The organism is Flavobacterium procerum (assembly GCF_042431625.1).
Taxonomy (GTDB): Bacteria; Bacteroidota; Bacteroidia; order Flavobacteriales; family Flavobacteriaceae; genus Flavobacterium; species Flavobacterium procerum.
Genome location: NZ_JBHLYW010000009.1, coordinates 57,672 through 108,235 on the forward strand (window position 1 = coordinate 57,672; position 50,564 = coordinate 108,235).

Sequence of the window (50,564 nt, forward strand, 5' to 3'; positions counted from 1 at the left end):
AAATCTCCGAGCTCTCAAAGAGGGAGAGATTTTGCGGTAATGCTAAAAGGACTTGACGAACTCGGCTATGCTGTAGAATGGCGCGTAATCAATGCATCTGATTATGGCTTTCCTCAAAGAAGAAGGAGAATCTTTTTTATAGGCTATCATAAAACATCAAAAACATATAAGAAAATCAAATCTGATGAGCTCGATAATTGGGTTTTATCAGAAGGAATTATGGCAAAGGGATTTCCAATTTCTGCCAATGCGATTTCTGAAAGTTATTTTGACATAAAAGGAGATTTAAAAGACATCAGCGACAATTTCGGTGTAGGTCAAAAAATATCACCATTTTTAAATTCTGGACTTCTTATAAACGGACATATCTACACTGCTAAAACGGTTCAGAATTTTGATGGAAAAAAGACCATCATTAAAGACATTTTAGTTGATGACAAAATTGTTCCCAAAGAATATTATATTTCGGAAGAAGAACTTGACAAATGGAAGTATTTAAAAGGTGCAAAAAAAGAAATACGAAAAAGCAGTAGTGGCTTTGAATATAACTATGCAGAAGGAAGCATGATTTTTCCTGATTCTATTCACGAGCCATCACGAACAATAATTACAGGAGAAGGCGGACAATCTCCTTCAAGATTCAAACATGTTGTTCATACGGATAAAGGATTAAGAAGATTGGTTCCTGTCGAATTAGAAAGGCTTAATATGTTTAATGACAATCACACCAAGATTGAAGGCGTCTCTGATACAAAAAGAGCATTTTTAATGGGTAATTCTCTAGTTGTGGGAATAGTTGAAAAGATTGCTGAAATACTATCAGCTGAAGTATCTTAATAAATTCTTTTGCCTGCCTTATTTGCGATAAGGTAGGCAAGCTTTAAAACTACATTTATAGGCTGTTCGGATTTTCCGGATTTTGAAAAATACAAATATCCCTCATTAGAATCATCCAGCTCCTTTATCGGGATTTTTCCTTCTGAAGCACCAAAACGTATTTCCTCATTAATTTTGTTCATTCTTTCATTAGTAAGTCCTTTCGAGCCGAGAAGCTTTATAAGTTTATCTCTATCAATGGATGTTATTTTGCAACTTTTGAAACCGTTTTGGGGAATGTCTTTTTCTTTACAACATATTGCCGTTACACAAAAATATCTATGCGTAAGCTTCTTATCGTCAAAAAGCCATCCGCGACGTTGCTTACCATCTTTAAGATATGAAATTTCAAATGCAAATGTTGGCAAATCTTTTTCTAGATAATCCAGTTGGGCTTTTTCATCTATAAAAAATTCCGCTCCATCTTTAGAAATTATGAGATCAATTCCATTATGCTGCTGTTCATGGTCAAAAACCCTCTTTACATCGTATCCTTCGAAAAGATTAAGATAGATGGAATCAAGATGTTTTCCGAGCAAAATTTCCTTAGTTAGGTCATTATCAAATTGGGATTTCATCATTTTCTATAGCAGTATTTATGACTTCCTTCATAACAATCTTTCCGATTTTCTTTCTCAATGCATGCTGATGCTGATCAACACGAAAAGTATCCGGTGTGTCCAAACCAATTATAAAAAGCGGTACAGTCAATACATTATTTAGAGGAGGCAAATACTCCAGATACTTTTCGAAAGTCCCTACAGCCCCGTCAAATCCTCCAGCTCTTTTTAAGGCTTCCGTCGCGGTGATTATTACCCCTATTTTTGTTTGAATAGCTTTATCAACATGATTCAATTCACTCGCCAAAACGGGTTTTAGAAGATTCCATGCTATAACCGACGCGTGGTTAAATGCCACTTCAATCGACACATCCTTCTTTGCAAAATCGAGTCTCCAAGTATCCCCGCGATATTGACTGTCTTGAAAAATAGCTGATTCTTCATGCCATCCCGAAGCTTTAAACCGCTCTTTAAGAAGACTATTAATCGACTTCGACAGACTCATCGGCGTATTCTCTATATTTATCAGACCATAACTATTATGCTTGTCTATCAGATCATTTTCAGAAATACCATCTATGATTTCTATTATCTCCGTAAACTGGTCGATAAACTCCGATTCCTGAAAGATTACACCCGCGTGCCTAAATGAGTAATATTTGAATTTCATTGGTTTATATTTTCAAGAATTGCTGTCTAACTATTAATAAAGTGACGCTAATATAAAAAATATCTTACCGAAAGTCCAAAATACAGGCAAAAGATGATCAGAAAAAAAATAAGTTTTTAAATATTATTCCAACTCTAAACAATCAATCTTTCCAGAAACTTTATTTTTAAGAGCTTTTCGAAATATTTGAACCGATTTAGCATTGCCAGTTAATACAAAAGAGATTAAAATTTAATGAAACAATCCTAAACAGAATGTTCTAATAATATCAAAATCAATCATAATTTTAATGTCAACTGAAGTTTACAAATCAGAATCGCACAAATGTAGTGTCATTTCAAGTATAAATACTTATAGATAAATTTAGGCATTGCATTATTTTTACTGAGATAAATAACCTACAAAAAAACCAAAAAAATGAAAGAACCAAACGAATTAGGATTATCTCTTTCTGGAGGTGGATACAGAGCAGCCGCGTTCCATCTCGGAACATTAAAAAAGCTAAAAGAATTAGGCATTCTCGAAAAAACCGAAGTACTTTCAACCATATCTGGTGGATCAATTACTGGCGCCGCATGGTTGTTAAGTGAGGAAGACTACAATAATTTCCATGCAAGGTTTAAAAAAAATCTAGAAACCAAAAACGTAATTAAATATGTTTTAACTCGGTTCCGATTCTTGATTGCAGCGGTACCTATTTTTATTGGTTTGGCGGGTTGCATAATTTTGAGTTTCACTTCTTTTTCATACATTTCTTTCCCTTTATTTGGGATTGTGCTTTTTCTGATATTTCGTTTTCAATATCACTTGCTTCCCTTAAGCAAACTCATTGAGAAAGCATATGATCGCTTTTTTTATAATGGTGCAGATCTTACTTCTATCAAAAAAAATGTCAAAATGGTAATCGGATCTTCCAATCTTCATACTGGAAAACCATTTACATTTTCTAAAGATAAAATGGGGGATTCTTATTACAATAGTGAGAAAATCAAATTTACGACAAAAGGTTTTCCTATTTCTAGGGCTGTTGCCGCATCGAGCTGTGTGCCGTTTGCATTTTCTCCGGTTTTTATCGACGACCAATTCATTATTCCTAATGATGAACCATCAAAAAGCGAAATGTTAAAAGACACACAGAAATGCGTCGAATCAAATAATACATCTGAAAACTCTGTTGCGAAAACGACTCCTTACAAAGCCAAACCGCAACTTATTGATGGAGGAGTTTACGACAATCAGGGCATACATAAATTGACTGAAAGTAAAAGTTCATTTTGTTGCTCGCACATAATCGTTTCTGATGCAGGAGGAAGTTTTATGAAAGATTTGAAATACAATAATACTATATCGCTTTTAATACGCACTGTTGATCTTTTTATGTATAGAATAAAAGCTTTTCAAATGCGTAAAAACATATACTGGAATGTTAGCGGAGACGAACGCCCAATTGCCTATATTTCTCTAGGTTGGGAACCCGAAAAATGCATAACTGGTTTTGTTGATAATCTGGAACAAGGAAACATACTCCCTAAGGTTATAGACATTCATGAACTTGATAAAAGCTGGCTAGAAGAAATCGATAAACCGGGCAAAAAATTTACGTGCGAAACCAGAGAAAAAATCATTGCAAAATTAAAATCAAATATAGCTTTTGATGCAATCCCTAAAATCTCTAGAGAAGACTGGATTAAAACCTGCGCAATTGGCACCAATTTAACGCCACTTTCAAAGAATCAAACCAATTGTCTGATCCAACATGCCGAAAGCATAACAGAAATACAGATAAAGCTTTATTGTCCTATGCTTTTATGATTTGTTAAATCAAACTACATTAGCATTAATTTGACAAAAACACAAGAAGACATGGTGGCGCATGAAAGAATTTGTCTTAATAAAAAAGGAAATTTAGAACTACACCAACATAGCCTTATACTTTTACCGCAATTCTTCTAAATATTTTATGTAATCAGCTCTTAGTTCTTGGTAACTCTGATCTTGATTCTCTTCAATTATAGACTCTAATGTTTTGTAATCAATTTTATGAGTATAATCATTAATTATTATGTTTTTATGGTCTCCAATAAGGAGATTATCTATTAATATAATACTTCCCTTGGAATTAGATATATAATCATTTTCTTCAAGGGTAGATGAGCATGGATTAGTTGTGAAAATCCAATTATTATATCTATTTGATTGATTTTTATTCTTCATCAAGTATTCTATAAAAGGTTGTTTCTGCTTGTAAAAAAGAAGAATCGCTTTCTTATATTCTATAGAATCATTATGAAATTTAGTTGAATCAATTTGAAAACAAAGCAAAAGATCTTTTCTAGGTAATTCAGAATTGACATAATTTTTTTCTAAAGACTTCAAAATACGATCATATTCATCATTTTCTCTTTTACAACTTATAAAAATCATTACTAATATTAATATTATCTTCTTCAAACTAAAATATTGATGTTAATTCTTTATAGGTTTATAATTCCTGTTGGCATACTCTAATTCAAATTCACCATCTTTAAAACCCAACTGTTTTAATGCAATTAGTTTGTGAATTTTATTAAATTTTTTAATGTCATATTCTGCCATGGTTCCCCAATTTAAGGATTCAGTAAATACTATTCCATTTTCATTATTTATAAAGAGGTAAGAGTCTCGTCGGTAATCTTTTTTATCCTCAAAATAATATTTGGTCAAATCGAAGCTTGAATTATTTATTTTGAAAAACTTAGAATCTACTTTTTTAATCTGTACTCCTCTATAAATTATATTATGATTATTCAAAATTTTTAATGAATAATTTTTTCCACTTTCCATATCATGATAAATAAATATCTTACAATCATTCTGTTGCATAATTGTAACCCGCTGTTTGAATGTATTGCTATATTCAATTTGAAAATTGAACATTCTATTCGTAATCAAATAATTCTCAACACTTAATTCTTTTCTTTCTTTACATGACAAAATCAATAAAAAAAGAAAAAAGCAATATTTAACCATTATCTTATCCATATTAAATACAATAAAACTATTTTAAACCTCTGAAAGAAACAAAGTAATTCCTTCTTGATCGAAAGATACAAGTATAATTATAAAATCATATTGACAAACTTTATCTGTACTATTATTTTGGTTTATAAATTTCAACTTCTACACTTACAAATAAATCAATCTAATAAAAAATAATTTATAATAATGAACAAAAAAAGGCTGCTTCATAAACTATGAAACAGCCTTCTCCTATTTTGTAAAGAAAACTTTAATTCAACTTCTAATATAAATAATTCAGGGCTATAATATCATTAGCGTTGAAAGCTCCAGTCTCGCTTGAACTGAAACATGCTCTCATGTAAGAAGTCGCATCATATCCTGTAGGCGTACCTGGAATATGAACTGCTCCAACACCGGCCGTTCCTTCATTAGAGTTCTGCCCACAACTTTGACGGCTAAACCAGTCTGTATGGCGTAAACCAATACAGTGACCAATTTCATGTGCTGATACGTGTGCGTTTACACCCGTCGAATAAGTATCTAATCCAGAATACAAAGTAACTGAACTATAAGGATTTCCTCCTGTTGGAAAACCGGCTACTCCGCCTGCTGATCCAACCTGTCTTCTTACGACTATGTTTGCACCAGAAGTAGATGAGCTAAAGGTAAGAGTAAAGTTAATAGACAAACCTAAATTGTTATATCTATTAATAGCAGCTTGCAGTCCATTACGCATATTGGTAGTCAACGCTGTTGTACCAGTTCCAGATAATCCCACTACTCTTATAGTTCTTGGTGCAGATACTAAATTTGTAGTACGATATTGCTCTGTGGTAATACCTCCGTGAAGATCCATTTCGTTTAATTGGGCTTCGGTTATGACTATACATCCTTCAACAAGGTAGGCATCCTCAGTAGTTCCATCCAAATTAGTGTTTTTTATCACCTGAACATCTTTGTTGTTTAGTGACAGAGAACTAATTTTATTTAATACATCTTGTGTTACTTTAAGTGACCCTTGGTCAGATTGAGTTGTCGCATCATCTTTGCTACACGACAAGAATGTTAATGTTATAAATAACAAGACTAAAATTGATTTGTTTTTTTTCATAATAGGTTCTTACTTGGTTGTTAAATAAGTTGATAAATTTGGAAATCTTTACAAAATATTAATACTATTTATACCCAAACTTAAACATTTTTTAATCTTAAAATACTTATAAAAACAATATTTAACAAAATAACTATTTTTTGTTATATTTATTCAGATTAACTATAATCAAAAAATCAAATAAAAAACAATCACATGTAAATCAAACAAATACAATAAAAATACATTTCTAATGCTTTTATTTAGCGTAAATATACTTAAAGTTAATCTTACAATATGCATCGTTATTAAATATAAACTATTTAAAATAAAATAACATTTATAAGGTTTTATGTGATTTTGAAGGAAAATTAAAAATAACAACATTTAACAAATATTTTACTAAATTTGATTTGAATGCTAACAATAAATATTTCCAAAGAAGAAGCATAAAAACAAATCATTTCTTAAGCCATGTAAAAGAAAAATCAACGTCTTCAATAAGTCGTACTCCATCGTAGATGAGAATTTGTATAACTGCCCCTAATTCTACACTAAATGAAGAAACAAATAATTTTTCTCTTTTTAATGATGACAACAATCTGTTTTTCTCAAGCTACTGAGAAATGGAGTCAATACATCAAAAAAGAAAGCGACAAAAAATCTGAGAAATACTATTTTACTTCTTTAGAAAATGCTCATCAAAAAAAATATAAGGTTGTAAAAAAACTGGACAGTACTTTTTGTATTGTTGAAGAGGAAAATCTAAAACATAATCTGCATTCTCAAATAGTGCAACCTGTCAATAATCTATGGAAACTGCCTTCAAATTTCTCCAATCATAAGCAAGAAAAGCAGTATATAATTTCTACGGATAGCATCAAAGGGCTAATTAGAGAGTTAAAAACAATAAACATTTCTAATATCACAATACTAGATAGTCGTCTGGTAGCAATAAAAAGCGACTCCGAAAAAATTATAAATTCCGTTATAGCCTTAAAAAATGTATTGTCGATTACACGAGAATCATTCGAACCCAAAACCGAATCCAAAATAATAGATCAAAATTTCAGCATCAATTCTATAAATAAAGCCTACAAAAATTTTCCTCTTTTGACTGGCGAAGATGAAATTGTAGCCATTAAAGATGATTTTTTTGATGTAAATGATGTTGATTTGCTCAACAAACTCATTCCTTCAGCAATTCAGTCTTCTACAGTATCAAATCACGCAACTGCTATGGCAACTATAGTTTCTGGATTAGGAAATAGTGCTGCATCAGGAAAAGGTGTTGCCTTTAAGGCGAAAATAAAATCTTCTGACTTTTTGAACCTTTATCCTGATGAAATAACTGCTTTACAGGACGTTTTTACACAAAATCATTCCTATGGCACAGTTATCGAGAATTTTTACGGTTCTCTCGCCAATAGGTATGACACTCAATTATCCGAAAATCCTTCCCTGACTCATTGTTTTTCGTCTGGCAATAATGGCCTCCAAGGTTATCAATCTCTTACGGGCAATTTCAAGCAATCCAAAAATACTATCACATTTGGGTGCATTGACCAAAACGAAGTAATAATGCCTTTCTCTTCAAAAGGCCCCGCTTATGATGGTCGAATTAAGCCAGAGTTAGTAGCCTTTAGTACACAAGGAACTTCCAATTCTACAGCGTTGGCCACAGGAATTATTACGCTTATGAAACAGTGTTACAAAACAATAACTAATACTGCCTTAAGCAATGCATTAACTAAAGCAATTTTAATTAACAGTGCAAAAGATCTAGGCAACATTGGTCCGGATTTTACCTATGGCTATGGCAACATTGATGCTTATAAAAGTTTAAAAACAATCAGCGAAAATAGAATTGTAACTGGAAATTTGGCTTCTGGACAAACTAATTCTCATTCTATTATTGTTCCTCAAAATGCAAAAAACTTAAAGATTACATTAGCCTGGAACGATTTACCTGCCGCAATCAACAGCAATATCAGTTTGGTAAACGATTTAGATCTTGAGGTTACAACAACAGACAATGCTACATTTTTACCATGGATTCTTAATCCTGATATTCCCGAAAAACAAGCTGTTAGAGGAAAAGACAAAATCAATACTATTGAACAAGTAACTATTGAAAAACCCGTAGCTGGACCTTACAACATCAATGTTATTGGCTCATATATATCGAATAATTCTCAAGACTACAGCATTGCCTACGAATATGAATTGGAAAATCAATTTGAGTGGAATTACCCTGTTAGTAACGATAATTTTCCTTATGACGGTAAAACTCCTTCTCCCCTAAAATGGACTTCTTCATTTTCTGGCGTCGCTGGGCAATTGTCTATTACTTACGATGACGGAAAAACTTGGGAAATTATAACTAACAGTATAAATCTCGATAATCAACAATTTGCTTATACACCTTCAGAACAAAAATTTTCGAAGGCAAAATTAAAAATGACCATCAACAATACCGACTACATATCGGACAGCTTTATTATTTCTTATGATTTAAACATCAATGCCAGCTTAGTATGTGATGGAACAACAGAAATAAATTGGGATAAACCCGCCAATGTTTCTTCATTTAATGTTTACCAGCTAATAAATGACCATTTCGAATTTAAAGAACAAACTACACAAACTAATTACATCTATACTGATGCAACAATTTATACTGTTGTTCCTGTATTTGAAAATAGTGAAGGAATAAAAAGTGAGTCAACATTAAGATATGCACAAAACTCAAATTGCTATTTTGAGCTGACGGCTGCAGAAGTTTATCAAGAAAATAATGTAAAAATTGATGCAAGCCTTTTTAGTTTGTACAACATCAAAAGAATTGAATTAGTAAAAATCAACAATGAGCAAGAAAATGTCATTAGCACTATAAATGATATAAGCTCAAAAACATTCTCTTTTTTAGACACTGCTCCAATAAAAGGTAGTAATCGGTATAAAATAAATATAATTTTAGAGAACAACAAAGTAATTAGTTCACTCACTCTTGATGCACATTATTTAGGCCAAGATTCGTTTTTTGTCTATCCTACGTTATTAAGCAAAAATGAAATGCTTACTATTGAAACCCAAAAAGAAGAAAATGCTATTTTCTATTTATACGACATTAGTGGACAAAACACTATAACTTCTCCGTTACTTTCAGAAACCAATATTGTCAATCTAAAAAATACAGCCTCGGGAATTTATATTTATAAAATAATCTCAAGTTCAGGGAAAATCCAGACAGGCAAAATTGCAGTTTTATGATATTTAATACCCAATTATCTTCTACATAAATTAAATCTCCTTATTTCAAGAGTGTTAAGTTAGAACTATCTTCAAAAGTACCTAAAGAAACTAAGGCGACTTTAGCTTAAAAACCGATTAGACTGAAAAAAGAAGCCACTGCCTTGCTTGTGAATTTTTAGAGATAGTTTTTCTTCAGTCTATTTAATAAATTTTAGATGTGAATGTTGTCCTTTTTTTATAAACATAAAAGGTTATAAATGGTTTTACCAAAGTTTTTTGATTAGACGTTATGCTAAACTGCACACTATAAATATGACTAATTTTGACGTAGTACTTGATTTTAAAATTACCTGATATCTAATACTTTAAGAAATATTACAATTAAAATTTAAACCTCATATTATTAATTTTAGGATGCCATTAATTTAAAGTATATCAATCTATTATTTGTTCTGAAGTACTTTTGCATTTAACTTTCTTAGATTTTTATGAAGTATGCTTCTTGTTGTTATTTTTTTCTTTTCGTAACTTTTGGCACATCTTTGTAATTCACTTAATAAAATCATAAAACTGTTATATAAAACATCAAGTTCCTCCATATTCTGGCAGATTTTGAGATTATCTTCTAACTCAACTTCAGCTTTTTGATAACTACTTTTATATTTTTTGAAAACATCTTCCAGATTTCGATGCTCTCTTTTATCAATACCCTGCATAACCAAAGATTTTTTTATATTAATGAATTTTCAAAAAGTCGGCATCTGATTCATTTGCTGAAACGGCAAGGTATTTTACCGAAGGATAAAGGATTTTCGCAGTATTTCCATTAATAGAATTTAAAGCTTTTGCTAATAAAACTTCTGAACTATTTCCTAATGGGGAAATTTCAGGCTGCTGTATTTCATTTTGAAAAATAAGAGGGTCAATTCCTTTTGAGTAATCGCCTTCATGTCTGGAATTAAACAATTTATAGATTGCTGGATACAAAGTCCAGCCTTTTTTACCTGAGATTCTATCATCGACAATTGGAAAACCAGCTACATCTTTGCCAAATGTTTTATCTCCAATTGTTATAACTTCCATATATGGCTTTAAATTATTAATAATAAGTTCTGAAGCAGATGCTGTATGTTTCCCACACAAAATATAAACCCTGTTTATAGAAGGGTGAACATTACGAAGTGCATCAAAACTTATTTTAGATTCGTTACTTTCTAATGCTTCTTTAAATGACTGGTCGACTTTTCCGCCGTTTGCATTTCCTTCAAATTTTATAAAAAGATTGCCAGACTGAATATTTGGAGCCAAAATAATACTCAAGGCTGTTGCAGATGCGATATCCCCGCCCCCATTATACCGCAAGTCTACAACAAGCTCTGTAATTGATTTGTTTTTGAGTTCCTGAAAAGCCTTAAGAAATGACTGCGACTGTCCCACATCAAAATGTGAGATTTCGACATAACCTATTTTTTTGTTTTTATCTTCAATTACACTATAATTTATGGGCTGTGAAAATGTATATCCCTGAAGAATTGAAACTTCTTTTAAATTAGAAAATCCTGTTTGTTGAGAATAAGAAACGGTTTCAAGAGTAAGCTGCGAGACTGATGTCATTTTAGAATATAATTCATTGTAATTATTCTGATTCAGTACTGTTCCTTCAATTTTTGTTATAAGCCGACCTCTTTTTAAGCCATTTCTTTTAGCAGGAGAATCTTCCAAAACATAAAGAACGACGCCATAATATTTTGTTTCAAATTCAAAAAAAGAGACTTCAAATCCAAATTTTCGTCTTAGGCTTTGTTGCGCAGTTTCTGGAAGTTCGGGGTGTACTGCATAAGAATATATGTCGTCTTCTTGAAGCAAACCAGCAAAATATTCCTGAGGAAAAAGATCTAAACGGCCTTTTTGAGGCATTGTAGTATTCCAACGGTAATATTTTTTCATTTGCTGGTACATCCACTCATTTACATATTCATTTGTACCAGCTTCATAAACCGGAGCCGGAGCATCGTTATCTGAACATGAAAATACAAAAACAGATAAAAAAAGAAATATTGATAAAGCTGCAATCTTGCTATATTTCATTTATAAATAGTTTAGTCATAACGATTTTATCTTCTAAAAGCTTATATTATTTAAAAACAAAATAATCGGTAAGATTCAAAGTACCATCTACTCCAGAAAAAGCGCCGTTTGTGTCTGCTTTTTCTTCTAATACAATCAGTTTTGATTTATTAATAGACATAGTCATAATGACGATTATTTTTTGCCCAGGAACATAAGATTCGGTTGTGCCATGTTTTACAAGCTCCATTAAAATTGTCGGAGGCGAACTGAAAGGAAATTCAATAAAAGGACTAAACTTATCTTTATTAATATTTTCTACAGTGCCCAAAACCTGTCCGTTGATTTTGCGGATAATTCCATCAATGTCCCCTGTATAACCACTTTTAGAATATACATTCTGATTTGGAAAAATAAATCGATAGCCACTGTTGCCCGGCTTGCTTAAAACACCGATTTTTATGCGCGAAATATTATCGATCCAAAGGTTTTCTTTTGCAAAAAAAGAAATTGTATCCTTTACTTTCTGTGCATTAAATTGATAAGTATGCAATACTTCTTTGGTCGTTTTATTTATAATAGAAAAAGTTTTTTCCTTACTCCCGAAATAAACGAAGTCATATTCTTTTTCAATTTTTTTTACAAAGGCCGTTTTTTTGTCTTTATTAATTTGGATGATTTTGTCGTTGACACTTATCTGCAGTGAATCACTTAAAGCACTGTAACCATTTATAGTTACTCTGCCAGGCTGATTGGTTTCGTCACTGTAAAAAGGTAAAAGTTCATCAGACGAACAGGATATTACAAGTGTAATTAAAATTGAAAAAAAATATAGCCTCGGCAATAAATTCTTCATGTTTGTATTTGTTAGCATAATTTAATTTAAAAATCAGATTACTTTTTAATAATTTTTATTTTTTTTGATAAGCCATTATTGTTTACAGAAAGGAAATAAACACCCTGCGATAAATCACTAACAACCAATCCTTCTGGTTTATAAGGTGACTCTTTTATTAAAACACCGCTTGTATTGTATATTTTAAGAACTGTCTCTTCATTTTTATATTCTTCTGCTATTTCCAATTCCAAATAATCCTGAACAGGATTTTGTTTTAAATAACATAGCGATGCTTTTAATTGATTGTCATCTGTACCCAAAAGAGATTCTGCGGTAATAGAAATTTTATCAATTTCGTAACCGATAAATCCAGTAGAAGTATTAGTTCCTAAAGCAATATATACTTCTGGCTTACCCGCAAATTGTGATATGTCGACAGTATAATTTTTAAACTCTGCATCATCTAATGTTAGTCGTTCTAAAGTCACGGTATGCAGAAGTGTAAATGTAGCAGGATCTGCTGCTGTAGAGCCGTAAATTAAAATGTTCTGGTTACTATCATAAATACTAGGCTGTGCATTTAATATCAAATTAATTTTTCCTGAATAAAAAGAAATATCCAAAGCCGGACTTATGGCAAGATTATCTTCGAAACTTTCAAGCGGCGCTCCTCCTGCAGATAAGTCAATATTATAAGTTCCTAAAATGTCAATTGCACCATCAACTACAGCACCGGTATTCATATCAAATTGAATGTTTTTTCTAGCGATCCAATTACTGCCATTTCCATCTTTATCTAGTAAAGTCCAGTCTGAAGCATCAGAATCATCAAAATCATCCTCCCAAATAGTATATTGAGCAGATGAAAGCGTTGTAAGCATTGTAAAGGCAAATAATAGTAATGTTTTTTTCATTTTTTTTAAATTTTAAAACATGGACAGATTTCTCTGCCCATGTTGAATTATAATAACGTGACTTAAACCAACTAAAATTTAAAATCTAGTCCAGCCGTTAGTCCAAAGTTGCTCAGTTCTAAATGCACCTGTAGTACCAGCAAGATCCAAAGCACCATTATTAAAGAAAGGTTGTGTAAGATTCCATCTTGTAGCTGGATCTACTGTAGAAGTACTTGTGCCAAGACCTGCTATAGTTGTTCCTGTTGGAAGCGCTACATTATCAAATCCGTGGATTGAAACTCTTAAGTAAGAAGAATTTGAAGGAAGTGACGGAGCATCCCATCTAATTCCTGTGTTGTAACCTGTTACAGTAACATCAGTAAGGCTGATATTACCTGCTCTACGTACGTGAATTGCATTTTCATACAAATCAGCTACTGCTGAAGAACTAACACCAATAATAGACAATTGAGAAATAACCGGACGTGTAATAAGTGAAGTAAGTGTTCCTGTTGAATTATTATCCAATTCGATACCATTAGAATCAGGATTTCCACCGCTTAAACTATGAGTTGAATTGCTGTCTGCAAGTGCAATCGCTTTTGTAATGTTTCCTGTGTAACCAAAATCGAAATCGAAGTTGTCGTCATCTGCTGCAAAAGAAACTAAATGAGTTGCGTTTACTTTACCTCCAAAAAATTCGAATGAATCATCTCTACCATAAGATACTTGAATGTGGTTAACTGTAGTTCCTAATCCAACACCAGCCAATGTTAAACCATTGATTTCAACATCTGTATCTAAGATACGTCCTGCATATTCGATACGTACATAGCTTAAGATTCCGCCATTGTGATTGTTGTTTGATCCTCCATAATAAAACTCAGTAAAGTTTAATTGATCATCTAATCCTTCAACAATGTTTGTTGTAGTACCAGTATTAACCTCTGCATCTCCTAAAATAACAACTCCTCCGAAATCGCCAGGAGCAGCAACAGTGTCAGCATTGTCATCTAATAAATTATAACTTGTAAAAACAATTGGAGACTCTACAGTTCCCTGAGCATCAATCTGACCTGTTTTAGTAATTACAAGAACTCCTGTAGCAATCCCAGCTGCTAAAGGTTTAGCTTTAATAAACGTACCTGCCTGAATAGTTAATTTAGCGCCGTCTTTTACTGTGATAACACCATCAATTTCCCAAACTCTGTCGTTTGTCCAAGTTGTGTTAGTTGTTATAGCACCACTTACTGTTTGAACCGCAGCTGGATGAACGTAATCAGCACCTGCAGCTTTCATTGAAAAAGAAGAATCAGCTGTAGAATCATCATTCTGGCAAGAGTACACTGATAGTGCTACCATTGCAAATAGAAAAAATTTTTTCATAATAGTTTAATTATTGCTATATTTGCTGCTATTCAAACTAGGCCTTTGGAGAGAGCAGCAAAATATCTTTCCTTAGGTCTTTCTCGTTTTTGGTAAAGATCTTTTGATAAACTGTATCCGCTTTACCGTCGGGGGTTTATACCTAAACTCCATCTTTCACTCTTAGGATTTCCATCGCAATGAAAGGATTGCTTTCCATTTTTTTATTATTTTAATACAATTGCTGCAGGTCTTTTATAACTGATTATTATTTAAAAGACCATACAGAATTGCATAAAAAACAAAAAACCTTGTAAATGTTGCTGACATTAAAAAGTAGTCTTACTACAACTATATTAGATTTTATAAAATCAAAATATCACTGCTGTTTTTTATTGTTAACGGTTTCTTAATATTTCGATTGAATTGGTCATTTTCAGTTAAAATGAGTAGTTAATAGAAACACTTATTGTTCGTCCACTAAATGCTTTAAACATAACTTGATCGATATCCTCATCATACTTTTTAGTGGCATGTTGACCTAAACTATATAACTGTCTTGGGTTAACTCCCATACCGATGTTTTCAATCTGCGAATAGCTATTTGCATTGTTATATGTCTGAATTCCTGTATCAAACATATTTTTCATACTGCATTTTAATTCCAGATTTTTTTCTTTAAAAAATTTATAACTCACTTGAGCATCTGTTGTAGAATACGGCATTCGAATTTCCTCACGAGAATATTCAAATCCGACTAAAACATATTGATCACCTATGGCGTTATGTCTAACGCTAAAACCCAATCTGTCTCCCACATAATCTAAACCAAGATTATAGGTATAAGGTGATTGTCCGTAAAGCGGCCTATTAGCTTCATAAAGACCTCCAGAGCCATCTACATTTACATAAGATGTTACTTTTGTATCATTGAATGATACGTTTCCTGAAACAAATAATTGTTCCAAAATAATACCATCACCTAAAAATGAAAGGTTTTTATAAAATTCCATTTCTATTCCCCATAATTTGGCATTATTTGAGTTAAGATTATAAATGATTCCAGAATTACCATTTACTGTACCAACAGATTCAATTGGGTCTTTAATATCTTTATGATAAACTCCAAATGATAAAATTTCGCCTCCAGACGGAAACCATTCTAATTTTAAATCATAATTATTGGATACACTTGAAATCATTCCTGCTGACCAGTTTAAGATCTTAGCAGAACGAATAGGGTCGTAATACGGTGTTCCAACACGTTCTGCAAATTGAGGGCGCAAAACCGATCTATTATAACCAAGTCTAAGGTTTGTTTTTTTGGTTGGGCTGACAGTTAAACTTGCTGAAGGTAAAAACTGCCATTTTTTATCTACGTTTGTTAAAGGAAAAATTCCGGGAACCTCAAACTGGTTTGATATTTCACTGTAAACATAACTCTCTGCCCTTGCCCCCCAGACCAATCGAATGTAGCTTCCAATTTTATTATCAAGCATTAGATAAGGTGAATGAATTTTTACATCTCCTTCATATTTATCTCCATATTTACCATAATCCTCCCAGCCAAAACCTCCATAATAATATTGCGAACCATCCAGAAATTCAGATAAAGGTTCATATATATCAGCTCTGTTAGTTGTTACTCCCTGTCCTACTGTAACTACTTTTGCAGAACGCTGCTGATTGGAAGCTTTTTTATATGTTCCAAAATAACCCGCTTTGATATCATTTGTACTGATTTCACCCAAATCGAATGAATAATCAAAATTAACAGACCAGTTATAATCTGATTCATCATTGGTATAATTGTCCCTGCTGAAAGGAAATCTTCCACCACTGTTGTAAACACTGTGATAAACCAACTCGTCATCACCGACTTTTTTACGGAAAGTTTCTAGAAAAGTCGCATCTTTTGTATCTTTTGTTATGCTGCTGTAACTTCCGTACCAGTTCACTTCCAATTTATCAAAACGGTGATTTCCTTCTATTTTATTTTGAATAAATGTTTGATAAACAGGATAATTTGTTTCAGTTGTAGAAGGAAGATTTGTACCATCTAAAACTTCAGGTACTCCTGTCCCCTTGTCCCAACCGGTAATTTGAGTCAACTGATTGTTGTATATATGCATTACCGCATTACGGCTTGTGATTTTATGGTCGCCAAACTGGATCGCAGTATTAAACATACCGCCTAATGTCGAATTAAAATTGTAATTGGCACCCGAATTTTTAAATCCAAATTTTTCAAATACTGAATATTCTCTTCCGCCTTGACCTTCTTGAGCAAACCTTGTATTTGTTAAAAATCTTCCTCTTTCAGTATGTTCAATATCCAGTTTTTCCTGTGTATTTTTAAAAAGTAAAGATCCTACAAATCCCCATTTATTATTATTTTCCAGTTTGTAAGATCTTCCTATTGCAAACTGAAGTGTTGTGCCAGGTGCTCCATAGGTTTTATAGGTCGAAAAATTATCTTGTGTAAATTTTTTCGACTGTTCTATAAATGGTCCAGAAGATGCTTCATTTGTTGGAATTTCGATAGGTTGCATATTTGGATAATCGCGTCTGCCGTCATCGAAACCCCAATAATCGTATTTCCCTTCTGCCTTTGTTAATCTCTCTTTAAAAGCGCTTCTGCTGTTGTAAGAAGAACTGATTGAAAAGCTTGTAAAATCTTCTTTTGGAATATCTTTTGTTTTTATTTCTACATATCCTCCTGCAAAATTGGCATTCATATCTGGAGTCGCAGATTTGCTTACTACAATGCTTTCGACCATAGAAGTTGGAATAATATCAAAAGAAAAGTTTTGCTGGTATGCATCTGTGCTTGGTAATGCAATACCATCCATAACGGCCTGATTCCATCTTTCTCCCATAGAACGAACTACAACATATTTATTATCAATCGTAGTTACTCCCGTAATACGTTTTAGCGAACTTGCCACATCTCTATCTGGTGTTCTCGCAATTTGTTCTGCCGAAATACCATCAGAAAATTGTGCTGCTTTTTTTTGCTGTAATAATAATCCCTGGACCGATGCTGTTGCTTGTTTGTAATTTTGAACCACAACAACTTCTTTTAATGATTGTGCATCTTCTTTTAAAGAAACTACCAGCGGTGTATCGTTTCCTTCAATTACTATTATTCCCGTAATTTTTTGTGTCTGAAAAGAAATCGCACTAATCTCAATCGTGTAAACGCCAGGTTCTAACTCTAAAATATAGTTACCATCAATATCAGATTGTGCTCCGTAATTTAGCTCTGCTATTTTTATATTAACGCCTGGAAGCGAAAGGCCGTTGACATCTACAACTTTACCTTTAATTTTTCCTTTCTTTTTTTTTTTGTCAGCGTCCTTACTATTTACGGCTATATTATTTTCGTTTCTCCTAAAATTTAGGTTAGTCATCTTTTGCAGATCACTCAGAATTTCGTCAATAGAAACATTATCTTTTTTTAGCGTTACAAGAGGCAAACTAAGATCCAGATCCTTTTGGTAAATGAATTGGTAAGGTGTGCGTGATTTTAAATTGTCTATAATTTTTTGAGGCGAAGAATTTTTAAAGTCGACTGATACAGTTCCCGTTTGCGAATAAATAGTATTTGTTCCGAAGAAAACTCCAAAAAATAAAATCCATAAGGCAAAAGAAAACTGCCTGGAAAAATTATTGTTCATAATTGATAATTGTTAGTTTATTAGAATTGTTTTTGAATATGATGTATTTGGTAAATCTTTTAAATTTAGGCATGAAAAACTCGGGCAGCTTATAAAACTTTTTTAAGAATTATAAGCGGCAAAAAATGGCATTAAAATTAAGTATGCTATTTACCTGCTGATTAGATAGGTACTATTTCCAGTAGATCTGATTTTTATTTCTAAGGCAAATGCAATTGTCTGCAGCATTTCGTAAAGCCCCTGCCTGCTGTCTAAAGTACCTTGGATTTTAAGATTCTTTAAATCATCCTCTAAGTAGTTTACCTTAAAATCATTTTGTTCTTTTAATTTATTTAGGACCTGTTCTAGAGTCAATCCATCAACATACAAAAGCGCTTTTTTCCATTCAGGTTCCAGAATATCTGATTTTTCTTTTCTTAGCGTTGAAGATTCTATTGCATAGACAGCCTTATAACCTCTTAAAAGCAATACTGTATTTGCTTCACCTTCAACTTTTACTTTTCCTGTTCTAACATTTACCTCAGGCTGTTTATTATTGTAGGCTTTAATATTGAATGAAGTTCCTAAAACGGTCGTTTTTATAGTTCCCGAAGTAATTACAAAAGGTTTCGAAGGATCATGTTTTACCTCAAAAAATGCTTCTCCCTTTAATGTTACATTTCTTTCGTTATTTGAAAAATGCACCGGGTATTCAATTTGAGAATTTTGATTGAGCCATACTCTAGTTCCGTCTGAAAGACTTATCAAGCGTATATCATTTTTGAATGTAACTGTTGAAGTAATTTCAATATCAGATTTTTTATGCAAATCTAAAAACTGATAGCTGCTAATTGAAATAATAAATGCGGCACACGCTGCGGCAATCCAATTATAAAGTCTTTTATGTTTATCAATAGTGACCTTGCGTATATTGTTCCACATTCTAGTTTGTGTATCGTTAGGAAGTATACCACGATTAGGTATAGCATTCCATTCTTCTTTCATTCTTTTGGACTTCATTAGAGCTGCTATTAAATATTTGAAATTACTTTACAGATATCAATTCAACTACATTAGACTTCCATTTACTGAAATATCACGCGACAATATTACTATTAACGTTTTCTTAATCTGAATAATGATTTAGCAACAAAAGTTTAGAATAAAAATCAATCTTTAAATATAAAAAAAGAGTCTGCAGATTACCATTTTGTCTATGAAACTAATTCCGTCTGGTAAATAAAGAATAATGTAAACCAATACAATTCATGATTGTTTACAGAGTTTTTCTTCAGAAATTGTAGTGTTTTAGAAATCTGATTGGCAACAGCGCCTGGAGACATATCCATTTCTTCTGCAATCTCTTTATAGCTTCGGTCTTCAAACTTATGTAGGCTGAAAATTTTTCTTCTTTTGGCAGGAATCTTATTTAGAAGATGTTCTATTTTTTCCATTTGTAAACTCACTTCTTCATCTGACTGTATTTTACTGTCAAGTTCTTTAATCAATTTATCATCCTCAACCGAAAAAATTCGGTTTTGTTTCTTGTACCATCTTGAAATTTCCTGTTTTGAACTTTTAAACAAAACTGCTTCCAAACTTACTTCTGGATCTAATTTAGCACGGTAATTCCAAAGATGAATAAATACATTCTGCGTTACATCTTCTGAATCTGCCAGCTGCGAAGTATACTTTTTAACAAAACAAAATACCTTAAAATGGTATAAATCATATATTTCTTTAAAACATGAATCATCACCAGCACGTAACCTTATAATCAAATTAGAACTCATAATAAAATTTTCAATTGTTAAAGAAGACCCTTACAAAAGTATAATAAACCTTTATTGGTATTTTTTTGAATTTTGTCATTTAATAATTTATTAATATTGACAGATTCCAAATTTCAGCTTCGGTTTAATTCGTTTTAAAACTTAGAATTTCTTAATCCTTGATTAGTTTATAAAGTTTAAAGCAAGAGAAAATTAAAACATAAATTACCCTACAGTCGAAATCTGATCCTGAAATCTCCCTTTACTAAACCACTCTATACTGAAAGTGCCGAGGTTTGCTTTACGAAAGACTGAAAGTCTCTCAATTTTGAAAATTTATTATAAGTAACTAAAAATCAAAATATTATTTTATTTTTTTTTACATTACTAAAGTGATGCGATAAATTGCAGGAATTTAAGCTCCAATCTGAAACTGGAACTGCCTCCAATAGTGTCGCAAAAAAAATAGACGAATTCTACAATTTATTCAGCATAAATTTTTGTGGCAGAATCGTGGCACAGAATTATTCCTAAAAATGTAAAGACATTAAAATAACACTGTTCTTACTTAAAGTCCGAATGTCAGAGCGTCAGCAACTATTGCAAGAGTCTATTTGCTTTGAACTGTTTAAAATAGTTTTTTTTATCTATTAGGTTCGGATCCTGTTTCCGTAACCAAAAGAGACAACTAGTTGTCTCTTTTTTTATGGCCTATGGTATTCATTTAATATTTTTTGAATCACTTACTATAATAAGTTACAAACATGCAACAAAGTTGGTCTGGAACTGTATAACGATATTTTTTCTAAATTCTATTTTAGCTAAAAACCATATTTCACTACAAGTACCAGCTCTTCTAATTTTAATTTATCAGCGTCCGCAACTGATAAGCCAAATGGAATATCAAGTTTGATATCCGAATTAATGCCACGACACATATTCAATTCATTTACTTTGGAAAGATCTATTGTTTCGGTTTCCTCTATATTAAGTGCAAAACTAACTGGATTACCTTTGACTTTTGCTAAGAACATTACTTGTTCTATATGTGCTGAATTAATAGACTGAGCCAGATAAGGTAATCTTACTTTATCGATATTCAATTCAACTGTACCTGATTTCTTGAGTAAAAGCCATTCATTTGGTAAATCATGTTTCATATTTAGTGCCAAATGCAAACCTGTTTCATTTAATTGTTGTTTGATATTTTCTAATTGTTTAAATACGGTTTTTGTAGCATTTAGTTTCAATCGTTCTCCACCTTCATTGGCAGTATATCTAATATGTACAATAACATCAGTAATAGTTGCATAGTCAAATTGACGAATCTCTGGTAACTCAAGACGCCATTTACTTACAACACCAGCTCCTTCAAACGGAAGATAGCGTTCATCTTTAAAATTCAATTCAAACATACCGCTGTCATTTTGACCAGTACTTGTTGCAATAACATTAATCGGGATTCGGTAGGTACTAAAACGATCATCGGTATCATCCGTATCTTCTTCGTATGTCTTACCGCCTATTGCAGTATTCCTAAATTTATTTTCCAACAGGCTGAATTTAGCATTAACTCCTGTATACGGCCCTGCAATACATGGCATTGATACTGACACGGATTTAATACGACGCTTGTATTGACCAGGAAAATCCATATCAAATAATACTTCGGGGATTTCAAACTCGCACTTGCCTGTTTCCCTAAGTTGAATAAGTGCCAATGGACTTAATAAGCATAAAGAAACATGTTTTGTGATTTCATAATCATAACCGCGCTCGTTCTGATAAGCGGCTTCCATCTGTTTTAATCCTACATAAAGTTGTTCTCCAGCGAGTAAACCATCTCGTCCTGCATCCCAATAACCTGATTGTATGAAATTAGAATTACTTATACCTCGTTCAAAACGATATACTTTTTCAGCTTTTTTAGATAGTTCATGTGCCAAACTATATACCTGATGGTACAATGTTTTTAGACTACCGCGCATCCATGTATACAATTCTTCATTAGTATATTTATTTTTTAAAAAATCTTCTATTTCCAGTGCATTATCAATCATTCTTTGTTGGTTGGCAATTTCCTGATTGGCAATGGCAATACGAATTTTTTGAGCTGTAATTTGTTTGTCTATTTGTTTTAGTTCATAACCTGCCGAATTAGCTTGCATAACTCGTTCTTGTAACGCACGTTTGAAACCTCCTTTTTTACCGGCTGACGTGGATTGGTAGGTCAATTCGCTTGCATCTAGCTGCAAGAATTTTGCCCAAGCCTGCGCTGCTGCACCAAGATTTGAACCACCAAAGTTAATTGAACCACCTACTCCAAATGGCTGAAATTTTGCACCAAAAGAAGGAATAATGTGTAATATACTTGCTATCTTTTCTGGTAATGCTGCTGCCAATTGTTTGTCTTGTGCCTTGCTGGCTTTATCCATGTCTTCTTTCTCAAAAGATATGAGTTTCAGTCCGCTTTCATCCACAGGAGCTTCTATACTATTGACAATTTCAGTAAATTCAGCATCCAATCCTGGTACTTTACCTAAATCCTCCCCAATTAAGTTTAGGTAATACTTCATGCGATGCTCAGGACTTTTACGATTCTGTTCCAAACCATCCAAGTTTTTTTGCGCCTCTTCCAATTGCATTTTTTTAATTTCCATTACCAGATTATGCATCACATTTTCATGTCTGGATCGGATAAGCGCAATGGCTTCATTATCTTTTTTCTCCATTACAGAAAGCAAAGCATTACCCATAGATTTTAATTCCCCGCACAGTTCAAATGCTTTTTGGAGTAAATAGTAAAAACGATAGTTGGGCATTGGAGTATTCAAATCATTTATTACCGAAGCAATGCTTAATCCCTGTGCCGCTGCTTTTACTAATAATGCAGGATCAATTGGCGGTTCAAACAATGGTAATTTTCGGAACACCCCGTCGATGTTTTCACAATGGCGGATTTTATATAATCTATCGGCAATGGTATCCCAATACCCCATAAGTTTAGGATTGTTCGGGATACAGAAATAGAGCGAAGAAGCTAAACCATATATATTTGCAAACGCTAATTCGTCATTTACAGCTCCAAAAGGCAATGTAGTTTGGTTACTGAATGGAGCCGCCAATTCTAGTTCTACCATAGCATTCCCAAAAGCATCCCATTTGTCTAATAAGCCAATATAGGTTTGCGGTTTTGTAATACCTCGCTTTGGAATAATCATTGGGCGAGGTCCCATAATATGCAAGGCTAAAATATATAATTGTGTTGCCTGATTAATACTTTCGATTGTGTCTTGTCGGAATAAATAATCGCCCCATGCAATCAAATTATCTATATATTTCATTACAACCCATTTCATGTACGCCACAGGACGGTTACGAGCCACCAAGTGTGGCATAAAAGGTTTGTTACGCCATTCATTAATGGTTTGATCTGCCTTATTTGGTTTTAGATTATTAAAAATGTTGTCTAAAATTCTTTGACTATTTGTTTCTTTAAAGGGTTCAAATTGCCAGAAGCGTTTATCATCAGAACCTTCGGCAATAGGATTAAACACAAAGTGATACCATTTCATGGCGTCTTCAAATTGTTGCGATTTACTCAGTGCATCAGCCAACATCATTGGTGTATGCAGAAACAGTTCCCAATTGTATAAAGAATAAGGACGTTTGAGCTCATTGTATATTTCGGGTGTACTTGTATCTCCATCATGATCATACTTGCCAAAAGCATCATCTTTATCAACTATTTGCAGATTATAATTAAAGAATTCTTCCAGTTTTCCTAAATTAATCTTCCCCATTAAATCATGTGTAAAAGGATGATGGAATTTTAATTTATTTGAACTTCCATAATCCCAAACTAAATTTTCTTTGGATGATTCTTCACTAAAATAAAAATCAAGATGACGTGCAAAAGTTGGACTATTAAGCTGCCATGAATACATTTTCCCATCTGCCTGATTAAAAGAATCTATCGGAATTGGCACAGTTCCTATTGCTGATCCGACTTTTATCGTATTGCCTTCAAATTTAAATGCCCCTAAATAACCGCCATCAGCATCTTTAAGATCATCTACATTAATTAGTATTTTATCATCCGTTATAATAGGAATGAATTTAAAAAACAGAATGTCATGTGTATTATCTTTGGGATTTGTAGCCAAAACATCTTTGCTCATTTGTTTTTGTGTCCATTTGCCATTTCGGTACTCACTCCATGCCAATTTTATTTCAAAATACTGAACAGGTTTTTGCACAACTACATTCCCATCACCATTAGGTTTCGCAGGCAAAACATTTGAAGATGGATTCGGTTTTGTTTTTTCCATTATCTGAGGAAAGAAAATCAGCAAGCGTCCATTCCATACTACAGGGGTTAAAAAACAGCCATTAGCTGTAATTTTCCCGTTTGCATCTTCCAAATCATAACCTGGTATGTCCACTTGCATTTTTTCCCAAGGATACCAATTCATTTCATCTAGGGACAAATAGCGATAATAATAAAAATAGGGAGCATTTCGAGTACGGGAAAACACATGTAATTTTGCTCCTTTGTCCCATTGTTCGGATGTTTTTGTACCATCAATATACAAACCTACTACTTCCATATTAGCGACTTCATCCATTTTATATAGGTAGGATTTTAACGCGTCAATGACATTTTGCTTATTAATGTCTTTTTGCAATAATTCGCCTTCTAATTCTTTAAAAAACGGGCTTTTATCGTCTCGCAGGTTGCTTTCAATCCAATTTTCGGGATATAAGAAAACTTTACGATTGGCTTCCCAAACTCGGTAACGCTGCATCCAATCCCAACGTTCTCTATCTAATATATCTGGCGAAATTCCGCTGTATACTTCTTCCAATCCTAAGAAACAACGTTGTACAAATAATTGTACTGATGACAATGCCTGTTTAATACGTGAAGTTTCCATGCAGGCATCCATTTGCACATCAATCAGAAAATATTCAAACAAGCTATCTGCATCCGTCACCCCCCAATCTAACAATGTTTGTTGTTGCAACAAAAATCCAATTAAAGCTTCTTTCTGGTTATTACGCAGTTTATCGCTCAATGGTTTAACAGCCTGTTCCCAATCGGTTTGGTTATATTTGGCACGAATTGCATTTTTTATACTATCGGCAATTACCCTGCATTTATTGAATTTAGAGGTAGGAATTGCCCATTCAAAAAGCAAATCGATATCTACACTTATCTTATCGGCAACTACAAAAGCAGACTGTAGTTTTAATAGATTTTTTTCATTAGAGTAATCCTGTAGTTGTATTATATTGAAATGATTTGGTGCAATCAATTTATCAATACTTTGTTTTTTCCATGCTGTAAGTTCAGCAATTTTATTACTCAATAGCGTTGTATCAGATAATGGATTGTAAGTCCAATTCCAAAAATCAAGTAAGTTGAATTCAGATTGAGGCATAGAGTTTCGCAATCTGGTATAGGCGTCCAATCGCAACCAATGGATTAATGTCAATTTGTTAAAATCCAGATTGTCAAAATGAACTTTATTTTTTTCCAGAAACAATATTTCATCAACACTCAAATCAAAACCAGTAACCAGCATCGCCGCTTTTTTTAATGCAATTAATGCCGGTTCGCATTGCTTAGAAGCAAAGTCTGGAATTAATGCTGATGATGGAACACTTGTAATAGCCGAAGCAGTTGTTTTCCAATAAATGTTTTTTAATTCAACACCAAGAGTTGATAATTTATATAATTTGCCTGATTGGAGCATAACATCATTACCCCACCATTCATTTGTTGGGTCTTCCTGAGCAGTAAAACTCAATGCTGTCCCGTCAATACTAAGTATAGGCTGAGCATCGCTGTTTTTAATAACAAAAGTATATACAGCTGTTGTTGTAGGGATTAGATATCCATTCCAATTGTTTTCAACGGGCTTGCTACTTTCTTTTATTTTTTCAAAAATACTGAATAACGAAACTGGTATATTGCCTATTTTTAATATCTCAGTAATCAATATATCGGTACTATTAGATTGTAAACCCACTATGCCAGACAAGGTGTTCACAATAAAACGGTGACTCAGTTCCTGGCGCAGGTAAGGCATGAAAATTTCTAAAAAGGCTACTCTTTTTTGAGGAGCAGTATTGATATCGGAATCTCCTTCAAGTATTTTTTCAATCGGCAAACTTATGTCACCTGCTTTAATTAGTATTTCCAATGCTTCTTTTTGAGCAACTGTTTTTGTTTTTTCAGTCTCAAAAACTTTAGACAATAATTCTTTGAATTGTTTGTTTTGCTGTTTTTCGACCCTTGTCAAAGCTGATATCCAATTAGGGTCGTTACTGATCGTTTTATAATCAATGCTTTCGGCTTCGGTTAATATCCCGGTAATTTGAATACTGCCATTTATTTTATCGTATTTTAATTTATTTTGAAGCGTTTTATCTTCTGTTAAAGTTAACGCTATATTTTTAGGAGCATTAGTGATAAATATGCTGGTCCCTTCTAATATACCAATGATTTTTTCAACAATATCTGTTTCAAATAATAAACTTGCTTTAGCTCTTACAAATTCAGACGTTGCTTTTTCTTTGATATTGATTTGTTGTAATGCAGCATCCTCAATTTTGTCATCTGGTATTAAATCCTGCTGTGTTTCATCGATTGTGTTTAACCCGTCGTATATGGATTTAGCCAAAATTAAAATTGATTTCTGCGTAGGTTTAAACGGTTTTTTAATATCATCAAAATCTCTAATGATATAATTGAGTTCTTGTGGTGTAAAACCTGCATCATCTATTTTGGATAGATTCTCTATAAATTCAAGTGTACTATATGCATCATTAAATATATTTCCTAGTAAAGGGACAATATCTATAAATGCGGGAATCTTGTAGCCCAAAACTTTTGAAAGCAATCGGTAGCGATAGAGTATTGACAGGTTGCTAACGGTCAATTCATCGGCCATTTCAGTTGCCTGCATGACAGTTTGTAAATCATCTGCTGTATAATTTAAAGCTGCCATTAATACCGGAAAATGTTCGGTAATTTTAGTATTTACAGTAAGATAATTTCCATTTGCATTGGCCTTAAAAACCTTGTCAATTCCTAACACGTTGTGTGTTAAGAAAAGTTTTTTGTAGAGAGAATTTTCACCTGCTGCACTAATATCAGTCCAAAAAGCAAGTAGTTTTATTAATTCGATTCCTGTTTTATCCAATAGTTTTTTTACAGCTACCAATTGATGTATTAGGGTTGCTGAGATAGCATAATCGTGATGGCATTCTTCGTTGCATTCATCACAATCACATTCGTCACAATCAGAAGTATTGCATTCGTCATTACAATCGTCGCAAATAGAATCATCGTCACTTAAATCGTCTTCATTATCTACTGTTTTTTGAATACTTAATCCAATAATTGCTTTATCTAATTCATCAATTGTCCAATCTAATTTTCTCCACAAGCGTATAAAACGGTGTATACGATCATATTCTTCAACAGTAAGTGGTGTTCCGTCTAAATGCTGTAATAGCGCCGTATTTAAATCGCAGCTGTCTTTTTGTTCTAAGAAAATGAGATACACCTCTCTATCTATTATTAAGAATAGGCCTTTTTCGCCCTTGTCTCCTACAAATTTGATCTGCTCCCAATTTTTAGGGTCCGTTTCTTCATCTTGATTCAAAAAAGTGACTTTTCCTGTTTTTTTATCAATTTGACCAAGTGGAAGTATTCCTTTTCCTGTATCATAAAGTATTTTACAATTTTCAACTCTTATACTAAAGTCATTATCAAATAATTTATCATTCTTAAACTGTATTTTCCCATTCACGCATCCTCTGCCACTTTCTACGACTATCATTTTACCTATTTTCTCAAAATGGCATTTCACCCAACAAATAATATCCTTATCGCTTATTTCTACTTTGTCTTTGCATGTATCAGGACAACTTAGTACTTTTTTATTTGTTAATAATTCTATCTGATCTTTTATCATTGGCAATAAATCAGCAAATTTTTCTAATTTCACTAAATCTTCAGCCATTTTATCAATGCCGTGTATTTTAGCATAGTTTTGTAAAAAACGATAGCTAAAATGTAGACTTTCCGTTATGTTTTTCGATTTTCCTTTGGGCAAAAACGGATTAATATACTCTGTTTTAAGTAAATCTACAAGGTTGAAATAGTCAATTCCTGTGCGTCGTAAGAATTCTTTTTTAATTAATGTGAGTCCATTATCACTCAGCATAGTTGTATCATCATCATAGCCATAATACTCCCCAACGGATTTCACACCAATCAGCTCCTCGTATTCAGAATCTGTGAATGCTTTGTTTTTGAGCATATTCATCAAGGTTTTGCTTTCAAAGCATTCCTTCGTGAGTATGATATATTCTTCTTTAGTAATATTTAAAAATTCAGAATCAGAAGCTCTGTCTAAAGCTTCATCTTTCAACTGAGTTAATACTGCATTGTTGCTACTATTATTTTTTCTAAAAGTATCTATTACTTCATAACGACTTGTTCCTAAATAATTCAAATATATTCTAGTAGCATCAATTGGCTGATGGTATGGCAGCGTAAATGGATATACTTCATTTTTTAAGATGCAATAGGCCTGATATTCTGTATGCTGAGGTTCTGCAAGCAACTCACTACTGGTTTCATCGGCTACATTAAAAGGTTTCAAATGTTTGAATGCCACATAACTTTCCATGACTTCATTTGCCAGATCCACATAAGGCAAAATGGTGTTGGTATTTTTACAAGTCAATTCCAGACAGCCTAAATCTGGACGGCGATTAAATAATTTTTCTAACGGAGTACCCGAAATATTTTTTGGGTTAGATTTTATTGCAATATCTCCCACAGCAAGAGAATCAAGATTGTTGTTGCGCAAATACTGTAATAATTCTACATAATATGCCGCGGCACTATAAACGGAAGTACATTCGCCACATTCGCAAATATCTGCATCGCCAAAAAGCATATCCCATGATAAATTATGTTTTTCTATAATCTCTTTTGTAGCTTCTTCTGGAGAATATGTAATGGCATTACTTTCTGTCTTCATGGCTCCCAGACCTTTTTTTATCTCAGTACCATTACCCAATCGTATGCTTTTATCAATCATATCAATACCGGTATTCTGACTAGCTTCTTTTAACGCTATTAAGGCATGTTCATTTCGTACACGTAAATGCTGTGCATTGGTATGAATTTGCAGCAATACTGCTTCGTCTAATCCTTTACCACTCAATGCAGTTTTGAATTGAGCAGGGGGTATATCTGAAATTTGAAATGCTGTATGAAGTTTCGCATCGTACAAAACCGGAATAGCATCGGCTATGGGGCTCACCGTAACAATTCTTTGCAAAGTTTTTAATTCTGTTTGAATAGGTTGTTGTAAATCTTCCGGAATTTTTTTGAATTCTATATTATTTTTGAAGACTTCATATACGGAAGTAGTTTTGATATTAAAATTCGGATTCTTTTCTAACAATGTAGCTACTTTTGTACCCACTGCTGTATTTAACACTGGTACTTGTGGATCTTTTATCATGTTTACGACAACCGCAGTAGGTTCAAATTCAAAAAGTTTATGATGCAAATCGATAGCAAATGCTTTTTTATCGTCATTTGATTTTGCTGGCGACATATTTTTTACTTTTTGAATAAAAGTCTCTTTATTAAAATTTAAAGCAATATCACGCATCGAAAGCAACTTGTCATCTTTCTGAAAAAGCTCAACAACAGCTTTATTGTCATTACTCCATTTAGACAAATAGTGTGTAAACTCAAGATTTTTTACTATTGCTGGTGTAAAACTTTTGTCTTTAGATAGTTCACTTTTTACCTCATCCCAATTGCCATGATGTATTTTATAAATAGCATCGAAAGCTTTGAGTTGGTTCCCAGCCTTTAAATCGAATTTAAAAAAATCAAGTTTATTTTTATTTGAATTTTGGTTGTCAGATTGTGTTGCCATGATAGTGTTATTATATGTTTTCTGAATCGGTTATTGCTTTCTCTCCATTTCCTGTAGCACTTTAAGAAAGGCTGGTTTTGCATAGGCCCAATTATGGCATTTAAAACTGCGAAGGTTTTCAATAGCAGTTTTACATTTAAAGCAGTGTAAATTTGCTATAGCTCTTGGAGCTTCTATATTTACAAATTTGGTTTCACCAAGAATAACTTGAGCAATCATTTCTTTAGAGTGAATGTTATCTAGTGCAGAGGAGACAATGTCCAGCCAATTGGTTTCTCGTCTGCATTTTGGACATTTTTTATTATCTCCACTTACCCAAAGCGGGGCACCAATTGTTTTGTCCGGCATACCTAATAGTTTTTCTATTATGCGAACATCTTCCTCTTTTGTTACCCATTTTTGTTTTCCTGGTAACGAAGAGGGAGAATCATATACTGCCTGAAATATTTTGTCATTTACGGGTAGTGTATTTTGATGTGTTTTTTTGTCGTTTATAGGTTTCATAATTTTCAACTTTTTAAAATTATTCTCTAATTTTTCCTAAATCATTAGAGTTAGTAGAAATACTTTGATGTGGCATGAATTACAAATCCTTGCTATCGAAAAAACAAGAACTTTAGAATTTTGATAGTTTTATAAAATCCGTTATTTGAAGCAATTATGTCAATCAACCCCAATAATTTTCATTTCAATATCCCGAATCACTTCGTTACATTGAGCACAAGCAAGACCTTTACGCTGACTAAACCATCTGCACTTTGACCGAATTGGACAATCCTGTAACTGCATAGACTCTTCATTCCCTATGATATCAATCAATTGATCAACCAAACCACATTCTTTTGAATTACCATTCCATTGATTACAGCCAGATTTAGAACAATTACCTGCAAATCGGAATCTTTTTTCTGGTTCTCTCCCTTTGTAAGCTTCTTCAATAAAATCTTGATTGATTTCAATAGGACTTTTTAGATAATTAATGAAGCCGTTTTCATTTACAATACCATAAAGTTTTGCACCTGGTTTAACTGTATAACTAGGACAATAACTACTGCTGTTATCTTTATTGTTTTCCATAGTTTTATTTATAAAATGACAAACTGGGTTGCTAAAACTCACTTTTATTAAGTTAGAATTTTAGCAACCTCATAAAGTCTATTTAGGACCACCAGGTGGGAAATTTGGAAAACCTCCAATCCAGAAACCTGCTAGTTGCCCCATTTTCCATAATCCTTCCCAAGTAGGTTTCCCTGCAAATCTTCGACTAATCTTGATATCTCCTTCAAAATCTAACCCTGCAATTTCTTTTAAGACAAGGTTTCTAATACCTTCCTCAATTCTTTTCTTCTGATCTTTAGATAAATCAAGTCCTTCTAATGATACTAAGAAGATTGATTCTTCTTCATTTTTTTTCTTCGCTGTCATAATTAAAATTTTAAATGGTTAAAAAATATTGTGTTAAAAGTCTATAGCCATGAGATTCTCTTTATCTTCTTAATTTATTTTTTTGTACTCCATTTTTTATTTAACTCTAATTATTGAAGATATTTTGTTTGTGAACATGGATTACAGCTCCGTGTTCTCGGGATGTGCATTTATAACTAATTTTTAAATATCTATTCTTTCTATTTTACCCCCTGTAATAAGAGTTTCAATCCCTTCCTGAATATCATTTCCTGCTAGAAATAATTCTTGATCAAGAACATATATTTTACCATATTCATCAACTGCAAGAAAAAAATAACCCTCATTCACCTCACCAAGAGGACATAAAGAAACCCCTAGCGCATCCGAGAATTCGATAAATCTATCTTCTTCACAACTAGCCAGAATAGGTAGAAACTGAATAGTACATTTAGCCATAAATTTTCCTTTACCTTTTTTATAATCACCTATTCTTAAATTACCAAATTCATTTAGTATTTTTAAAGCAGCATCATGAAAATGGTACCCTTTTGGAAGTTTTACTTTATCTAATACCCTTCTGTTTTCATTCCATCCTGAATTCAACAGCATCTTAATCGATTCTTCTGAAAATGGTATATTCATATTAAAATTTTAGTATCTTTCTTATTCAGCACGAAGCACTCTACCGACAACCCCACCACGTAATTGATCAACAAATCTTCGAGTAACCCCCATTACTGCATTCGCATCTACTACGTTATACATAGGAAGTAGTTGTTCACATGTAGGACAAGCTGGTATAGGAAGTCCATGATTAGCATTTCCAGCACTACGAACGAGTGCACTAGCCGAAACACTACCTCTTAATTCAGAACCTGCCTCAATTAATTCCGTAAGAGATTGAGGTTCAGCACATCTTGCGTGTCCTACTCCAGTTCTACCACCAGCTGCTATTGTATCTAAGTTTCCTTGAACGCCATTATCCAAAACTGGATTTGCCCTTCTCATACTACCAGCTACACTAACATTTCCATCACTTGTTGCAATTGCTCCCACTGTTTGAGGTCTAGTACTACCAGATAAACCTTGTACTGCATTTGCATGTTCTATCACTGCCGCTCTTGCAGCTAATACTCGTCTTGCTGCATCACCTCCTCTTCCTGGAATAAGTGATGCAGCCCTTGTTCCTATACCTTCAGCACCTTGCTGTAATGTACTAAGAGACCTATTAACGGCTTGAACAGGTCTAGCTACTTGTCTTCCAACTGCTGTAACTACCCTACCAGCAGTTGAACTAGCAACACGTTGACCTGTTGAAGATATGGCTCTCCCAACTGTAGATGTTACCACTCGTTGGGCTGTGGTTCTTGCGGCTCCAATAGCAGCAGCACCAACGGTTGTACTAGCGCCAGCCCCTATAGCTGCTGCCAATAGTGGGACTGCACCGCCAATTACTCCTCCAACAACTGCTCCAGTAGCAGCACCTCTGCCACCCTCACTCAATATTCTACCACCATCATAACGTTCATTTCCTAAACCTAAAGCACTATGATGTACAGTTTGACGAGTAGCCTCACCTGCCAAACCTCCTGCCAAACCTCCTACAGTACCTGCAACTGCTCCAACCGCAGCTCCAGTTATCACGGCTCCCGTTAAGCCGGTTGCCCCTGCTGATGCGACTGCTGCTGCTATTACTGGTCCGGCTGCCCCAGCTGTTGCGACAGTAAGAACCGTACCAACTACGACTACTGCTGTTATAACTGCAACTTCTCTCCAACCCCATTGTCCTGTAGGATCAGTTGTATTAATTGGATTATTCCGTACATAGATATAAACATTCACCCCATCCCCAATCCCAATGGGATCAGCATTCAGCCACCTTCCGAGCCAAGGCAAATAGTATCGTGCGCTATGGTACTCCAACCCAGTTTCCTCATCACGCTCCATGCCTGTATAACGATAGCGTTTTGCGGCCGTTTTAATAGTTGCATTTTTTGCCTGATAAGCCGTTGTTCCAAAAGGATGGTATTCTTCGTAGGAGATAATATCACCGGTTTCGTTAAGCTCCAAAGTAGCAGAGCCTAAATGATTATGCAACTGATAACGTATAGTAAATTCAGGTGATGTTCTACCAAAGGGAATACCCAAAATATATTTAGGTTTTGTTTCCACATCTACCATTACAAAACGATGTCCTCCATCCATCAAACTCAAACTGGTTCTTTCCAATCCAGTATCGATACCACTATGGCTTTTATATAATTCGTAACCCAAATTATAAATACGCTCGTTTTTTAATGTGGGGGTTTCTCCTGCATTGGCAGTATTCTCGGTTATTTTTCTGATGCGTTGTCCCTGTCCGTCGTATTGATAATAAGTAGTTTCTGGTGTACCCCCATCCGTGCGTTTTTGTTTAATGGTCTTGATTAATTCTTCTTTAAAATTCCAACCCATTTCCTGCAAATGAGGTAATGTGGTTATGAAACCATGTTTCGCATGATGCGGGTATGTAAACATTTCACTACCTACCTGTGTCATTTTCAAACGATTGTTATTAGTTTCATAGGTATATTCTCGCGTCCAATTATTACCAACTGCAACATGTTTCATCTGCATCATATTTCCCACTTTATCGTAGCGATAGTTTTGAGTATAATTTCGGACAGCCATTGGATCTCCTAGATTTAATTGGTGCATAAAAGGTGTATCATTCCAGTTATCTTGCCCATTAAATGAAAGGATGGTATTATTTTCTCTTCCGCTTGCTGCTATTAATTGATAGAGCGCATCATAAGTATATTCTGAAATACCAGTTACTTTTTGGTTATTAAAAAATACAACAGGTATATTCCTGTCTTCTATATGAGTAATGTTTCCGACAGGATCATATGTATAATGACAATCCTGCAATAGCTCATTATTCTGACGTTTGCTTTCCAATCGTTTAAGGCGAAACGTTTCTTTATCGTAATGAAACTTATTGGTTACGTTATTTCCGTAAACAATTTTATTACGTTGCCCTTTTTCATTGTAATCAATATTCTTGATATAGATATTTGCTTGTGCTTTATCGGGATGCAACACACTCTCACTATCTAATAAACCTGCCTCATTATAAAAAGGAGTAATGATGCTTCCATCAGGTGCAATTTGCTTGGTAATACGTCCCAATGCATCGGTATCTGTAATAAAAGTAAAAGATTGACTTTCTAAATCATCAGTCAAATTATCGTCTATCCAATTGGCGACTTCTTTATATTTTTTGAAAAGTGTTCTTTTTGTACTTGTTGATTTTCCTTGAAAATTATAGCTTGGTGTTTCTATTACGCCACCCGTATCATAATGTTTCCAAATCTTTCCTTTTAAATTTTTAAGGAGGGCATCAGGCTGTTCTTCTCCATAAATTATTTTATCAAATATGTGATTTAAGGCGACTGCTTCATCTCCACCTAAAACCATACTGTAAAGGGGTCTGTGCAGTGTGTCATAAAAATATTGAAACTCATATTCTCGTTCGTCCCAAGTGCGTAACGGATTGCCCAATACATTTATTAGTAACCAACGTTGCCCAGCATCCACACTTTGCTGGTATACTTTGTTACCCAATATGTCATATTTGTATTCCATGACTACATTAAATCGAGCATCAGTTACGAAATGCAGGTTTCCTTCGGAGTCTAATTTTACACGTGTATATTGCAATTCGTCGACACCAGTTACTCCATTTTTATTATTTTCAACAGACAGAATTGGTCGTCCTAATGTGTCAAAACATTGAACACTGGGAGTATCAGCATGCTTTTCGGCCTTTAGCGCTGCTTGCTGTTCTTTGAGATCATTGATAAATTCTGGATGAGCAATATCAGTCCTTTTTTTATACCATTCGCTTTCCAATACACAATCGTTAGGGTCATAATTGCTTACTTTCCAACTGTCAAAAATAACTTTTGACAATGTACCGTTTGGCATTTCAGTTTTTATCAATCGTCCGGCTGCATCGTAATACATTATAGGAGTTACTCCCGTTTCGACCAATTCTTTTAGATCTTCAAATTGATGCGTTACCGAAAAATAAGGTTCATATTGTTTAACCGCATTGCCTTTGTTGTTTTTGATGATTCTGCCATTACCAATCCAGCGAAGTTGTTTAGGAAAGGTTTTCGATGTATCTATATCTGAAATGGTAATAGTATTATCCGGAAGCACAATAACATTTTTTGCAAGACCAGGTTCTGCCTGTGCTTTCTTCATTATTACTTCGCCTAAACCATTGGAGTATTCAAAACCAATTTGAACTGGCGAATTGTTGTTTTGCCTATAATATTGTTCTCTGCTTATTGATGCAATTACAGCAGGTTTGCCAGAATTGATATAAGTATCAAAATCATAGACAAATCTTGACGTTGCTTTATTCAATAAATCTTTCGCAACATTGGTTAAATCAACAGAATCGGGAGCCTGAAAGAAATTATTAATCAGTAGTAATTCGGCAGCATCTGTTGTTTCGGATAAATCAGTTAGTTCATCGGCTTCATTTCCCTTGCCCATTATTGCAACGGCTTTTATCAAACCCAATTCATCTGTTATAGCTTCTGATAAGTTTTCATTTATATCACTCATCCGCTGAGGTGAGAAGGTTCGGAAATTGAATAAATTCACTTTAACGGTGTTTCCTATTGCATCTTCGGTTTCTTCTATAAATAGAAAATAATTTCCATAGTATTTTACTTTTGTTAACGCTCCATAAGGATCTGTATAAGATATTGGAACATAAAATCTATTGCTTGCATCTATCACGGCTTCTGCATCTGCTAGAAATTGCATCGTACCGGAACGTACCCACCAATTGGCATCTTCTAAGCCGCTTTCATTTAATGCATGAGTAAACTTACCTTCTAACATTAAATTCTGCAAGGCCCAATCGTCTGCCTTTTCATTATAAATATGTCGCAATAAATCGGGAGTATATGCCAACTGATAACTCTCAAACGGCATGGCCAAAGATTCTAATTTATATAAAGGCAAAGGGCTTTTCAGATCATTGCTTCTGTAAATTGTTTTGGTGTGTTCTATCAATCGTTTTTGCGATAAACCAGGGATTGTCAGTTTATCTATTTCATGGTATAAAACAGTTGCTGATTTAGCCTCGGTCAGTATTTCATCAAAATCATTTGGAGTATAAAATACGTTTGATTTTGGTACATCTTTTAGTTCGTATGTCTTGGATTCACAAGGCAATCGTAATCGGAGCGTATCAACATCTATAACATCATTTGTAAACTTATTTTGTGCATAGATAATAATAGTTTTGTTTTGCTCTTGCTGTGTTTCAACAGGAAGTGTTACATCAGTTAACAATCGAGGATAGACAACCGCAGCAGATTCTAATACATTGCCATATTTATCTAGTTTTATGTTTAAATTATGGGAAATTCGTGGATCTTCGGGGTTGCGTTCGTAGTTATAAGTTATAGCTTCATTTTCTTTAACTATAAAAATAGCATGTTTGTTTTTTCCTTTGGGTTGTAGTAATTCGATAACATAATTATGTGCAGCTACCGAAAAAGGAATAAGCTCTTTTCTTTTAGCCTCAGTTGTGTTTTCAAACTTAATAGCATCTTTTGCAAAAATTTCGGAGCGTAAACTCATGCCTTTACAGGCTCGGAGTGCTTCACGCCATTCTTGAGTAGAAAGATGTTTGAGTATCATTGGATCAATTTCGGAAGTAGCTATCAATCTCGCATCTGGCAAAGTTGTTTCATGGTGAATAACATCAAACCCATTCCTTGACATTTCTTCATACCAGTATTCTTTCGAAAATTGAGTCAGAATTTTATCCTTTTGCAAAAATGCTCCGGTATGATTCCATGTTTTAGAAACGACTGGTTCCTGATGCAATGATTTATCTACAATATTGGATGCATTACTCTTTTCCCAATGTTCAAAACTCTCGGCATCAATTTGTTCTACCATACCAAAACCTCTGAATTCCATTTCTGAATGGTCATAATAGCCATGATGGTACTTGTATTGGCTCACAAATTTATATCCTGATATTTTATCTTCGGTTGTGGTTTTGGAAACGCAATGTACTGGGAAATGTAATTTAGTTATCCAGGGGTTCTCTGCCAGCTTATCTTCAATATAAAATTTAGTCGAAGGTGTATATTCTAATGAAACTTCTTTTCCTAAATTGTTTTTATAAGAAACCAAGATGTGTGGTTTCTTGCTATTCATTAAATCAATATATTTTAATGGTGACTGACTATTTTTTGATAGTGCACTTGACCATACAATACAAGCAACACCATTACCTAACAAATCAGTTACAGTAGTTTTAGCATTGGAATTAATTTCCGGGAAAGAATCGATTTCAAATGGAGTTGTACTAAAACGATTACCACTTAGGTTTTTCCAGCAAGTAAATTTGTTTTTACTCAAATAGATGATGTCTGTTGTACCTGAACCGTCAATATCTGCCAGTTTTATGAAGAATGGATTAAAATCGTTCTGACTATCAAAAATAGGTGAATTATCAAAAGCTACTTTTGCCCCAAATTTCCCGTAACCCATATTGGGCCAATAACAAACTTCATCATTTCGAATCCTTAGAATGTCTGTCATACCATCACCAGACATATCCGCCAAATAAATTGTTTGCTTTGCATCAGCAAAAATAATATGCGGACCAGCTTCTTCATCAAAGGATTTAGGTGTTCTTTGGGCGGCTGAAAAGCCTTTTCGGCCTTCGGAAGTGTACCATGTAAAAACCTGATCTTCTGAAATAATCACTTCAGGTTTACCATCACCATTTAAATCCAGCATTCGGGTATTTGAATCATTAAAATCAATATTTGGAATTGCCTTAAACGAACGAAATCCCTGCCATTCATTATCGTCATCCAATTCGAAATAACCTTTAGGTTCGGTATTGAAACTAACTAATTGTTTGCCTCCATCTGCATCTAGATCGATTAGCTGCATCTTACTACCCAGTCCAGAAAAAGCAGGTTTAGGCGTGACTAATTTAGCATCTTCAAATTTTCCATCTCCCAAATTGTGTTTATAATACCATCCATTTGCCTGTTCTGTTAGAATACCTGACAATCCTTCATTAAATAAATCGGTAAATTGATATTGTTGTTCATCCAAACCTGATGGTGCATGAACTAATTGTCCTGCATCAATAGATTTAACAATATCATTCCATTCATGTTTTTGATAATCAAACTCCATGGGAGGGAGTTTTTTAGAAGAATAGGAACCATCTACTTTTTTGATATAGCCGATTGAAGTAATTGTTTTAAGAAATGTAAAATCCTGCTCCGTTGTAATATCATATCCTATATTGAGAGATTTGACTAAACCATCGTATTCATTAGAATTGGCAAAATGATGAAATAGTAATATTCTGTTGCATAATCTTGTAGTTCTAATCTCAAATCCTGATTTATAATCTGAAAATGAATCTAATCTAAAGTTCCAGTCTTTTATTTTATTAAAAGGTGCAACATCATTATACTCTCCATAATCGAAAACTGTTGAAAATAAATAATCCGATTCACTTGGGAATGAATCCTCAAATTTCCTATATGGTGTTTTATTGCCATATAAAACTTTCTCTAAATAGAGATTGGTATACGTAATTTTACCATCTTTAAATCGATTTTTGTTATGCAATAAAGAATCATCAAAACCGCTGTCATTTTCTTTTTTATAAATATATTGACTACAGTTTCCTTTATCATCAAATACAAATTCGGGGAGCCACTCAAAAATTTTTGTCGGGTCATCTGGATTTCGAATAATAGAATTGTCTGTCCATCCAAAAAGAGTCGTGACATTATCTCTTGAAATAAACCGCCATTTAATTCTTCTGGTCGCCTTTTCTGTCCAACGTTCAATTCGGCCAAAAAGACCTTCAATTCTTGGTTTATAATTTCTTATAATAAATAGTGTGTCAGATGAGATTCTTTCGTGTATAATATAGTCACCATTAATATCTAACTGAAAGCTTCCATTCAGATCCTTTGCAAACTCAGGAACTAAATCCTCTACGCCCGAATACAGAAAAGTATCCGAATCAATTAAATCAAGATATTGAGGCAGTCCTTTATCTGTTTTACGTTTAATTGAGCCTAAACTTAAACCCCAGCCTAATCCAAAGATACCATTACCAGCACCTGAATTATAAGAAAGGTTTAATGAAGGTGATGCCCCTCTTGCAGATGAAAACGGAAGCTGAACTGAAAAGGAAGATGTACCATTTACAGCATTTACGCTAAACTTTTCATCAATTCCCTTTATGGCACCTCCTCCTTTTGGCAAAGAAATAGAAGGTATTTCAATTGCATTAGATTTGGTTTTTCCTCTATCAGTTTTGAGGAATTCACTTCCTGAGTTGTTTTGAGTCTGTTCTTTCATTTCTTGTTTTTTTTAACGCATTGGTATAAAAAGTAAATGAGGACGCAACTGTATAGGCTTGTAGGTGGTGGTGTTGGGATTACAACGCTTAACTTTAATTGATTGGGCTGTAAGTACAAAAACTTAGATTACAATTAAACTAAAAAGAAGATTTTGATTTAACTTCTATAAAAACCTTTTGGTCTTGTTTTTATTATCATTCAAATTTATATCTTTTTTAAACACAAAAAACAAGTATAAATACCTATTTTTCAACACATTACAAATTAAAAAACAAAAAACATAAAAAAAGAAAAGAAATTAATTAAAGTAAACACCGTACTTACTGGGAATTTAATTAAAAGACTATAATGTCTTATATAGGCTCTGTCGCAACTGCAATATAAATCTGAGAGAAATCAGGAACCAGAAAACTATGTAGCCAATTTGCAAAATGATTTGAACATACTATTACCTGGTTTGAGCTGGAGTTGCCTTCAATTTTGCTACAAAAAGCTAAGGCCGTTTTAGAAATAATATACGATTCCAAGTTTTGTGGCAAAATCGTGGCACATGGTGTTTTTGAAATCAGGAAATCCAGAAAAGTAAAGCTGCTGGAAGCTTAGGTTCCCACTATCAAAAGAGCATTTGAGTTTTTAAGTCTTTTGAAACAAATTCTTTAAAAGTAAAATTTTTAGGCACTCAGTAGTTCTATAACCACATTAAATATTAAATTACAAAATCAGTTTATTTAACAGTACTATGGTATGCTAATCCTTATCTTTAATGTTATAATAAATAAGTATTAAGTTTTTAGCTAAATTCTACTTTTCCAGCTTTTTTAGCAAAATTTATTTGTAAAGGTAAATAGCTTAAATCTTTTGTTGCCCTAATAAATATAGAGTTTCCTTTTGATTCAATTTTCTTAAACATAACCAAGAAAAATTCCATTCCATTTGAACCACTATGTACTAATTTATTTAAAAGAATTTCGTTGTCCTTTTCTAAAGTGAAGTTAGCCTCCATATTCTCCTCTGTAAAGTTCAGCCATAAAGAAGCCTTGTACTTCTCTTCAAATAAAGTAATATCCGTTTCGAGCATTCGAAAATCAGCATTTAAGTTTAATTGTAACCCTGTATTGAAAGCATATTCGCTTGATTCTTTTAAATTATAATTTTTTAGCTCATCTCCTGCAAATTGCAACATATTGTATGCTTCTTTCCATATGAAATGTTTTTGCCCATTAAAACTTAATCCTAGAAAATAGTTATAATTTATTACTTTCTTATAGGTAAATTGTCCGCCGTAATAATGCAGAAAATAATCTTTTCCATATGCTTTCTGAAGTTTCTCTGAAGTTTCGTAAAAAAATAAATTCAAATACTTTATTTTTTTTCCAGTATATTTCTCACTGAGGAGCCTGTTTAGTAAAATAGATAATGGAGTAAATTTGTCATTTAAAACATTGATCGTGTCAATGCCGTCATTAAATCCAAACAAGGTTCTTTCTATTGCTAATTTCATATTATTAAATCTCACTTTTATAACATTTCTTTCCAAAGTATGATGCCCATGGTAGGTTTCTCGTACTATGCGCAAGTAATTTAATCAAATTTTAGGATAGAAATGAAAAAGCTTCAGATATTAATAAGAAGTTTTAACATTGTAGCGGGAATATGACTCTAGCCCACAGTGAAATTTTCATTAAATCCAGAAGTTAGATTTCGTTTAAAATCTTCAAATCTTGCATTAAATGGTTCGAATTCTGTACCGCCAAGGTCATTATAAAAAAGTAAAGCCTGAGAATACAGATTCTCAGGCTTTTTTTATGATTCAAAAATTATTCTCACAATTTTATTTTTTGCCAGATCTTTAATTACGCTAAATTTTGGTTCGAACTCCGTCAAATCTATAAAATTTCTATAATGACGTTTTTATTTGCATATTGACAATAAAATTATAAGTCCACTTCAAAAACAAAGATTTTATTTTAAAATTAGCTCTCTCCTTTTCGGGCTTTTCTATATTCGGTTATTTTTCAATTTTCGTCAATTTAATACTGTCTGTTTCGCTTCTAAATCCATGTAAATATTCATTTCTCATATGATATTTTTTTGAATCGGTTGTCAAATAATACCCATTCCCTTTTTTACTAAATTTGCCGTCCAAAAAACTAGTTGATGAACCTGGATTTGTACTTTCACTAATACTAAAAGTATTTTCTAGTTTCCAATGAGTTATTACAAATACCGTATCTTTTATATTAAATTTCCAACTTTCAGCTATCTTTTTTTGATGTCTGTCAATTCCATTTGTAAATAAGAAATACATTAAGACAGCAGAAATAAAAGAGTTAATTACAAAAATCTTCGAATATTCTTTTATGATAAAATATAGAACAAAAGCAACAACAAGGTTTATGATAATGACAGCTGGAACGACTAGTATTATTGCTATAGAAACATTTGAGTCTGGGGCGTTTTCTTTTACCCAAAACCAAATAACGATAAAGTCAAATATCGTTAGTAATAGCATTTTTATAAATAATTTCAATTGCCTTTTTTAGTATTGTAGTTTGATTATCAACGTTCAGGAATTACGTCGGGTTTTGACTAAATTAAGCCATTCTTCGGATTTGCAAAATCATTGAAATACAAAACCATTTTTCCATTAAGCCAATTGCCAAAATCCGTTATAGTAGCTGTTGCCAGTTCGGCTTTTTAATAGATATAGTATTCAGTTTGTGAGTTGTCTTCTGGTTCCATTTTTTTTTGAACTATTTCCCAAATTTTAGAATATAATTGTAAAAATCTTTTTGCATCATATTTAGTTTTATCATTATTCGATATCTGGCAAAATACTATCTTTTTCTTCAAATTATAGTTAACAGAAATTGTAATGCCATTTTTAATAAATTTCGAAAATTTGTTCTTTTTGCAATCTGACAATGCAATTTTTAGTTCAGCAGGAAAATTATAATAATCATATTCTTGGATATAATTATATATTTTTCTTTGCTCATTTTGATTAAGTTCGACAATAGTAGTTCTTTTTTTTATTTCAGAATGAGGTTTTAAATTTTCGCTTGCTTTTATATTGATGTAAAAATCGTTAGGAATCTTCTTGTTTTTTATTTGCCCTGAACAGCAACTATAAGACATAATGAAAAAAAAGAAAATTAGTTTATTCATTTCTGAGGTTTTATAAATTTAGGATTTGTAAGCTGACCGCCAACTAGTATATACCACTGACAACATTAGACCTATCACCCCAAAATTGGGTAGATATGTATGACAAGGGTCAGTGTTTATTTATTATCAAATATATAATAATAAACTTATAAATAAGCAACAGAACTTTTAATTCGTTGAATGCTTTTCGTGCTGACATGGGTATAAAATTCAGAGGACTTGCTGCTTTATCGAATCAGCACAAACACGATTAATCAATAGTAATATTAACGTCTAATCAAAAAATTAAACATCATTTAAAAATTTCAAATCTACCATTAAATGGTTCGAATTCTGTACCGTCAAGGTCTGAATCTTAAGGTTTACACGTCCGGCGATTCTATCCATCACAGGAATTTTAAGCTGTAATCCTGAATTTCTTACACTTAGAAATTTTCCAAATTTTTCTATAATTACAGAAGCCTGTTGTTTCACTGTAAAGAAGGAAGGCATGAAAATAAAAAAAGCTAATACCAAAAAGATAATTAAAATTTGGGTGATCGTGGTATTAATTTTTTAAAAATACAAATAAATAAATCAGTTTTTTTAATAAGTATTAAATTACTTTCGTGCTTTTAACATTTAATTAATTATAATGAACTCTAAAAGCTTTTTATTTCCAATCATTGGAATTGGGATCTTATTCTCAGGTTGTGTTGAGAAAGGGGAGATGCGATGTATACTTCCTGCGACTACTGTTAGTAGTAACTCACCAATTATTTCCAATGATCCAATTATTTTGAATACACCTAAAATTGAGGGAGCAACTTATCACTGGACTGGGCCAAATGGTTTTGAATCGAATGTTCAGAATCCAATTATTTCTAATTCTACAGTAGACATGTCTGGCGAGTATAAGCTTGTAACCTCTATTGGAATTTGTAAAACAGAAGAGTTAGCAACAGAAGTTACTGTAATAAAGAATGTTACAACATGTGCTGTTAATAATCACGAAATGACTTTTGTAAATGCTCCGTTTGGAAAACAAACATTTATTCCGCACTATACAGACGGACATGGCACTCCAGAGAATGTTTATAATCTAAATACAGCTAATCTTGATCTTAATTTAAATGTATTTTTTAAAGGAAATGATATTCCTAAAACTGGTAATTATACAATAGTAAATTCATCTACTGCCCTCTCTGCTAATACAGTTCATGTTGATTTTAACTGGAATTCTATTCTATATTATCATGCTATATCTGGAGATGTGTCAGTTTCTTTTTCTAATGGAAAATTTGTTGTGACTTTTTGCGATGTCCCTTTTGCAAACGTAAAGAGCAACAATAATCAAAAAGAGTTTACAGCATCGGCGAAGTTTACGGAATACTAGTTTAACCAATTAAAATGATAATAATGAAGAATTTATTTTTTTTAGTATTCTTTTTTAGCTTGAATTCTTATTCTCAAAATTCTTTCATTCTAAAAAAAGATGGAACTAAGATAGAAATATCTGATAAGTTTAATGATTTTGGAATCATAAATATCGATAAGAGAATTTCATATGTAATTCCAGGAAAAACATGGGAAAAATACATAACCTACAAAGATTTAGATTATGCCTCTTTCGGGCAATATGTTTTTAAATCTTTTATAATTAAAAAGAAACAAAAAGGTTATTTTGTTTTAGCCGATGATGTGGATAAACGATTAGTTTGCCTGGTTACTACAGTAACAACAAAACAAGGTAAAAGTCTTTATTCTACAATAACTTATTATGATATTTTGGTTTTAGATTTAAATAATAATATTATTGAAACTCTTTATTTTAAGGGAACTAGCAAAAGCTTAGATCATGTTGAATTAAGGAAAAAGGTGCCGGAATTGATTAAAAGAAATTTTAAAAACTGTCCAAAAGTTATTGAGCGAATGGAATCTTTTAATACTAATGACGAATATTTTATGGATATTCTTGGTTTTTTTGATTCACCTGTTTATTTAAAATGCAACTAATATTTACATTACGATTATGATACAAAAATTACATTTATTTATTTTACTTTTTATTACTATTTCTATGCATGCGCAAGTTCCTCGTGGATTTTCTTTTGGTGTAGGAATGAATCAGACCATGCTTGATTCCAAAGATTTACTTGCAGATTCTAATATAAGTTATACTGCAGGACTTACTTATAATACGGGATATCACGAAAGTTTTAATTATGAAATCACTACTTTAATAAGTGGTAATGCATTAAAATTAGACTACGTAGATTCTGAGGCTTTAACTGTTCGTCAAGCAAAATATATTTTACACAGCTTTGATGCTGGATTTAATATGAATTATTATATCATAACTCCTGATGAAGATAAATTTTATTTTGGTCCTTCAGCAGGTGTTTATATTTCTGCAAATACTGGTCAGCTTGATGCTAAGGAAGATGCAAATGATCAATATTATTTGCCTTACAGGCTTACTGAAAACAGTTTGGCAGATATTAATAAATTGAATTATGGAGTCTCTTTTGGATTAACTGGAGGTTACAACAAATTTAGGCTTGCTTTAAAATATAATCTTGGACTGTCTAATTTATTAAGTGATGTTCAAACAGACAGCTACTCTGAAACAAATACTTATACGGGACCTTCTTTAGATGGTAAGCTGCATAACGTTTCTCTGATCTTATATTATAAAATATTTAGATAGTAAAAAAAAAGCTCCCAAATTTGAACTGCCACCAAAAAGTTAGACACTATTAGGGGGCAGTTCACTACTGACCGTCTCTTTTTCTATGCAATAATTAAAGTTCCAGATTCCTTTTCATTCACTTAAGTGGTTAAATTATAAAAACACCTAATCTGTAACACTAACAAAAATGGCCGGAATTTCTTCCGACCATGACTATCAAATTGGTACTTTTTTTTAATCTTTAAATAAAAGAACTTTATAATATTCTTTGTTATCAGTTTCTACCAACCATATTCCTTGATTAGAAAAAATGGTTTCAAAATAAACTGCATTTCCCTTACTCGGAATTGTTTTTAAATAGCTATCCATCGTTGGACTAAGATCCATCGCTACAAACGAAACAGGTGAAAATGCTTTATTCTTCAAATCTCTTTTATCATATGTATTATTAATGAAAGCTCTTGTTTTAGCAAAACTTGTCGTATTATTATAATTTACCCTATTCATTTTTAACACATTGCCAGAAGATTTGTCTATGACTGCATAATTAGAAAATTCTGTAGCCACATTAACAGAATTGGTAAAAAGCAGTTTTCCATTATATTCAAATAAATTAAGCTTGAAGTCATAACTACAACATAAATCTTCAAAATATTTATCTTTAAGCGGGTTAATAGATTCCCATATTTTGTTTCCTTCTTTATCAAACTTAAAAGTATAGAATCCAACTGGGTCAAAACCTTTATGGATTTTTGACTTTTTATTGGTATAGATTCCATAAACATATATATCACCATTAGAGTCTTCATAATAATTATTGACAGCCTGTACATCCCAAACAAAATTGTCAACATAACCAGCACCACAGGAAGACAAAACAAAAAAGTTGTCTTTTAAATTTAATTTCAGCGCTATATCCTTTATCCTCTTACCTTGTATATTATAAGTAGTTTTATAAATAGTGGTTTCATTCTGCTCGTTTGAAATTGATTTTGTAACCATATCAAAAGTATCATTTGTTTTTATTCTGCAACTAAAAGTCACTCCTTCCGTAGATTCAATCAATGAATTTCCTTTTAACAAATCTAATTTGGGAGTTTCTAATTTTACTCTGTTTTTTTGGTTGGCTTTTAAATCAAAAACCTCTAAATAAAGTTCATCTTTTTCAAAATTAATCTTGTCCTTCCCTTTCTGATTTGTAAAACCCAGATCATAAAAATCATTAAAAGAATTGTAAAAAGTACTATAAAAAAAAAGACTGCCTATAGACTCTCCAACTCTCTGCTTAAATTGATTATTACTATTTACAACTCCAAAATAATTATTGTTTATCTTTTTGATATCATCCTTCTTGATAGTACCATTATAAGCATTGTTTAGATAATATTTTAAATCTGATCTAGTTGATATTTTATCTCCTCCATAAGCCTTAAAAGAATTTTCAGTTACAGAGAATGTACAATTGCCTAATTTTTCATTTTCAAACAAAACAGATTTACTGCCGTTTTCATCAAAACTATAAGCAGATTTTGTCATAAAAAAAATGGTTTCACCATCCAAAATACCTACAGGCATTGTTTCTCCTTTAAAAATTACAAGCTTTTTAGAATTAAGAAGATATCTATATCCTGTAGGTTCATTCTTTTTTTCATATTTTTCCTCAACAATCACAGTTTGCGCTGATAAATAAACAGAAGAAAATAAGGCAATACTAAAAAGTATTCTTTTCATAAATTTTGTTTTTGGTTAAATTTCGATTCAAAAGTAAAGAAATTCCCATTGTATCAATAAAAAAAGCTCCCATTTCTGAGAGCTTTCACTGTTATTGAAATAATATTTTACAAAGAAGCTGGCTTTTATACTTACGATTTTTCCGTCCTGCACAACAACCAGATCGCTGTTGTTTTTCTTTTTAAACTCAATTAGTTTTCAGAAACTTTATCCATTACCTCTATAATCTTCTTCTGAGTCGGTGTCGGCGTCGTTATTGTTTTGTGTTCTCCCATGATTGGTCATTTTTGAGTTTATCAAACTTGCAGTTCTTTCTAAAAGTGTCACAAAAAATTAAGGCAATTTTTGAAATAATATACCATTCCAAGTTTCTTGGTATACTCATGGCGCATAACTTTTCAGATGCTACTTAGCTACTTAAAATCAAAATCTTCTCTACTAAGGTTCGAATTGCATAACATACGCTATTTTTCAACTAACTAAATAAATAACCAATACTTTTGAAATTTAATTACAGAGTAAGTCCAAAATCCAAACCTGCTCCACTTATTATAAAAAAATTTTCGACTGCAGAAAATGGACGAGTATTTTACAGCTCTCCATAGCCCTTAATGTTGACTTTTATTCCGTCTCTAAATTTTGGATACTGCACCAGATTCTTATTATACTTAAGCTCCAGATACTCGAGATTTTGCATCTGGTTTATCTTCTGAGGAACATATTGCAGATTATAGCAGTCATTTACGGCCAGGTATTTCAAATTTTTAAGGCCGTAAACAAACTCTGGAATTTCCTTTATTCCTCTAAAGCTCCATAGTATCAGCACCTCAATTCCGGCCGGAAGCTTCAAGGCGTTAAGATCCTCAATATAGCTGCCTGATAAGGAAAGGTACTTGAGGGCTTTTAGTCCGCTCAATTCAGCATTCAGCTCATCGAAATCAACATCATCAAAAATGCTGAGGCTCAGTTCTTTTAAATTTTTCAGATTTTTAATCCCTTTAAGCTGCTCCGATTGGTTATGGATTGTGCAAAGCGTTTCGAGCGTTTTGATTTTAAAGATCATCGCTTGCGGCCTTTGGCAGACCAAATATTTTAATTTCCCGAGCCTTAAAATTTCAGCAGGAAGATCGATTGCGGCGCTTGTTATCGTCAACTTCTCTAGGTTTGAAAGATTACCAACAGCGGAAGAAAGGCCTCCCGCCCGTTCGATTCCTCCCAGCTCAAGCTCTTTAAGTTTCTTTAGGCTGTATATGTTTTCAGGAATCTTCGTTACATTGTTGCATATTGTAAGCTTTAATGTTTCCAGATTTTTTAATCTGCCGACGCCATCGGGTATCTCTGAACCATAGACATGAAAACTTAGAAACCTCAGTTTGGAGAGCTTATCGATACCATCGGGCATCTTTGGAACTCCGTAGTATTCCAGATATTCCAAGTTAGTAAATTCGAGCATTACTTCAATGCTGGTCTCTCGAGGCATATATGGATCAGAAAGCACGAAGACTAATGCCTTGACAGTTTCCTTGCTCTGCATCGCCGCCAGTTCTTCAATACTGCTGACCATGAGAGGCTTGTAGAGGCTCTGCTCCATTTTCAGATAGTCCTTGTTCAAATCCGTGTTCTCGTATTTCAAATCAAACTTTGACTGTCCCTGTATTGCGACAGCATATAAAAATGTAAAAAAACTCCAAAAACGCATAAAAAAATTATAATTTTAAGTAAATATAGCCAGCCTTCTTTTAAGTCAGCAAATATAAAAACAAACATTCCTTTGATTCTGATTTTTCTGAACTAATTATTAATCTTAGAACTATTATCCTTATATTTTTTTTAAATTTTCGCTTGGCTGAAGCCCAAAATCACTAATTAATGAAATTCGCTGTATCTGCTGTCAGACAAATTTTTTATTATCCTCCAAGTTTATAAATGTCATAGTATCTTTTAACAAGCCAATTGATAAATCTTTTTAAATAGTACTCGCTCAAAATGGAGTTGGACCAATTGGAGTTGCCTCGGTTTTTGCCACAAAATACTACGGTGGTTTAACTAAACCACTCTGCACTGAAAGTGCAGAGGTTTGTTTGACGAGAGACTGAAAGTCTCTCAATTTTGAAAACTTTTTATCAAAACTAAAAAAGTCAAAAGATTATATTTTTTCGCATTACTAAAGTACTGCAATAAATTGCAGGGTTTTAAACCCGAATCTGAGACCAATAAACTTTATAATGAAGGAAGCTGTTTTTCATTGTATGGAGTTACCTTCAATTTTGACACAAAAAGGCAAGGCTATTTTATTTAAGTTTTTGACTTAATCTTTTATATTTCAAAATTTTGGTGTAATTTTACACCAATCAAACAACTTTTACTATGACACGACAAAGTATATCATTAACTGCTCCCAATGAAGAGTGGTTAAAAAATCAGATTAAATCAGAAGAGTTTAGCAGTAAAAGTGAAGCTATTAACTTTTTAATAAAAAAAGCGCGTTCTCAAGAAGAATTTTATGACTTCGTAAGAGCTAAAATAGATAAGGGAGAAAAAAGTGGCTTTGCAGAAAAGCAGAGCAGAGAGGAAATGTTAGCCGAGTTTAAAAAAGATTTGGGAAATGTATAGCTAATATATAAGTAGCGAAGCCAAGGAAGATTTAAAAAGAATTTATTATTACGGTGTCAGCAAGTTTGGAATAGATCAGGCTGATCACTATTTCAACATGTTTTATGACTGTTTTGACAAAATAGAACAAAATCCATTTTTATTTCCATCTGCGGACCATATCAGAAAAGGATACCGTTATTGCGTTTGCGGCGTCGATACTATTTACTACCGGATAAATGGAGATAAACGGGTCGAGATTATTACCATTATTGGAAGGCAGGATTTTTAGAGCGGACTTACCTCCGTTTTTGCAACAAAAAGCTAGGGCAGTTTGAATAAAAATTATAATAAGAAATCTGTTTTTCATTGTAATGAAGTCCTTGTGCAATTTGTTTTCAACAAGTTTTTGCCACAGCATATTTCCTCTATCGGCAAAAAAATGTTTTTATACTAACTTTTTAGCATAAATTTACCGATAACGGAATCATGCCGATTAATTATTTTTAAGGAGTGCCTAGCCAACAATATAATGCCATTC

At 32.9% G+C, this 50,564-nt stretch carries 32 protein-coding genes and 1 pseudogene (1 of these 33 only partly in view); 8 read left to right on the forward strand and 25 right to left on the reverse strand.

Features of this window, described 5'->3' with window-relative positions:
- A protein-coding gene (gene dcm, locus ACFFLS_RS11680) for a DNA (cytosine-5-)-methyltransferase (RefSeq protein WP_379686711.1) crosses the window boundary here: on the forward strand, positions 1-837 show its 3' portion. The gene continues 402 nt to the left of window position 1, outside the view; only the last 837 of its 1,239 coding nucleotides appear in the window; its start codon lies off the left edge, out of view; its stop codon occupies positions 835-837.
- On the opposite strand, the gene ACFFLS_RS11685 is transcribed toward dcm, so the two are convergent.
- Together ACFFLS_RS11685 and ACFFLS_RS11690 are read right to left on the reverse strand one after the other, a co-directional pair.
- Positions 834-1,457: a hypothetical protein gene (locus ACFFLS_RS11685; protein ID WP_379686709.1), complete on the reverse strand. Its 624-nt coding sequence runs from the start codon at positions 1,455-1,457 to the stop codon at positions 834-836. The genes dcm and ACFFLS_RS11685 overlap by 4 nt on opposite strands.
- Positions 1,438-2,106 (reverse strand): BglII/BstYI family type II restriction endonuclease, encoded by a 669-nt coding sequence (locus ACFFLS_RS11690; RefSeq protein ID WP_379686708.1) that lies wholly within the window; start codon positions 2,104-2,106, stop codon positions 1,438-1,440. Before ACFFLS_RS11690 ends, ACFFLS_RS11685 begins: the two co-directional genes overlap by 20 nt.
- Positions 2,107-2,523: 417 nt before the next feature.
- Here ACFFLS_RS11690 and ACFFLS_RS11695 point away from each other — a divergent pair, with 417 nt between their 5' ends.
- Positions 2,524-3,918, forward strand: coding sequence for a patatin-like phospholipase family protein (locus tag ACFFLS_RS11695; RefSeq protein WP_379686707.1), 1,395 nt, complete (start codon positions 2,524-2,526; stop codon positions 3,916-3,918).
- Between the two features lie 123 nt (positions 3,919-4,041).
- Here the strand turns inward: ACFFLS_RS11695 and ACFFLS_RS11700 are convergent, their stop codons facing one another.
- The 3 genes from ACFFLS_RS11700 to ACFFLS_RS11710 form a co-directional block, all read right to left on the reverse strand.
- The gene (locus ACFFLS_RS11700) at positions 4,042-4,557 is read right to left on the reverse strand and encodes a hypothetical protein (protein ID WP_379686706.1); all 516 of its coding nucleotides are present in this window, start codon (positions 4,555-4,557) and stop codon (positions 4,042-4,044) included.
- A 15-nt stretch (positions 4,558-4,572) separates the two neighbouring features.
- Entirely contained in the window at positions 4,573-5,127 is a 555-nt protein-coding gene (locus ACFFLS_RS11705) for a hypothetical protein (protein WP_379686705.1), read from the reverse strand.
- A gap of 259 nt (positions 5,128-5,386) precedes the next feature.
- On the reverse strand, positions 5,387-6,166 hold the full coding sequence (locus ACFFLS_RS11710; RefSeq protein ID WP_379686703.1) for a M57 family metalloprotease: 780 nt from the start codon (positions 6,164-6,166) through the stop codon (positions 5,387-5,389).
- Positions 6,167-6,754: 588 nt separating this feature from the next.
- Here ACFFLS_RS11710 and ACFFLS_RS11715 point away from each other — a divergent pair.
- On the forward strand, positions 6,755-9,469 hold the full coding sequence (locus tag ACFFLS_RS11715; RefSeq protein ID WP_379686701.1) for a S8 family serine peptidase: 2,715 nt from the start codon (positions 6,755-6,757) through the stop codon (positions 9,467-9,469).
- Between the two features lie 425 nt (positions 9,470-9,894).
- Here ACFFLS_RS11715 and ACFFLS_RS11720 read toward each other — a convergent pair whose 3' ends face one another.
- From ACFFLS_RS11720 to ACFFLS_RS11805, 18 genes and pseudogenes are all read right to left on the reverse strand, one after another.
- A complete protein-coding gene (locus ACFFLS_RS11720) occupies positions 9,895-10,167 on the reverse strand; it encodes a hypothetical protein (protein WP_379686700.1) in 273 nt (90 codons plus the stop codon).
- A 19-nt stretch (positions 10,168-10,186) separates the two neighbouring features.
- Positions 10,187-11,539 carry a S41 family peptidase gene (locus tag ACFFLS_RS11725; RefSeq protein WP_379686698.1) on the reverse strand — a complete coding sequence of 451 codons (1,353 nt, stop codon included), beginning with the start codon at positions 11,537-11,539 and terminating at the stop codon, positions 10,187-10,189.
- Positions 11,540-11,585: 46 nt separating this feature from the next.
- Complete coding sequence (locus ACFFLS_RS11730) at positions 11,586-12,374, reverse strand: hypothetical protein (protein ID WP_379689384.1); 789 nt, start codon at positions 12,372-12,374, stop codon at positions 11,586-11,588.
- Positions 12,375-12,412: 38 nt separating this feature from the next.
- Entirely contained in the window at positions 12,413-13,270 is an 858-nt protein-coding gene (locus ACFFLS_RS11735; protein ID WP_379686695.1) for a T9SS type A sorting domain-containing protein, read from the reverse strand.
- A 78-nt stretch (positions 13,271-13,348) separates the two neighbouring features.
- Entirely contained in the window at positions 13,349-14,638 is a 1,290-nt protein-coding gene (locus ACFFLS_RS11740) for a beta-helix domain-containing protein (protein WP_379686693.1), read from the reverse strand.
- Between the two features lie 419 nt (positions 14,639-15,057).
- Positions 15,058-18,297: a TonB-dependent receptor gene (locus ACFFLS_RS11745; protein WP_379686692.1), complete on the reverse strand. Its 3,240-nt coding sequence runs from the start codon at positions 18,295-18,297 to the stop codon at positions 15,058-15,060.
- A gap of 150 nt (positions 18,298-18,447) precedes the next feature.
- Positions 18,448-19,296: a FecR family protein gene (locus tag ACFFLS_RS11750; RefSeq protein ID WP_379686690.1), complete on the reverse strand. Its 849-nt coding sequence runs from the start codon at positions 19,294-19,296 to the stop codon at positions 18,448-18,450.
- 194 nt (positions 19,297-19,490) lie between these two features.
- A complete protein-coding gene (locus tag ACFFLS_RS11755; RefSeq protein WP_379686689.1) occupies positions 19,491-20,069 on the reverse strand; it encodes an RNA polymerase sigma factor in 579 nt (192 codons plus the stop codon).
- 800 nt (positions 20,070-20,869) lie between these two features.
- Positions 20,870-30,028 (reverse strand): Tc toxin subunit A-related protein, encoded by a 9,159-nt coding sequence (locus ACFFLS_RS11760; protein ID WP_379689387.1) that lies wholly within the window; start codon positions 30,026-30,028, stop codon positions 20,870-20,872.
- Between the two features lie 30 nt (positions 30,029-30,058).
- Entirely contained in the window at positions 30,059-30,532 is a 474-nt protein-coding gene (locus ACFFLS_RS11765) for a DUF8243 domain-containing protein (RefSeq protein WP_379686680.1), read from the reverse strand.
- Between the two features lie 159 nt (positions 30,533-30,691).
- Entirely contained in the window at positions 30,692-31,105 is a 414-nt protein-coding gene (locus ACFFLS_RS11770; protein ID WP_379686679.1) for a hypothetical protein, read from the reverse strand.
- A gap of 78 nt (positions 31,106-31,183) precedes the next feature.
- Positions 31,184-31,453 carry a hypothetical protein gene (locus ACFFLS_RS11775; RefSeq protein WP_379686678.1) on the reverse strand — a complete coding sequence of 90 codons (270 nt, stop codon included), beginning with the start codon at positions 31,451-31,453 and terminating at the stop codon, positions 31,184-31,186.
- A gap of 183 nt (positions 31,454-31,636) precedes the next feature.
- Complete coding sequence (locus tag ACFFLS_RS11780; RefSeq protein WP_379686677.1) at positions 31,637-32,077, reverse strand: SUKH-3 domain-containing protein; 441 nt, start codon at positions 32,075-32,077, stop codon at positions 31,637-31,639.
- A 21-nt stretch (positions 32,078-32,098) separates the two neighbouring features.
- Complete coding sequence (locus ACFFLS_RS11785) at positions 32,099-39,859, reverse strand: SpvB/TcaC N-terminal domain-containing protein (protein ID WP_379689390.1); 7,761 nt, start codon at positions 39,857-39,859, stop codon at positions 32,099-32,101.
- A gap of 792 nt (positions 39,860-40,651) precedes the next feature.
- Positions 40,652-41,362 carry a hypothetical protein gene (locus tag ACFFLS_RS11790; RefSeq protein WP_379686675.1) on the reverse strand — a complete coding sequence of 237 codons (711 nt, stop codon included), beginning with the start codon at positions 41,360-41,362 and terminating at the stop codon, positions 40,652-40,654.
- Between the two features lie 507 nt (positions 41,363-41,869).
- Positions 41,870-42,391, reverse strand: coding sequence for a hypothetical protein (locus ACFFLS_RS11795; RefSeq protein WP_379686674.1), 522 nt, complete (start codon positions 42,389-42,391; stop codon positions 41,870-41,872).
- Between the two features lie 167 nt (positions 42,392-42,558).
- Complete coding sequence (locus ACFFLS_RS11800) at positions 42,559-43,029, reverse strand: hypothetical protein (RefSeq protein WP_379689392.1); 471 nt, start codon at positions 43,027-43,029, stop codon at positions 42,559-42,561.
- A gap of 303 nt (positions 43,030-43,332) precedes the next feature.
- A pseudogene (locus tag ACFFLS_RS11805) lies at positions 43,333-43,521 on the reverse strand (SPFH domain-containing protein); the annotation flags it as partial.
- 142 nt (positions 43,522-43,663) lie between these two features.
- Here ACFFLS_RS11805 and ACFFLS_RS11810 point away from each other — a divergent pair.
- The 3 genes from ACFFLS_RS11810 (at position 43,664) to ACFFLS_RS11820 (ending at position 45,718) form a co-directional block, all read left to right on the forward strand.
- Positions 43,664-44,404, forward strand: coding sequence for a hypothetical protein (locus ACFFLS_RS11810; protein WP_379686672.1), 741 nt, complete (start codon positions 43,664-43,666; stop codon positions 44,402-44,404).
- Between the two features lie 23 nt (positions 44,405-44,427).
- Positions 44,428-45,024, forward strand: a complete 597-nt coding sequence (locus ACFFLS_RS11815; protein ID WP_379686670.1) for a hypothetical protein — start codon at positions 44,428-44,430, stop codon at positions 45,022-45,024.
- A gap of 64 nt (positions 45,025-45,088) precedes the next feature.
- Entirely contained in the window at positions 45,089-45,718 is a 630-nt protein-coding gene (locus ACFFLS_RS11820) for a porin family protein (protein WP_379686668.1), read from the forward strand.
- 216 nt (positions 45,719-45,934) lie between these two features.
- On the opposite strand, the gene ACFFLS_RS11825 is transcribed toward ACFFLS_RS11820, so the two are convergent.
- Positions 45,935-47,431 (reverse strand): hypothetical protein, encoded by a 1,497-nt coding sequence (locus tag ACFFLS_RS11825; RefSeq protein ID WP_379686666.1) that lies wholly within the window; start codon positions 47,429-47,431, stop codon positions 45,935-45,937.
- Positions 47,432-48,020: 589 nt separating this feature from the next.
- Positions 48,021-49,064, reverse strand: a complete 1,044-nt coding sequence (locus ACFFLS_RS11830) for a leucine-rich repeat domain-containing protein (RefSeq protein WP_379686665.1) — start codon at positions 49,062-49,064, stop codon at positions 48,021-48,023.
- Between the two features lie 734 nt (positions 49,065-49,798).
- Between ACFFLS_RS11830 and ACFFLS_RS11835 the strand changes: the two genes are divergently transcribed.
- Together ACFFLS_RS11835 and ACFFLS_RS11840 are read left to right on the forward strand one after the other, a co-directional pair.
- Positions 49,799-50,044, forward strand: coding sequence for a ribbon-helix-helix domain-containing protein (locus ACFFLS_RS11835; RefSeq protein WP_379686664.1), 246 nt, complete (start codon positions 49,799-49,801; stop codon positions 50,042-50,044).
- A 7-nt stretch (positions 50,045-50,051) separates the two neighbouring features.
- Complete coding sequence (locus ACFFLS_RS11840; protein WP_379687689.1) at positions 50,052-50,315, forward strand: type II toxin-antitoxin system RelE/ParE family toxin; 264 nt, start codon at positions 50,052-50,054, stop codon at positions 50,313-50,315.
- Positions 50,316-50,564: the final 249 nt, after the last annotated feature.

Excerpts from the sequence above, each read along its gene's own strand:
- ACFFLS_RS11685 (WP_379686709.1), bottom strand. The coding sequence starts at position 1,457 with ATGATGAAATCCCAATTTGATAATGACCTAACTAAGGAAATTTTGCTC.
- ACFFLS_RS11690 (WP_379686708.1), bottom strand. The coding sequence starts at position 2,106 with ATGAAATTCAAATATTACTCATTTAGGCACGCGGGTGTAATCTTTCAG.
- ACFFLS_RS11695 (WP_379686707.1), top strand. The coding sequence starts at position 2,524 with ATGAAAGAACCAAACGAATTAGGATTATCTCTTTCTGGAGGTGGATAC.
- ACFFLS_RS11705 (WP_379686705.1), bottom strand. The coding sequence starts at position 5,127 with ATGGATAAGATAATGGTTAAATATTGCTTTTTTCTTTTTTTATTGATT.
- ACFFLS_RS11715 (WP_379686701.1), top strand. The coding sequence starts at position 6,755 with ATGAAGAAACAAATAATTTTTCTCTTTTTAATGATGACAACAATCTGT.
- ACFFLS_RS11720 (WP_379686700.1), bottom strand. The coding sequence starts at position 10,167 with ATGCAGGGTATTGATAAAAGAGAGCATCGAAATCTGGAAGATGTTTTC.
- ACFFLS_RS11725 (WP_379686698.1), bottom strand. The coding sequence starts at position 11,539 with ATGAAATATAGCAAGATTGCAGCTTTATCAATATTTCTTTTTTTATCT.
- ACFFLS_RS11730 (WP_379689384.1), bottom strand. The coding sequence starts at position 12,374 with ATGAAGAATTTATTGCCGAGGCTATATTTTTTTTCAATTTTAATTACA.
- ACFFLS_RS11735 (WP_379686695.1), bottom strand. The coding sequence starts at position 13,270 with ATGAAAAAAACATTACTATTATTTGCCTTTACAATGCTTACAACGCTT.
- ACFFLS_RS11740 (WP_379686693.1), bottom strand. The coding sequence starts at position 14,638 with ATGAAAAAATTTTTTCTATTTGCAATGGTAGCACTATCAGTGTACTCT.
- ACFFLS_RS11745 (WP_379686692.1), bottom strand. The coding sequence starts at position 18,297 with ATGAACAATAATTTTTCCAGGCAGTTTTCTTTTGCCTTATGGATTTTA.
- ACFFLS_RS11750 (WP_379686690.1), bottom strand. The coding sequence starts at position 19,296 with ATGAAGTCCAAAAGAATGAAAGAAGAATGGAATGCTATACCTAATCGT.
- ACFFLS_RS11755 (WP_379686689.1), bottom strand. The coding sequence starts at position 20,069 with ATGAGTTCTAATTTGATTATAAGGTTACGTGCTGGTGATGATTCATGT.
- ACFFLS_RS11760 (WP_379689387.1), bottom strand. The coding sequence starts at position 30,028 with ATGGCAACACAATCTGACAACCAAAATTCAAATAAAAATAAACTTGAT.
- ACFFLS_RS11765 (WP_379686680.1), bottom strand. The coding sequence starts at position 30,532 with ATGAAACCTATAAACGACAAAAAAACACATCAAAATACACTACCCGTA.
- ACFFLS_RS11770 (WP_379686679.1), bottom strand. The coding sequence starts at position 31,105 with ATGGAAAACAATAAAGATAACAGCAGTAGTTATTGTCCTAGTTATACA.
- ACFFLS_RS11775 (WP_379686678.1), bottom strand. The coding sequence starts at position 31,453 with ATGACAGCGAAGAAAAAAAATGAAGAAGAATCAATCTTCTTAGTATCA.
- ACFFLS_RS11780 (WP_379686677.1), bottom strand. The coding sequence starts at position 32,077 with ATGAATATACCATTTTCAGAAGAATCGATTAAGATGCTGTTGAATTCA.
- ACFFLS_RS11785 (WP_379689390.1), bottom strand. The coding sequence starts at position 39,859 with ATGAAAGAACAGACTCAAAACAACTCAGGAAGTGAATTCCTCAAAACT.
- ACFFLS_RS11790 (WP_379686675.1), bottom strand. The coding sequence starts at position 41,362 with ATGAAATTAGCAATAGAAAGAACCTTGTTTGGATTTAATGACGGCATT.
- ACFFLS_RS11800 (WP_379689392.1), bottom strand. The coding sequence starts at position 43,029 with ATGAATAAACTAATTTTCTTTTTTTTCATTATGTCTTATAGTTGCTGT.
- ACFFLS_RS11810 (WP_379686672.1), top strand. The coding sequence starts at position 43,664 with ATGAACTCTAAAAGCTTTTTATTTCCAATCATTGGAATTGGGATCTTA.
- ACFFLS_RS11815 (WP_379686670.1), top strand. The coding sequence starts at position 44,428 with ATGAAGAATTTATTTTTTTTAGTATTCTTTTTTAGCTTGAATTCTTAT.
- ACFFLS_RS11820 (WP_379686668.1), top strand. The coding sequence starts at position 45,089 with ATGCATGCGCAAGTTCCTCGTGGATTTTCTTTTGGTGTAGGAATGAAT.
- ACFFLS_RS11825 (WP_379686666.1), bottom strand. The coding sequence starts at position 47,431 with ATGAAAAGAATACTTTTTAGTATTGCCTTATTTTCTTCTGTTTATTTA.
- ACFFLS_RS11835 (WP_379686664.1), top strand. The coding sequence starts at position 49,799 with ATGACACGACAAAGTATATCATTAACTGCTCCCAATGAAGAGTGGTTA.